The 57,671-nt window shown below is 39.0% G+C and carries 61 protein-coding genes and 1 pseudogene (1 of these 62 running past the window's edge); 20 read left to right on the top strand and 42 right to left on the bottom strand.

From position 1 onward, the window contains the following. Positions 1-870 carry the 3' portion of a Gfo/Idh/MocA family protein gene (locus ACSU6B_RS12240; RefSeq protein ID WP_410885535.1) on the top strand. The gene continues 228 nt to the left of window position 1, outside the view, so 870 of the gene's 1,098 nt are visible here — the last part of the coding sequence; the start codon falls outside the window, past its left edge; it ends in the stop codon at positions 868-870. A gap of 234 nt (positions 871-1,104) precedes the next feature. Here ACSU6B_RS12240 and ACSU6B_RS12235 read toward each other — a convergent pair whose 3' ends face one another. The 5 genes from ACSU6B_RS12235 to ACSU6B_RS12215 all read right to left on the bottom strand — a co-directional run bounded on the left by ACSU6B_RS12235 (position 1,105) and on the right by ACSU6B_RS12215 (position 9,206). Next, entirely contained in the window at positions 1,105-2,904 is a 1,800-nt protein-coding gene (locus ACSU6B_RS12235; protein WP_410885533.1) for a S9 family peptidase, read from the bottom strand. 326 nt (positions 2,905-3,230) lie between these two features. Next, positions 3,231-4,808 (bottom strand): SagB family peptide dehydrogenase, encoded by a 1,578-nt coding sequence (locus ACSU6B_RS12230; protein WP_410885531.1) that lies wholly within the window; start codon positions 4,806-4,808, stop codon positions 3,231-3,233. 24 nt (positions 4,809-4,832) lie between these two features. Next, positions 4,833-6,779, bottom strand: a complete 1,947-nt coding sequence (locus ACSU6B_RS12225; protein ID WP_410885529.1) for a TOMM precursor leader peptide-binding protein — start codon at positions 6,777-6,779, stop codon at positions 4,833-4,835. Next, entirely contained in the window at positions 6,776-8,740 is a 1,965-nt protein-coding gene (locus ACSU6B_RS12220; protein ID WP_410885527.1) for a putative thiazole-containing bacteriocin maturation protein, read from the bottom strand. Before ACSU6B_RS12220 ends, ACSU6B_RS12225 begins: the two co-directional genes overlap by 4 nt. A 175-nt stretch (positions 8,741-8,915) precedes the next feature. Further along, positions 8,916-9,206, bottom strand: a complete 291-nt coding sequence (locus ACSU6B_RS12215; RefSeq protein ID WP_410885695.1) for a heterocycloanthracin/sonorensin family bacteriocin — start codon at positions 9,204-9,206, stop codon at positions 8,916-8,918. Between the two features lie 386 nt (positions 9,207-9,592). Here ACSU6B_RS12215 and ACSU6B_RS12210 point away from each other — a divergent pair, with 386 nt between their 5' ends. Further along, positions 9,593-9,850: an HPr family phosphocarrier protein gene (locus tag ACSU6B_RS12210; RefSeq protein WP_410885525.1), complete on the top strand. Its 258-nt coding sequence runs from the start codon at positions 9,593-9,595 to the stop codon at positions 9,848-9,850. Between the two features lie 82 nt (positions 9,851-9,932). Here ACSU6B_RS12210 and ACSU6B_RS12205 read toward each other — a convergent pair whose 3' ends face one another. Together ACSU6B_RS12205 and ACSU6B_RS12200 are read right to left on the bottom strand one after the other, a co-directional pair. Next, positions 9,933-10,628 carry a YoaK family protein gene (locus ACSU6B_RS12205; RefSeq protein ID WP_410885523.1) on the bottom strand — a complete coding sequence of 232 codons (696 nt, stop codon included), beginning with the start codon at positions 10,626-10,628 and terminating at the stop codon, positions 9,933-9,935. A 401-nt stretch (positions 10,629-11,029) separates the two neighbouring features. Beyond that, complete coding sequence (locus ACSU6B_RS12200) at positions 11,030-11,335, bottom strand: hypothetical protein (protein WP_410885521.1); 306 nt, start codon at positions 11,333-11,335, stop codon at positions 11,030-11,032. 91 nt (positions 11,336-11,426) lie between these two features. Here ACSU6B_RS12200 and ACSU6B_RS12195 point away from each other — a divergent pair, with 91 nt between their 5' ends. After that, positions 11,427-11,693, top strand: coding sequence for a DUF2231 domain-containing protein (locus ACSU6B_RS12195; RefSeq protein WP_410885519.1), 267 nt, complete (start codon positions 11,427-11,429; stop codon positions 11,691-11,693). A gap of 348 nt (positions 11,694-12,041) precedes the next feature. Here the strand turns inward: ACSU6B_RS12195 and ACSU6B_RS12190 are convergent, their stop codons facing one another. Continuing rightward, a complete protein-coding gene (locus ACSU6B_RS12190; protein ID WP_410885517.1) occupies positions 12,042-13,031 on the bottom strand; it encodes a Gfo/Idh/MocA family protein in 990 nt (329 codons plus the stop codon). 14 nt (positions 13,032-13,045) lie between these two features. Beyond that, positions 13,046-14,209: an SEC-C metal-binding domain-containing protein gene (locus ACSU6B_RS12185; protein WP_410885515.1), complete on the bottom strand. Its 1,164-nt coding sequence runs from the start codon at positions 14,207-14,209 to the stop codon at positions 13,046-13,048. A gap of 327 nt (positions 14,210-14,536) precedes the next feature. Between ACSU6B_RS12185 and ACSU6B_RS12180 the strand changes: the two genes are divergently transcribed. Continuing rightward, positions 14,537-14,989, top strand: coding sequence for a YsnF/AvaK domain-containing protein (locus tag ACSU6B_RS12180; protein WP_410885513.1), 453 nt, complete (start codon positions 14,537-14,539; stop codon positions 14,987-14,989). A gap of 74 nt (positions 14,990-15,063) precedes the next feature. Then, complete coding sequence (locus ACSU6B_RS12175; RefSeq protein WP_410885511.1) at positions 15,064-15,468, top strand: YsnF/AvaK domain-containing protein; 405 nt, start codon at positions 15,064-15,066, stop codon at positions 15,466-15,468. 70 nt (positions 15,469-15,538) lie between these two features. On the opposite strand, the gene ACSU6B_RS12170 is transcribed toward ACSU6B_RS12175, so the two are convergent. The 6 genes and pseudogenes from ACSU6B_RS12170 to ACSU6B_RS12145 all read right to left on the bottom strand — a co-directional run bounded on the left by ACSU6B_RS12170 (position 15,539) and on the right by ACSU6B_RS12145 (position 22,413). Then, positions 15,539-17,662 (bottom strand): glycoside hydrolase family 3 protein, encoded by a 2,124-nt coding sequence (locus tag ACSU6B_RS12170; RefSeq protein WP_410885509.1) that lies wholly within the window; start codon positions 17,660-17,662, stop codon positions 15,539-15,541. Positions 17,663-17,883: 221 nt separating this feature from the next. Continuing rightward, positions 17,884-19,107, bottom strand: a complete 1,224-nt coding sequence (locus tag ACSU6B_RS12165; protein ID WP_410885507.1) for an AraC family transcriptional regulator — start codon at positions 19,105-19,107, stop codon at positions 17,884-17,886. A 412-nt stretch (positions 19,108-19,519) separates the two neighbouring features. After that, a complete protein-coding gene (gene fsa / locus ACSU6B_RS12160) occupies positions 19,520-20,182 on the bottom strand; it encodes a fructose-6-phosphate aldolase (protein ID WP_410885505.1) in 663 nt (220 codons plus the stop codon). Positions 20,183-20,221: 39 nt separating this feature from the next. After that, positions 20,222-20,347, bottom strand: a pseudogene (locus tag ACSU6B_RS12155) (phosphogluconate dehydrogenase (NAD(+)-dependent, decarboxylating)); the annotation flags it as partial. Between the two features lie 227 nt (positions 20,348-20,574). Continuing rightward, positions 20,575-21,738 carry an iron-containing alcohol dehydrogenase gene (locus ACSU6B_RS12150; RefSeq protein ID WP_214713768.1) on the bottom strand — a complete coding sequence of 388 codons (1,164 nt, stop codon included), beginning with the start codon at positions 21,736-21,738 and terminating at the stop codon, positions 20,575-20,577. 84 nt (positions 21,739-21,822) lie between these two features. Next, on the bottom strand, positions 21,823-22,413 hold the full coding sequence (locus ACSU6B_RS12145) for a class I SAM-dependent methyltransferase (RefSeq protein WP_410885503.1): 591 nt from the start codon (positions 22,411-22,413) through the stop codon (positions 21,823-21,825). A 230-nt stretch (positions 22,414-22,643) separates the two neighbouring features. Here ACSU6B_RS12145 and ACSU6B_RS12140 point away from each other — a divergent pair, with 230 nt between their 5' ends. The 4 genes from ACSU6B_RS12140 to ACSU6B_RS12125 all read left to right on the top strand — a co-directional run bounded on the left by ACSU6B_RS12140 (position 22,644) and on the right by ACSU6B_RS12125 (position 25,284). Then, entirely contained in the window at positions 22,644-22,835 is a 192-nt protein-coding gene (locus ACSU6B_RS12140; protein ID WP_215004108.1) for a hypothetical protein, read from the top strand. Between the two features lie 127 nt (positions 22,836-22,962). After that, the gene (locus ACSU6B_RS12135; protein ID WP_088088321.1) at positions 22,963-23,244 is read left to right on the top strand and encodes a hypothetical protein; all 282 of its coding nucleotides are present in this window, start codon (positions 22,963-22,965) and stop codon (positions 23,242-23,244) included. Positions 23,245-23,426: 182 nt separating this feature from the next. Beyond that, positions 23,427-24,107: a zinc metallopeptidase gene (locus tag ACSU6B_RS12130; protein ID WP_410885501.1), complete on the top strand. Its 681-nt coding sequence runs from the start codon at positions 23,427-23,429 to the stop codon at positions 24,105-24,107. 397 nt (positions 24,108-24,504) lie between these two features. Then, positions 24,505-25,284 (top strand): Cof-type HAD-IIB family hydrolase, encoded by a 780-nt coding sequence (locus ACSU6B_RS12125; RefSeq protein WP_215004112.1) that lies wholly within the window; start codon positions 24,505-24,507, stop codon positions 25,282-25,284. A gap of 171 nt (positions 25,285-25,455) precedes the next feature. On the opposite strand, the gene ACSU6B_RS12120 is transcribed toward ACSU6B_RS12125, so the two are convergent. From ACSU6B_RS12120 to ACSU6B_RS12100, 5 genes are all read right to left on the bottom strand, one after another. Continuing rightward, the gene (locus ACSU6B_RS12120; RefSeq protein WP_410885693.1) at positions 25,456-26,238 is read right to left on the bottom strand and encodes a putative protein N(5)-glutamine methyltransferase; all 783 of its coding nucleotides are present in this window, start codon (positions 26,236-26,238) and stop codon (positions 25,456-25,458) included. Positions 26,239-26,300: 62 nt separating this feature from the next. Beyond that, positions 26,301-26,411, bottom strand: coding sequence for a DinB family protein (locus ACSU6B_RS12115; RefSeq protein ID WP_410885691.1), 111 nt, complete (start codon positions 26,409-26,411; stop codon positions 26,301-26,303). 257 nt (positions 26,412-26,668) lie between these two features. Continuing rightward, the gene (locus tag ACSU6B_RS12110; protein ID WP_410885499.1) at positions 26,669-27,655 is read right to left on the bottom strand and encodes an aldo/keto reductase; all 987 of its coding nucleotides are present in this window, start codon (positions 27,653-27,655) and stop codon (positions 26,669-26,671) included. Positions 27,656-27,997: 342 nt separating this feature from the next. Beyond that, entirely contained in the window at positions 27,998-29,113 is a 1,116-nt protein-coding gene (locus tag ACSU6B_RS12105; RefSeq protein WP_410885497.1) for a cysteine desulfurase family protein, read from the bottom strand. A gap of 35 nt (positions 29,114-29,148) precedes the next feature. After that, positions 29,149-29,877, bottom strand: coding sequence for a gamma-glutamyl-gamma-aminobutyrate hydrolase family protein (locus ACSU6B_RS12100; protein WP_410885495.1), 729 nt, complete (start codon positions 29,875-29,877; stop codon positions 29,149-29,151). A 161-nt stretch (positions 29,878-30,038) separates the two neighbouring features. Between ACSU6B_RS12100 and ACSU6B_RS12095 the strand changes: the two genes are divergently transcribed. The 3 genes from ACSU6B_RS12095 (at position 30,039) to ACSU6B_RS12085 (ending at position 31,646) form a co-directional block, all read left to right on the top strand. Continuing rightward, on the top strand, positions 30,039-30,176 hold the full coding sequence (locus ACSU6B_RS12095; RefSeq protein WP_168244534.1) for a hypothetical protein: 138 nt from the start codon (positions 30,039-30,041) through the stop codon (positions 30,174-30,176). 173 nt (positions 30,177-30,349) lie between these two features. Next, positions 30,350-31,270: a DMT family transporter gene (locus ACSU6B_RS12090; RefSeq protein WP_410885493.1), complete on the top strand. Its 921-nt coding sequence runs from the start codon at positions 30,350-30,352 to the stop codon at positions 31,268-31,270. A gap of 139 nt (positions 31,271-31,409) precedes the next feature. After that, on the top strand, positions 31,410-31,646 hold the full coding sequence (locus ACSU6B_RS12085; protein ID WP_168244628.1) for a hypothetical protein: 237 nt from the start codon (positions 31,410-31,412) through the stop codon (positions 31,644-31,646). 60 nt (positions 31,647-31,706) lie between these two features. Here ACSU6B_RS12085 and ACSU6B_RS12080 read toward each other — a convergent pair whose 3' ends face one another. Then, positions 31,707-31,961: a DUF1292 domain-containing protein gene (locus ACSU6B_RS12080; protein ID WP_215004120.1), complete on the bottom strand. Its 255-nt coding sequence runs from the start codon at positions 31,959-31,961 to the stop codon at positions 31,707-31,709. Positions 31,962-32,140: 179 nt separating this feature from the next. On the opposite strand from ACSU6B_RS12080, the gene ACSU6B_RS12075 reads away from it, so the two are divergent. From ACSU6B_RS12075 to serC, 3 genes are all read left to right on the top strand, one after another. Beyond that, positions 32,141-32,482, top strand: coding sequence for a hypothetical protein (locus ACSU6B_RS12075; protein WP_374103881.1), 342 nt, complete (start codon positions 32,141-32,143; stop codon positions 32,480-32,482). Between the two features lie 301 nt (positions 32,483-32,783). Next, positions 32,784-34,079: an MFS transporter gene (locus tag ACSU6B_RS12070; RefSeq protein WP_410885491.1), complete on the top strand. Its 1,296-nt coding sequence runs from the start codon at positions 32,784-32,786 to the stop codon at positions 34,077-34,079. A gap of 187 nt (positions 34,080-34,266) precedes the next feature. After that, the gene (gene serC / locus ACSU6B_RS12065) at positions 34,267-35,364 is read left to right on the top strand and encodes a 3-phosphoserine/phosphohydroxythreonine transaminase (protein WP_410885489.1); all 1,098 of its coding nucleotides are present in this window, start codon (positions 34,267-34,269) and stop codon (positions 35,362-35,364) included. Between the two features lie 119 nt (positions 35,365-35,483). Here serC and ACSU6B_RS12060 read toward each other — a convergent pair whose 3' ends face one another. The 8 genes from ACSU6B_RS12060 to ACSU6B_RS12025 form a co-directional block, all read right to left on the bottom strand. Further along, positions 35,484-36,650: a pyridoxal-phosphate-dependent aminotransferase family protein gene (locus tag ACSU6B_RS12060; protein ID WP_410885487.1), complete on the bottom strand. Its 1,167-nt coding sequence runs from the start codon at positions 36,648-36,650 to the stop codon at positions 35,484-35,486. 295 nt (positions 36,651-36,945) lie between these two features. Next, positions 36,946-37,947, bottom strand: a complete 1,002-nt coding sequence (locus ACSU6B_RS12055) for an LLM class flavin-dependent oxidoreductase (protein ID WP_410885485.1) — start codon at positions 37,945-37,947, stop codon at positions 36,946-36,948. A gap of 202 nt (positions 37,948-38,149) precedes the next feature. Further along, the gene (locus ACSU6B_RS12050; protein ID WP_215004142.1) at positions 38,150-38,599 is read right to left on the bottom strand and encodes an SgcJ/EcaC family oxidoreductase; all 450 of its coding nucleotides are present in this window, start codon (positions 38,597-38,599) and stop codon (positions 38,150-38,152) included. Positions 38,600-38,738: 139 nt separating this feature from the next. Continuing rightward, a complete protein-coding gene (locus ACSU6B_RS12045; protein ID WP_410885483.1) occupies positions 38,739-39,839 on the bottom strand; it encodes an FAD-dependent monooxygenase in 1,101 nt (366 codons plus the stop codon). Positions 39,840-39,999: 160 nt separating this feature from the next. Next, positions 40,000-41,172, bottom strand: a complete 1,173-nt coding sequence (locus tag ACSU6B_RS12040) for a DUF3800 domain-containing protein (protein ID WP_410885481.1) — start codon at positions 41,170-41,172, stop codon at positions 40,000-40,002. Positions 41,173-41,273: 101 nt separating this feature from the next. Continuing rightward, entirely contained in the window at positions 41,274-41,939 is a 666-nt protein-coding gene (locus ACSU6B_RS12035; RefSeq protein WP_410885479.1) for a carbonate dehydratase, read from the bottom strand. A 130-nt stretch (positions 41,940-42,069) separates the two neighbouring features. Next, positions 42,070-42,729, bottom strand: coding sequence for a PspA/IM30 family protein (locus ACSU6B_RS12030; protein WP_410885477.1), 660 nt, complete (start codon positions 42,727-42,729; stop codon positions 42,070-42,072). Between the two features lie 22 nt (positions 42,730-42,751). Further along, a complete protein-coding gene (locus tag ACSU6B_RS12025) occupies positions 42,752-43,099 on the bottom strand; it encodes a lmo0954 family membrane protein (RefSeq protein ID WP_410885475.1) in 348 nt (115 codons plus the stop codon). Positions 43,100-43,474: 375 nt separating this feature from the next. On the opposite strand from ACSU6B_RS12025, the gene ACSU6B_RS12020 reads away from it, so the two are divergent. Further along, complete coding sequence (locus tag ACSU6B_RS12020) at positions 43,475-44,065, top strand: guanylate kinase (RefSeq protein WP_215004154.1); 591 nt, start codon at positions 43,475-43,477, stop codon at positions 44,063-44,065. Between the two features lie 52 nt (positions 44,066-44,117). Here the strand turns inward: ACSU6B_RS12020 and ACSU6B_RS12015 are convergent, their stop codons facing one another. The 6 genes from ACSU6B_RS12015 to ACSU6B_RS11990 all read right to left on the bottom strand — a co-directional run bounded on the left by ACSU6B_RS12015 (position 44,118) and on the right by ACSU6B_RS11990 (position 47,623). Beyond that, positions 44,118-44,564 carry a redoxin domain-containing protein gene (locus ACSU6B_RS12015; RefSeq protein ID WP_410885689.1) on the bottom strand — a complete coding sequence of 149 codons (447 nt, stop codon included), beginning with the start codon at positions 44,562-44,564 and terminating at the stop codon, positions 44,118-44,120. Positions 44,565-44,646: 82 nt separating this feature from the next. Beyond that, positions 44,647-44,793, bottom strand: a complete 147-nt coding sequence (locus tag ACSU6B_RS12010; protein ID WP_410885473.1) for a hypothetical protein — start codon at positions 44,791-44,793, stop codon at positions 44,647-44,649. Positions 44,794-44,837: 44 nt separating this feature from the next. After that, positions 44,838-44,972 carry a hypothetical protein gene (locus ACSU6B_RS12005; protein ID WP_282599543.1) on the bottom strand — a complete coding sequence of 45 codons (135 nt, stop codon included), beginning with the start codon at positions 44,970-44,972 and terminating at the stop codon, positions 44,838-44,840. A gap of 181 nt (positions 44,973-45,153) precedes the next feature. Next, positions 45,154-46,746: a long-chain-fatty-acid--CoA ligase gene (locus tag ACSU6B_RS12000; protein ID WP_410885471.1), complete on the bottom strand. Its 1,593-nt coding sequence runs from the start codon at positions 46,744-46,746 to the stop codon at positions 45,154-45,156. A 291-nt stretch (positions 46,747-47,037) separates the two neighbouring features. Further along, positions 47,038-47,223, bottom strand: a complete 186-nt coding sequence (locus ACSU6B_RS11995; protein WP_088088472.1) for a DUF2187 family protein — start codon at positions 47,221-47,223, stop codon at positions 47,038-47,040. Between the two features lie 118 nt (positions 47,224-47,341). Next, entirely contained in the window at positions 47,342-47,623 is a 282-nt protein-coding gene (locus tag ACSU6B_RS11990; RefSeq protein ID WP_410885469.1) for a hypothetical protein, read from the bottom strand. Positions 47,624-47,874: 251 nt separating this feature from the next. On the opposite strand from ACSU6B_RS11990, the gene ACSU6B_RS11985 reads away from it, so the two are divergent. Together ACSU6B_RS11985 and ACSU6B_RS11980 are read left to right on the top strand one after the other, a co-directional pair. After that, entirely contained in the window at positions 47,875-48,717 is an 843-nt protein-coding gene (locus ACSU6B_RS11985) for an HAD family hydrolase (RefSeq protein ID WP_410885467.1), read from the top strand. 225 nt (positions 48,718-48,942) lie between these two features. Then, complete coding sequence (locus ACSU6B_RS11980; RefSeq protein WP_410885465.1) at positions 48,943-49,350, top strand: hypothetical protein; 408 nt, start codon at positions 48,943-48,945, stop codon at positions 49,348-49,350. 247 nt (positions 49,351-49,597) lie between these two features. Here ACSU6B_RS11980 and ACSU6B_RS11975 read toward each other — a convergent pair whose 3' ends face one another. The 6 genes from ACSU6B_RS11975 to ACSU6B_RS11950 form a co-directional block, all read right to left on the bottom strand. Then, positions 49,598-49,798, bottom strand: coding sequence for a cold-shock protein (locus ACSU6B_RS11975; RefSeq protein WP_007083691.1), 201 nt, complete (start codon positions 49,796-49,798; stop codon positions 49,598-49,600). Between the two features lie 190 nt (positions 49,799-49,988). Further along, on the bottom strand, positions 49,989-51,368 hold the full coding sequence (gene brnQ / locus ACSU6B_RS11970; RefSeq protein ID WP_215004164.1) for a branched-chain amino acid transport system II carrier protein: 1,380 nt from the start codon (positions 51,366-51,368) through the stop codon (positions 49,989-49,991). A 321-nt stretch (positions 51,369-51,689) separates the two neighbouring features. Continuing rightward, positions 51,690-52,379 (bottom strand): BsuPI-related putative proteinase inhibitor, encoded by a 690-nt coding sequence (locus tag ACSU6B_RS11965; RefSeq protein WP_410885462.1) that lies wholly within the window; start codon positions 52,377-52,379, stop codon positions 51,690-51,692. A 184-nt stretch (positions 52,380-52,563) separates the two neighbouring features. Continuing rightward, entirely contained in the window at positions 52,564-53,355 is a 792-nt protein-coding gene (locus ACSU6B_RS11960; RefSeq protein ID WP_410885460.1) for an HAD family hydrolase, read from the bottom strand. 221 nt (positions 53,356-53,576) lie between these two features. Continuing rightward, on the bottom strand, positions 53,577-53,732 hold the full coding sequence (locus tag ACSU6B_RS11955; RefSeq protein WP_410885458.1) for a hypothetical protein: 156 nt from the start codon (positions 53,730-53,732) through the stop codon (positions 53,577-53,579). A gap of 326 nt (positions 53,733-54,058) precedes the next feature. Further along, entirely contained in the window at positions 54,059-54,502 is a 444-nt protein-coding gene (locus tag ACSU6B_RS11950) for a DUF438 domain-containing protein (RefSeq protein WP_410885456.1), read from the bottom strand. A 266-nt stretch (positions 54,503-54,768) separates the two neighbouring features. On the opposite strand from ACSU6B_RS11950, the gene ACSU6B_RS11945 reads away from it, so the two are divergent. Next, positions 54,769-55,746 carry a ring-cleaving dioxygenase gene (locus ACSU6B_RS11945; RefSeq protein WP_410885454.1) on the top strand — a complete coding sequence of 326 codons (978 nt, stop codon included), beginning with the start codon at positions 54,769-54,771 and terminating at the stop codon, positions 55,744-55,746. A gap of 84 nt (positions 55,747-55,830) precedes the next feature. On the opposite strand, the gene ACSU6B_RS11940 is transcribed toward ACSU6B_RS11945, so the two are convergent. Further along, positions 55,831-56,796, bottom strand: coding sequence for a DUF1835 domain-containing protein (locus ACSU6B_RS11940; RefSeq protein WP_410885452.1), 966 nt, complete (start codon positions 56,794-56,796; stop codon positions 55,831-55,833). A gap of 459 nt (positions 56,797-57,255) precedes the next feature. On the opposite strand from ACSU6B_RS11940, the gene ACSU6B_RS11935 reads away from it, so the two are divergent. After that, positions 57,256-57,564 carry a hypothetical protein gene (locus ACSU6B_RS11935; protein ID WP_098933185.1) on the top strand — a complete coding sequence of 103 codons (309 nt, stop codon included), beginning with the start codon at positions 57,256-57,258 and terminating at the stop codon, positions 57,562-57,564. The last annotated feature ends 107 nt before the right edge of the window (positions 57,565-57,671 follow it).

Raw genomic sequence — 57,671 nt, 5'->3', positions numbered from 1 at the left:
CATGCCCTTGTTTGTATTCAAGCACTCGAAGCAGGAAAACATGTTTATACGGAAAAACCGCTTGCTGTTACACGAGAGGAAGGTAAACAAATTCTAGAGACAGCCCAGAAGCATCATCTTTTAGTTGGGAGTGCACCTGACACCTTCTTGGGTGCTGGTATTCAAACAGCAATCCAATTAATTGAACAAGGAGAAATTGGTGTCCCTGTGGGTGCTTCTGCCTTCATGATTTGCCGTGGACATGAGCATTGGCACCCAGACCCTGCCTTTTATTATGAGACCGGCGGCGGACCAATGTTTGATATGGGTCCTTATTATTTAACAGCATTAATAGCACTATTAGGACCTATTAACCGAATTACTGGATCCGCTCGTATTAGTTATCCAAAACGAACCGTGATTAGTAAACCTAAAGCAGGAACAGAGATTCAAGTCTCTACCCCTACCCATCTTTCCGGTGTGATTGATTTTAACTCAGGTGTCATCGGGACAATTACAACCAGCTTTGACGCCTTTGGCGGAACATCGCTGCCACCTATTGAAATCTATGGAAGTCAAGGTACAATACTCGTTCCAGATCCTAATACATTTGGCGGTCCTGTTCGAGTAAGAAAACGTGACGAAAAAGAATTTGTAGAGGTCCCGCTGACTTCTGGGTACGTTCAAAACTGCAGAGGACTGGGTGTCGCAGATATGGCCAAGGCGATCCTCGATGGCGGTAACTATCGAGCCAATGGTGAATTAGCATACCATGTTCTAGAAGCAATGCACGGACTCCATGAATCATCAGAAAATGGAAAACACTATATCATGGAAAGTACCTGTGACAAACCTGAATCTATGTCTGAAGAACTACAGTTTTCTAAGTAATATAGATTACATTTTTCATAGATAAATAAGAGTCTCCTGTGTTTAGGAGACTCTTTCCTATTTTCTGTGATAAGGTAATTTAATCCTCTCTATTTTCTTAAGTAAATTAGTCCCATTGCTGCGTGTTTAACTGGTTAATTCTCATCCATTCAATAAGTTCTGCGATGGCAACTTCAAAATCAACAACTGCCGTACCCGCTACTCTTGGGCTTATCTCCATATCCCTCACCTGAGTTAGGATCCATTACCGATATATCGATCGAAAAAATTTACCATTGCCTTATAGGCAGTAATTTTATTTTTTTGTTTGTCAATGGAATGGCCTTCATCTTCAAAGCGAATAAAGTCAACTGCGTGTTGCCGTTCCTTTAGTTTGTTGACCATTTGCTCAGATTCACTTATGTGAACACGCGGATCGCCCTTCCCGTGAATTACTAATAATGGGGTGGTTATTCGATCTGAATAATTCAATGGATCAATTCTATCAAAAAATTCTCCGTCTCTTTCTATTGTTCCATACTCACTCTCCCTGTGCTTCTTACGCCATGGACTTGTTGTTTGAAGGAATGTTCTAAGGCTGGACATTCCCACAATATCAATAGCAGCAGACCAAAGCTGTGGGTAGTGACTGATGGCAGCAAGAACCATAAACCCGCCATAACTCCCGCCCATGATCCCGATTTTTTTAGGATCGACGTTCCCATTTGCCTTTAGCCATTCCACTAAAAAAATGAGATCCTTTAAAGCGTCCATTCTTTTTCGGACATCATCCAAATGTGTAAATGTTTTTCCGTAACCTGTACTTCCTCGAATGTTTGGTGTACACACGGCATAACCCTGGTTTAGTAAATACTGCTGAATTGGGTTGTATACCACACGGGCTTGACTCTCAGGCCCGCCATGAATGTATATAACAACAGGATGTTTTTCAGTGGAATCTCTCGGCTTCGCATAAAAGGCAGGAATTTCGAGGTTATCAAAAGAGCGATAGGATATAAGCTCCGGCTCAACTAATTTATGTTCCAGGACTGGTGAACGGGAAACATAAGTAAGCCTTTCTGCCTGAATGGTGTTTAGGTCAAGTTCCCATATATCAGAGGGATATGTCGGTCCCTTAAACACATACGCTAATTTTTGGCTATCAGGGGAAAATTTCAGATTTGAAATGACTCCGATTGGAGTTTTCCACGTATAAAGGTAACTTCGATTTATGTCTAAAAGTACTCCCTTGGAAATTCCCCCCTCATTTATCGAATAAGCTAACAAATTTTTATCGCTATTCATTGCCAAATCCTCAAAATCCCACTTACCCAGCTCTAGCCACTCGAGATGTTTGGTTTTTAAATTTATTAGAGCAAGCCCATAGAATTCTTTGTCTTTATTCGATAATAAATATATATGGTCCGCATCCTTATTAAAATGGGCATCTTTAAAACTTGCTTCCCCTGTATGTTCTGTTAACCAGTTCATAGCCCCTGTTGAAAGGTCGATTATGCCCAAATCATTATCTAGAGGGGAATTTATTTTCTGGACCAAAATGGATTTACCGTCAGGAGCCCATTTAACCGCTGAAAATATTCCATCACCAGTATTCAAAAGACGAATATCCAACGATTCCAGATTTTGAATATAGATATCAAAAAAGGCTGGATTACGGCGATTACTCGACCAGGCAATCCATTTTCCATCCGGCGAGCTTCCGCCATAACGGTGTATATGGTCTGGTGAGTTTGTCAACTCAATTAGTTTTCCTTCTTGCTTAAGTAAGTACAATTGCTGATTTTCATTTCCGCCAACATCCATACCAATAATCAAATTAGATTTACCATTTAGATAGCTAATAAAGGTGATTCTTTCTTTTGTAAAGGAAGTTTGGATAGGCCATCCTTCACAACCTTCCCCTAGATTAAGTTCCCAAACCTGTGGCAAACCAGTATAATCTGCGATAAAGCTTAACTTGTGGCCAATTGGATCGTATACTGGATTTTTGGCAAAACGAACATGCAAATACGGTTCTATACCAATGGCAGCCATAAACATCCCCCCATCCAATTAAGGCATTTTTTGAATCACTCAGGAGAATATGAAAAGGTGTCATTAAGAAGGATTCATGAACATCTTTTAGCAGAATCATAAAGTTAAGACAGAGTTTTATCCTTCCTGATAGAAATGTTCAAATCCACTCGAAGCAATTGGGAAAGCCTTCACCCATTCATTGGAAGTGAAGGCATCTTAATATAAATCCTCATGAATACTTCCCTTTCTCGCTTCTGGACTAAACTCATTTTTTGAAACCATAGGATTATCTGGAACATCATGAAGTTCTTCCTCACTAACCTTAGAACTAAAGTAAACCTATCCTAACTATGCAAGCTTCCCTTTAACCAAGGACGATGTCGATAGGGACCAATTGGAATTTGGATTAGACTAGTTTTTCCTAGTGGTTCCAACTTGTAAATCTCATCACTCAAGTTTGCATCAAAACCGAGGAGTGGGTGCCCCCCCATTCCGAGGGCTGACGCCGCTAACAGTAATCGTTGGACGAGCATGCCTGCTTCCATTTGTTGGATCCGGTATCCTCTGTAACCCAGTGCCGTTCTGAATGCTTCCCTGTCTCCTGCCACATGTAAGCAGAGAGGTATTTGGAGCAAATTCACATTATCTAGAGACATTCCGGATTGCAATTGAAGTCGATAATCACCGAGATCCACCAATCGTAACGAATGGGCAGCACTGTCATAATGATAGGCACCATTTGAAATACCTTCAACATTATATAAACAGCCATACAGTGAAACACGAGGCACGTTCTTCCGATGTGGTCCATCCAAATCATTCCGATACGAGAAGGAGGCGGTCGCCTCCTGCATTAGTGTTGCCAGTTGAAGTTGACTTACCTTTCCCAAAACAAAATCCAAATCTGGCGAGAATCGCCTGCGGCAGACCGACGCTAGATCATATGACAACCGGTTCACGTGAGGCAGCTCTTCCGAATGACCGTTACCATTCAAACTCTCTTTCGTCTCGATCAGCCGAAACGCTTGTGTTGAATCAAGCATGGACGCTTCATTCAACATTGTTAACATTGGATACTCTTCAACCCTCCGTGACCGGATGTAATGATGGGGCTGAATCGCTGTTAACTCTCGGCACAATTCAGCGGCAGAGGCAAAACCTTCTTTTTCACTCCCGTTAGTAGACCAAATGGTAGGTTCTACTGAAAGCGGGATAACCGCATAAACACTCTCGTCCTGTTCGGAAAACCCAACAAGATGGTTCATGGCCCGATCTAGAAACTGAAAGTAAACCCCTGATGCAAAGCCAAAACGTTTTGCTACTTCCAGTAGCTGCCCAATTACCACTCCGGCATCCAACCCTTGCAGACGGTAAGAAAAGTTATTGTATTTAAAGAAATTTTTCCAAAACATGGTTGACACAAATACAGTTCCAAAGCAGGCAGATATATCACAGCGGTTTCCAAGAGCACGGGCGATATAGGAATCGAAATTTCCTTCTCGCAACAATACCAAGCGGTGATGGGCCACATCATAATGGTACATCCCAACAGGCGAATCCTCTACCTTAAGATAAATGTATAATTCGTTTGGATACAGTGCCCCGCCGGAAGGAGCAAACCGCCGAAACGACTGTACCAGATTCGCCGTTTTATCCTTGGAACCCATAGGAAAGACTGACTGGCTAACTTGAGTAAGGCCGTATACATACCAGAGGAAATGACCGACTTTACGAAGATCAGGCTTTGCGGGCTGTTCTTGTCCTTCAAGTGTCAGCGGTACTTCTAGTGAAAATGGTACCACAGGTAAGCCACTGTAGAGCTTATAAGAAAGTGGCGCATCTTCCCAATCCACTTCCCAGTTAGGCACACTTGCCTTATCAATGTCAAAATGCAGATTGTGTAAAAACTCCTCTAGACTCATCCTCCTTGCCTCCTAGCTCGCCTCTTATGGAAACGGATGCGGATATGGGTTTAATTGTTCAAGTGTCAGCGGTTGTTTTGAATAACCGAGTTCCATCGGTACCCTGAGCACACGCTCCAGCCCAGTTACACGGGTAAGATGTTGTCCGAATGTCATCGGCAGCATCCCCGGAATCAGCACTTTCACGCAATACAATCCGTTCCGTTTCAATTCTGGTGCCGTCTGGTCCACCACAATCACTTCAAGATTTAATGGGCGAAAAACTTGAAGTATGCCCAGCAGATCATCTGTAAGGTCCGTATGCCTCGATTTCCACTTGAATTCCTCGGCAAATGTTCGCAAGGGACGATTATCTTCAAGTAAAAAATCCAGGCGATCTTCCGCTTGCTCCAAACCGTACAGCATCCCATGATCATCCATCTGTTGCACCAGAGATGAATCTTGCAGCATTCGACTATACTTTTCCTGGTTAGACTCCAATTTTTCGTCAAGCGTCAGCATCATGCCAGCCAACTCATGGACAGCGCTCTTAACCGCTCTTACCGGGTCCAGATGTGCTCCAGCCGCACAGATGAGATTTAACCCCTTTTTCTTCCTGTTTTTAGCAATCGCACAAATACTTGGTATTCCATGCTCCATCGTCGAGTTATACAAATAAAGATCATATCCCGCGACCGACCGCATTCGTTCGATCATTAACTGCAATTCTTGGTCATCAGCTGAGGAAGGGTCAAGACGCGGCAGGTTCAGCTTCGCGTACCAAGTCATTAGAAATGAATCACGCTCCACCACTTCCATAATTCCGTAAAAAATAGACTCCTCCAAACTTCCGCCTAATGCACATCCGTTGGAAGTTTCATAGACAAATCCACGCTGGCCGCAGCCCAAGCTGTAATAGGCAAGCAACTCTGGCACAAGAATCGGACGCTCTTCCAAAAACGAATAACCCCATACCCAATTCATTGGTCGTTCAGGATTAAACGGTTGAAAAGGAAAACCAGGCTGCTCATACTGTTCCTTTGCATGCACACCTACTTTCATAGGATTAAGTGCATTATTTTTCAAATTGCTGAAACTATCAAAGACGACTGTACGTTTCCCGCGTGGCTCCAGACCGCAGTACCGCTCGAGTCCTTCTAAAATGGCAGTCAACTCACTTACCTCATATGAATTTGTCCTTCCTGCTGTTCCCTCATCCCCCTCGAACAAAGGCAGATTCACACTGACATCGGCAAATGGCGGCACGAGGTCAACCATTTTACCATTCAAAAGGCCCATTCGATGATCTAGGTAGTCTTTAACTAAAACTTTATTCAGATCATCCAACGAACGGCAGCGGTAACTGTCTAGGCTGATCTTCGGACTTGGCTGCAATGAGATTTGAGCGGCGTCCACCGAATCGTCTGGTAAATGGCTGCAAACCGGGCACAGCGGGTCAGGGAGAAAAGAATGCCATGAACTCTTTAATGTTTTCAAATTAATTAAACATACCTGTTCTTCCGAAAGTGCTTGATCACCCTGCAAAATTCGCTGTGCCTCTGCTCTGATCTGGTATGACAGCTGCAAGAGTCCTATGAAGGATGCCCAGCCTTCAGGCTGCATACCACGGTATTCCTTCAGCCTCTGCTTCATCTCCCACATCTCTTTTCGGTCGCGTCCAGCCATGAGACGTCTCATATCCGCACACTGAGAACACCCCGGCGTCCCTGGTCGAATTATTGGCCCCACTACACCCTCTCCAAATGAAACAAAGCCTCGCAGCCAGGGTGTACCTGTTAGCCGAAATATCTCTTCTGCCTTTTGATGAACAGAAGGATTCCAGGCATCCTGCAGCACCAGAGCCAAATCAGTTTTTTTCGGTACAACCGCCTCGAATTCGGTCTGGCGAACTACATGGTAATGAGCGAACAGTTCTTCACATACACTGTCCGCCACCACCCCTTCTCCAACAACCAACACTACAGTGCTCACCTAGATTCCTCCTCTCGAAGCAACACACCAAACACCCCTGCCAATCCTTCTTTCAAAAATGGTTCTATTTCTTGTTCGAACACCGACAGCCTCTTATGATCTCGTTCCAAGACTTCCATAGCGGACTGCAAGTTCTCGGATTTTATGCTCTCTTCACAAGCAGGGATTACTAGGCTTTGCGGCACCATTTCTTCCAGAAGCAAGGATGAAACATCAAACGCTTCCTCGGTGAGGTAAGTATTTGGGTTTTGAACTTTGATTAGTGCTTGTTGTAACGCCTTCCGTAACGCCAATGTTATATTCAAATCTACACTGCGATACCAGCCGTCACTCGTACCGACCCATGCCACAGGGAAACCGGACACTTCCTCGCCTAAGCCGATAACAGGTGCTCCCTCTATCGTCGTCAGTGCCTGCAGATAAAACCGGCAACGTTCATCTTCTACAGTACTCAACTGCACCCGAGAGACAGATATCTTCTGATTACGCTGTTGAATGTTCAGCTCTTCGTCCAAACACTTTTGCAACCCGCGGCAAACTCCTTCCGCAAACGTTTCCCCAGTCCCAACCCCAACAAATTCCTGCAATTCTAGCATTCTACCCTCTACTTCCTGATGTGGAAGTAGCCTCGTAGCGAGCAAATCGACCATTCGTGACGCATAGGCTTCAATCCCAGCAAGACCGGCTTCCCTTCGAGCCTCCTCATGTGTCAGTCCTGAACAGACAATTTCTCCTAACAGCTTAGCCGGTCCGTCAGATAAAGGGTCGACTGCCTGCACACAACACTGAGCTAACGGAAGTTGCTTTAAATTTCCCTCCTCCCAAATATGGAAAATACCTGACTCTTTTGATGTCAATTGGTGGAAAAAAAGTAGCAATTCACTCGGCTCATCACTGCTTAATCCCTGTCCAATCCGACTATCGAAATCTTCTACCCATTTAGCCGATATTCGTCCGGTCACCAGTGGATGGGGAATAAACGAGTGCCAGTGTCCTTCCAACGTATCAAGATCAAGCAAAAAGAATTGATTCTTTTGTTCCAGTTCGGTTACTCCTGTAACCTCTTTAAACAATTCAAATACGATTACATTGGCCAACATTGCGCCGGCAGTGGAAGAGAAAGCAGTAATTTGCTGGTCTTTGAATAGCACAGATTGGTGCATGCGGCGCCAAGCAGACTCCCAGCTCGCCTCAGATTCTGGATTCACTAACGGACCCGCTATTCCCACCTGCTGTAAGCAAATAGCAGGGAGGAATGCCTTTTTCTCTTCCCCACAAACCGTATGAAGAAGCCGCAACTCCTCTAAATTGCCTTCCTGTGACACATACAAAATCGAATCAAACGGCTGCACACATTCCCGCCAAAAACTTAACCCATCGTCCTTCAGGCTGACCTCCTCTACCTCCACCTCAGGGTCTGTCTTACGGGCATGTGCCACAAGTTCCGTTAACCTCCGTCTATTAGTCGGTACCGTGTCAGTGATTAACAATTTGAACTTGGGTAATCCGGATTCAATTAACGAAGAAACTAACGAAACAAAAAAAGGACCTGAGCCAACTGCCAACACTTTGGCCTGACGATAGGTTTGAAAACGGTACGCTCCCGAATCAACAAAACTGTCGACAAATTCAATTTGAAAAGCATGCCTTTTAAGAACCTGATCCTCCAATTGATGCGGATGATCTTGACTTACATCACGGACAAACCCATTTCGATACAGCACTTCTGCAATTTCATACACTCGATCTCGGTATGGGCCCGGCAATCCCTCTGTTAAATTCCCCAAAGTATACTCCCCGTTGAACATCGGTATCAGCTTTTCAACCCACTGATCGATCGTACTGCCTTCCATACGGAACGAGCTAATGTTGTTCCGAAAATACACACCGTTGTTTGAATCTGGGAGAAAAAACGTATCCCTTTTCACTTTCAGACGCATAGAAGGGTTCAAACTTGTCATTTCGCTCCTCCTTAGCCGTAGCTTTACTCCATTCTGTAACATCACTTCACTATAATTCTATGTACCGCAATTTGTCCCTTATGTCTAAGCTAAAAGAGAAGAGCCCCTACAAAAACTCATGCAGGGACTGTCTCTTCTTCTTAAAAATCAGTTTTACATTAGAAAAATCGAACGATTAACCGCCGCACCGACCTCCACCGCATCGATGGCCGCCGCCACAATTAGAGCAATGAGAGCAATTAGAACACCTAAAGCAACTAGAGCAACGGAAACAACTAAAGCAGTTAAAGCAGTTAAAACAGCTAAAGCAACTAAAACAACTAAAACAACTAAAACAGCGGCCAAAACCACCAATACCACCAATACCGCCAAAACCGCCGAATTGTCGGGACTGATCATCATTGTAGTATTGGTTATAGTCAAAAGGAACTGCCTGACTCGCTTGGAAATCGCCAACATTCAACATTTGAAGTTCATTTTGGAAAGGATTCATTTTCATACCTCCGTCTATTTTAAATGAACAATTTGTGCTAGCACATAAAAGGGGAACAGAATAAATCAGAAAAATAGTGTGTTACAGGTGAATTCACCGATGCTTCAAGTACTCTCTCCATCAAAATATGAAAAATGGGTGGGTATTGCCACTGATTCAAAAGCCTATTTTTATGGGACATCCATTCAATTTACTAGTTTTAAACTAAAGTACTAGGGAACTCAATAGGCAGTGCAGAAGGACTACCACACAAAATGGCCCATATTGAGTCAATGGTGCATTTTTAGTGACGTAGTTTCATACATAAGAAAAGTGCATTATTTACAGATGCTATAACATCGTATCCAAGGAGGAAAATCATGATACAACAAACAGTAACAATCCACAGGAATGCAGGTTTATATGCTCAGCCGGTCAATCAATTGGTTCAAAATGCTTCTCGATTTAATGCTGATATCTTTCTTACTTATAAAGGACGGAAGGTTAATGTAAAATCGGTACTCGGTGTTTTATCGTTAGCGATCCCTAAACAAGCAGAAATTATATTAGAAGTTTCCGGGGACGATGAAATAGAAGCACTAAGAGAGGTAATTCATACGTTGGAAATGGTTGAGTAGGAAGATTTCAATAGGAAGACAGGAAGAGGCTGGTTCTCCTTTGTTCCAGCCTCTTCTACACAAGTACCAGGCACCTAACATACTATCTTAACGTTAAGGACTTGCTTATATACCCTCGATCCCGGTGATACAAAATAATTGCAATCACTAAGATCCCAGAAGCAATCCAAATAGAGGTGTTCCCTAAGTAGGTGGTGGAAAATGTCCCGGTTAATGCTCCAAATAAAAAGGAAAGAATGATCACAAAAAATTCTTTGAATTGTTTTCTGGCTTCATCATTATCTTCTTTTAAGGCCAAATAGGCTGCTTGGGTTGCCGTCCGAAGATTTCCTGTTGTCATGGTTGAATTGTAAGCCCACTTGTCGATTTTATTAAAAGTAGAAATTTGTAAAGAGGATACAAATGCGATACATACAGTTACTACGATGTTCGGCACACTTCGTGGTAATAGACCTACAATAATTAATACAAGGCATTCTAAGATAAGAATTGACCTTCTATAGCTGTGTAGAACTTGTCTAACACGAGGAATTTTAGCCATTTCTGATACCAAAACACCTAAGATAAATGCTAAAATGGGTGGGATATAATGCAGCGAGCCATGCCAATCCCTGTTCGCTGCTTTTACAGCGAGCAGGACCATATTTCCTGTTTGGGCATTGGCAAATACGCCTTCTCTGCTGATAAAAGTATAGGCATCTAGAAAACCTCCAACGACCGCTAACAAAATACCCAAATAAAATGAGTTGGACGATAACGAGGGGATTTTATCTTTCACTATGTGATCTCCTTGTTTCAATTTACTAACCTCAATAGTATTTCCTAGATGGTATAAGAAAACTATACAATGAAAAGTTCCCACATTTTTGACAATAAAAGAAAATAATTTGTTCAACCTGTCAATTTGCGGTGAAATTTTTATTATTTTCCAAATAAAATTCAGCCATATTTTGCAGTTTTAGGTTTTATGAGCGAATTTTTATAGTTAATGGTCGAATTTTTCTACTTTATGAGCGGATTTTTGCATTCAATGGGCGAATCGCGAAATCTATCATAGTTTGCCATTTCTATCAGCGAATTCCTTTGTTCTATCAGCGAAATAGATTATAAGTACCAATGTAGAATCCAAAGAAAAAGGGGCTAACCCAATTAGTTAGTCCCCGGTTTTACAACCCATTATTATTGATTATTCTTCATCCAATCGATAAGTTCTGCGATCGCATCCTCAAAATCGACACCCGCCGTCCCGTCTTCTGGAATTTGCTCCATGCTATTATCGTATTCATCCAGCCTGACTATTAGTTCCTCCATACTTTCATCTGTGCTTTGTTTCTTTGATTGATATTTTTTGGCTTTATTTAAAAGGTCAGAGAACTGATCATCCTCACCAATTTCGTCAACCAAACTCCATACCTCTTGTAACACCGACTCCAATTTTTGTACCGATTCGTGCAACTTTTGTAATTTCTCAATTGAGTTTTCCATTATAAGTACTTCCTTTCTTTCTAAAAATGCAGCTCGTCTGTTTTATCTGATCCTTAACTCAAACATATTATTTTCATATCCAATAACAACTATGAAAAAACATTCGATCATCCATCCACAGCATTTTTACCATACATTATTGTTACATATTCACCCCATTATGGTGCATTTTCCGATTGCTCTAATCATTATCGCTACATGTTATGATTTATTTTGGTTGGTAACAAAGCGTAGATTTTCACCGAAGAAAGGTTTTTGGACCATAGCGTTTATTAGTGCTTGGATAGCAATTGGCACTGGACCCGAGCACGATGCTAGAGGAAATACAAATGTAAAAAAAACGCCTAAAGGCGTTTAATAATTACACTTTGGACAAGGTTGAAAGCGGTGTTTCCCATGTCCGCATTGTCTGCACTTGTCTGAGTATTGTTTACTATTTTTAAACTTCCATTGTTCATACGTGATCCCATAAGAACCTTCATCGTTTAAGTATTTGATATAATCATTCCCATAAGGATAAATCAACTAAATCACCTCCAGCGCTCCCTATAAATGTATGCGCTTACATACACTAAAAACACTGAAAATAAATAAAAAAAAGTGTCAGGCACCAATCATTTTCTGAAAGGGCCAAACACTTTTGCTGGCATAAAATAACCGACCTAAAAAATTAGGACCAACCGTGTTAGGTTGGTCCTAGTCCATACTACTGATAATAATTCTTCACCATTTCGCCCATGACCCAGTTCGTTCTGGCTCCTGTCATTCCACTGCTAGGGCAATGACGGGTACCACTTGTTAAGTCAGCTACAATCGTTTCGACAAGTGGTTGATGGACGTGCTCTGGTCGCTCGAAACTCCATTGCTCCGTTCCGCTTGCTGTCGTTAAAACAATGGGCTCGTTTCCGAAAGTGGAAAAGGTGATTTTCCCAAGGCTCCCCACGATTTCATTCACATCGACATCTTCAAAAGCAGTAAAACACCAATTTCCGACGCCATGGACACCTGACTCAAACCGATATGTACCTGTTACGATATCTTCGGCACGATAATAGCCTGCTTGATTGGAAGCAAATCCTTGCACAGACGTAATCGGTCCAAGCAAAAAATCTAATAGATCAAGCGTATGGCTGGCTAAATCAAAAAATAGTCCCCCGCCTGCCAATTCAGGTTGAACTCGCCACGGAAGATGTTGTGGGTCCAACACATCTTCCGTAGCTTTTTGATATTGTGTTGATGATACAAGCCGTACTTCACCAACTGCACCATTCTCCAACAGCTCTTTTATTTTTAAAAATCGCTGTTGTGCTCTCCGGTAGTATGCCACATATAATGGGACTCCTGCCTCTTCACATTCTGCAATCATCTCTTGGCATTCCATGAAATTGCGTGCCATTGGCTTTTCTACATAAACAGGTTTCCCTGCCTTTGCTGCCTTGATTGTATATTCCTTATGCGAACCAGGCGGTGTTGCAATATAGATAGCATCTACATTTGGATCATTTATGAGTTCATCCGCATTATCATACCATTTTCTAATATTGTGCCGGTTTGCATAATCTTTTGCACGTTCCCCCGTTCTTCTCATAACGGCAACCAACTCAGAATTATTAATTTTTTGGAAGGCTGGACCGCTTTTCACTTCTGTCACATCACCACATCCAATGATCCCCCAACGAACTTTATCAAACTTCATCGCACTTAATCTCCTTATTTTCCACAGCACTTTTTATATTTTTTGCCGCTTCCACACGGGCACGGATCATTTCGTCCTATTTTATTTTCCGTTAAAATTGGACCGTTTTGGGAAATTCCGCCCTGCTTGCTTTTATTTATAAATTCTATTTCTCTTCCAAGTGCTGCTAGCTTCCAATCCATTAGTTCCGGATGTGGCTCGCCTAAAATGGAATAATAACTATAAACAGTTTGTTCAACATCTACGAGGCCCGAGAAGTATTCCTTTTTCATATGATCGCTAATTTCAGGAAGTGCATCTTTAGAAAGCTGATGACAGAGCGCTTCTATCAGGATATCCTGGTCTTCCAGTTCAGATGAATTATGATAAGCCTCTCTTAAAACCTGAACAGCCTGATCTGATTTAATATTTTCGATAACGGAACTAGCAAAAATAATCGAATCCGATTGCTTTAAATAAGGACTAACCGCTTCGACTACCTCATCGGATTGAAACCGAATTAACGCCGATGCAACTTCTTCTAACAAGATATCTTCATCACGGTTTAACAAACAGGCTAGAAATGGGATATGCTTGTCAAGTTTCAGTAATCCTATCATATACACCGTCAAGATTCCATTAAATGAAAACCATTGTTCCTTTAATTCCTCTTGAAGAATCACTTCTACTTCATCTTTAGTAATCCAGCCATTTTGAACGATGCATGCAGCCAGTTTTTTAGCTTGTATGTAAAGTGGATGTTGATAAGAATCGGCTTGGTCAAGAGTATCTATAGTTTTTGCATATTTATTCCAAACTTCTTCTTCCGTCCCGTTTACGATTAGCTCATATAATGACCAACGATCCTCACCAATGTATCTTTGCAGTTGCTCTCTATATTTTAAAGAGAGCTTTGGATCAATACGCTCTAACAAATTCACCGCTAAGTGGATCTTGGTCTTATCCATCTTAGGAATATTTTCTAGTAAAACTTTGACAGCGTCCTCATTGATTTTCATGTTTTCTATATAGATTAAAATAGAGGACTGCTTGTCCTGGTTTTTAAAGGCTTCCGTCAATAATTCGATTGTCCATTCTTCTGGGACGTTTGGATAATCGTGTAATGCATGAAGCACCGTTTCTTGAATTAATATATCATGGCTAATCAAGCGTGGTTTAATTTTTTCAAAAAATGTCAAAATGAAATCCCCTCCACAATACAATTGCTCAAACTCAATTTAATTATATTCTTTTTAGTCACCAGCTCCAAACAAGATTGTTTCATAATTAAACAATAATTATGCCATGAAAATATTTCATACAAAGTGAATCTTACATCAGCTCGAATATCATCTTTTCATACCTTTTATTCTAATGATTTTAAAGTATAAAGAACCCACATGAGTACATTATAAAAAAGGCTTGACCATAAACAACATACAAGGGGGATTTTTATGAGCGACTTTTTAGGATTATTCGGTGATGATAAATCACAAAACACTGAAAGTGAAAATAGCCAACCCACTATGAGCAATCAAGGGAACGATCCCAGTACAAGTACCCAGGATACTAAAACTGACGGCTCTCTCCAGCTTCATAAAGAAGAGTTAGACATTGTAAAGAATAATGTCGATGCTGGACAAGTAGTTATTTCTAAAGATGTCGTGGAAGAACAAAGAACTGTCGACGTTCCTGTAATGCACGAGGAAGTTGTCATAAAAAGAACACCGTTGAATAACGAACGTAGCGATGGATCCACTATATCTCAGGAAACCATTACGATTCCTGTTACCCAGGAGCAAGTTGAGGTAAACAAGTATACGGTTGCGACTGAGGAGATTTCTGCTTCGAAACGTCAAATTGAGGATACTCAGAAAGTACAAGAGACACTCAGACACGAAGAGGCTCATGTTGATACAACCGGAAGTGTCGATATCGTTTCTGACGGGTCAAGCTTTAACGATATAAATAATAGCTAAAAACAAAAACACCTTTTCATTGCTGGGCAATGGAAAGGTGTTTGCACTACTTTCCAATGGAGGGAGAGATTAAGTTGCCTGAAAAGAAGAACGAGCATCAAGAAGATAAAACGCTCCAACTACATAAGGAAGAATTGAAGGTTAACAAGAAGTGGGTTGAGACGGCAGATGTTAGAGTATATAAGAAAACGTATACCCTGGAGAAACAAATTGTTGTCCCTATAATCCGTGAAGAGCTAATTATTGAGAAAAAGATATTAAATCCAGAAAGTGGAACAACTACACAAATTGAAACCACTCAAATTCCTCTCTGCGAAGATCGTATTGAGGTCATATTAAACCCAACTATCCTTAATGATGTAGAAATTTTTAGGAATCAGTTTGAAGAGATTATTCAGATTAACGAAAATGTGAAAGAAGAAAAAGTCCAAATAGATACAATTGGGGATGTAAAAGTAGTGGTTGATGATAAATTGTAGAAAGCTATAATAATGTAAAAACTCGCCACGATAATATTGGCAAGTTTTTACATTATGACTCTTAGCTAAATTAATAGGTTAATCCATGACCAAGTTTATAGATATTCCCATCGCTATCTTTATAAGCATAGTTAAGTCCTTCAGGCATATATTCGTCCTTGACATAACCCGGTACATCATTTCTCGACACGCACTCACCATTTTCATCAACCGCAATGACCGCTTCACTCGCTGGCAATGTCAACGGTAACACACCAACTGGTGAGCTATTGCCCGCCATAACCTCATATTGTGCCTTATAGTAGGTATCATATCCAGCAATCAATGCATCTGCCAATGGTTCAATATTTCCAAGGATCCATGGCAGAATGACATTAACACTCATGATTACTTTGCCGCCACGAATATGGATACTGTCGGCCACTTCTTTTAAATGGTTCATCCCACTCAAAGTCGTTTCTTGGTAGGAAGTACCATCCAAAGCAGCTACCGTTTTATCTTCGCATATTTCAAGTTCTAATAGTCCTGGTGTCGCATTGAAATAAGCTCCAGATTTTGGACTTAAAAATAATATAGCTACATCAGCTTCTTCATAATTATTGGTCAAAGTAAATTGACCAAGCTCTTGACATTCCTGTCTAGCTTTTTCAGTATATGAAGTTGCTCGTTCGGTCTCCTTGTGAAAAACTTCCACATAAACCTTCTTACCCTCAAGCTTTTCAGCTGTTAAAGGTAATGTCTGCTTCTGATTCTTAAGCACAGTTACCGATTTTTTATGCGCTTCATAAGCAGCTTCCCAGTTTGCTGGATTTTTCACCGCTTCAGCAGCATGGTCGGGTGAAACATACGTACGGTCATCAAATAGTCCTAATGCAAACATTTCTGTAAGCAGTCGTACATTGGCCTCATTAATCCGCTTCTCACTGATCCATCCCTTTTCGATCGCTTTTTTTAGGTTTTCAATATCATTAGTGTCAGAAATAAGATCTGTCCCCGCATTAATCGCTTTAGCAAAACGTTCCGCCTCGCTTAAGGTTTCAACGCCCCAGCTCATTTTACTTGTAACGCCGCTGTCGCTATTTATATAACCCTTGAACCCTAGTTTTTCTCTAAGGATCGTATTTAAGAAATAATGATTAAATGTAAAACCAACCTCTTCGAAAGGAATGTCTTCCCCTTCGAATTCTTGAACCACACTTTTCTTGATACTAGGAATCGAATAATATGGCATCATGGATGAAGTCCCATGTTCTACCGCTGCCCGAAACGGAGGCAGGTGATACTTTTCTAGACTTCCTGGTGTTGGGTATAGGTTCCATTTCCCCTCTTCATAATGTGGATCAAATCCATTTTCCCTTGGTCCACCGCCAGGAAAATGCTTGGTCGTCATAGCAATACTATGATTTCCGAGGGTCTTCCCTTGAAAGCCGTCAATGATGCGGCCGATAACATCAGAAATAAATTCTGGGTCTTCACCGAATGTACCATATATCCGCTGCCATCTCGGGTCCGTAACAGTATCCGCCATATACATATATCCTTTTCTTAATCCAACCGCATCCCACTCATCATGTGCGATTTGGGCGAATTGGCTAATAAGAGAGGCATCACCGCCATTTTTCATATCTCCTTTTGCCGCTGCAGCAAGTCCTAACGTTCCAGGCCAAGTGGAAAAAATCCCAGCTGCATCATTCATACCAAAAATGAATTCAGTATTTTCGTTTCTTGAATTCGATGCGATTAAACAAGGAATACCAAGGCGTGTTCCCTCACATACTTCATTCATGGTATTCACCCATTCTGCCATTTCGGATGGACTCCAATTGTCTCTTAGAATAAAGTGGCGCAAATGCATGTTTTCAATCGTATGCGTGGTTCCATATACTTTTGCCAGTGCAAAAATAGTTTCGCCCTTTTCAACAATTCCTTCATCTAACACACCATCATGGCTTGTCTTACTCTTATCTTTTTGAGAAAGACCCATCTGACGAGAATTAATAAGCATCATTCCGACCTTTTCATCGGTATTCATCAATGAGACTAGGTTCTCCGCACGTTCTCTCGGACTTAAACGCCAATCCTTATATGGTTCTAATTTCCCACTGTTATTCAGATCTTTAAATTTTAATCCATCAACTTCAATAATGTTCTTGACTCTTACTTCTAAATTCGGTTGTTTATGGTTAACTTCCATTTGAATGCCTCCTTAACTTGTTCATCCCCATCTTTCGGGAAAAGTTGGGACAAGTGATAGATTCATGTTAGCAATTTGAGTTCGTTTTCACATCCATTATTGTTAACTTTTATATAAAATTGAACACTATTTTAAATTATTTTTTATAAATAAAATTTATTTAGAGTGAAATTGAATCAAATTTATAAAAATACAAAGTTAACGTTGAAGAGTCAATGATTTTAATCATACTCCTTTTTTTCTAATGGTTTACTCCCTTTATACTCTGTAGCTGTCATTCCTTTTATTTCTTTAAATACTTTACAAAAATAATTATAGCTGCTAAAACCCACTTGAATACCAATATCTGTAATAGATAAATGACCCTGTTCCATAAGAAAAATTGCCTCTTCAATCCGCTTTTTATGAATATAATCAATGACACTTATATTCAATTCTTTTTTAAATTTCTTCGCAAGATATGCTCGATTAAATCCAATTTCAGCTGCTACAGATTGCACATTTATAGTTTCCTTAAAGTGGATATTTATATACATTAATGCTTTCCTTACAACAGAACTATATCCATTAACAGCAAAATTCTTAACCGCATCACAATATTCTTCAATCATACTGAAATTTATCGCATCTAAATCGGACATTGCTACCGCTGCCTCAATCTTAAGTGCGAATTTTTCCGAAATAGCATGTAAATATTGAGGTTCAACCCCTCCCTTAGCAGCAGCCATCCTATTCATAGTATTACTTGAAAAGCTAAGATTTTTTTTCGCCCGCAAAGGATTCCCTGGAACTCTATATGAAAAATCACCTGTGAATTCAATCAAAGCTTTCATTGCATTTTCCTTATCCCCAGTTTCGATAAAATGTAAAAATTTCTTTTCTGCCTCATACCTTAGCTTAACTTCCAAACCATCTTGGCTATAATCCTGCGGCTGTACATCCGGTTGATATTGCTCACTATGCTTTTTTGTCGTAATAAAATGGGAGTCAACTCGCGGATTCGCTAATAGATTCACTAACAAATCGCCAATTGCTATGTATGATTGTCCCAAATAGGGTAAGGATTTATAAAAATTCTCCAATGGTTTTACCCAATTATTTTCAAGATGATTTTCCCTCATCGCATTCCAGATAAAATGGTCAGTGACCCGCTCATTCAAGAAAGGCCCAACCAAAACCATTCCTTGAAACAGTTCTTCCTTGTTTATAGGCATCGCCATATACGATAGTTGGAATGAATCTGTATGAATACAAAAACTGTTTTTATTTGCCTTTTCTAAAGCTTTTTTAAGATCCAAATAGATTTTTTTTCGAGCTTCTGCAAAAATTAGGGGTTCACTATCATCAGATATGTGCAGAATCGTTTGAAATTGATGATCGACCGCTTGTACATCAATATTAAAAGCATTTTTAATTAGCCAACATTTACTTATTAGTTCATCCACTAATATCACCCTTCAGAATCCTTTAAATCTATGTAATAAAATCAAAGAAAGAATGTAATCCACTGAAAATCCAGCCAAATTTTAATACTATAAATTCATTTCTTGGACTAACTATCTCACCGGAAACCGCGAAAATATCTTGATTTCAGAGGATTTTCTTTTTGTTTTATTATAGAAGATTATGCGAAATTATCAAACTTCCTAGGATTTGGAAACCATGAAGATACACCAATCAATGAGATTTAATGGTTATAGATGAAAATACCTCTCCATAATTTTATTATGGAGAGGTATTTTTACTGTTTCTTAATGCTGAATACTCTTCAATATTAAAAAAAAACACCTTTATCATTTGACTAAGATAAAGGTGCTTAAATAACTCTATATAGAAATACGTATTAAGAATCTGTTTTTAAACAGTCGTTTTCCAGTCTGCAGCAAATTTTTCAATCCCTTGATCTGTTAATGGATGTTTTGATAATTGCTCAATTACCTTGAATGGAATCGTTGCAATATGAGCTCCAGCCATCGCTACACGGGTTACATGATCTGGATGACGAACAGATGCAGCAATGATTTGTGAATCCAAGTTTTGAATCTGGAACATCTTAGCAATTTTTGCGACTAATTCTACACCATCTTCGTTAATATCATCCAACCGGCCTAAGAATGGTGAAACATAAGTTGCACCTGCTCGTGCAGCGAGCAATGCTTGGTTCACACTAAAAATCAAGGTAACGTTGGTTTTTACACCTTTTTTCGTTAGATAACGGCAAGCCTCTAATCCATCTAACGTCATTGGAAGTTTAATGGTGATGTTTTTATCGCCACCGTTAATTTTAATAAGTTCGTTTGCTTCTGCAATCATTTGATCAGCAGTCAAAGCATTAGGCGTTACCTCTGCAGAAACAGACTCAACCTCAGGTACAGCATTAAGGATTTCAGCAATACGGTCTTCGAATTTTACTCCCTCTTTTGCCACTAAAGAAGGGTTGGTTGTTACTCCTGATAACACACCAATTTTATAGGCTTTTTTGATTTCCTCTAGGTTTGCAGTATCGATAAAAAATTTCATAATCTTTTTCCTCCAATTTTAATAAAATAAATGCTTTTTTTAATTCTTTTCCACAGCAAGTCCACCAAACACATTTCTTAATGCTGCTACAACTTTACCTGTAAAGGTGACCTTCTCAAAGGAACGATATCATATGAATAAAGACTTGGCAATAACTGGCGTAGCAATTAAATCAAAAGACCTTTATTATTTTCCCCTCAAATAGCCCCGATATTTTGTTAGATTTTGTTAAACTATACTTCTTAAGTATGTAACAAGAATATATCTATCCGACAAAAATCGTCAAGTAAAATATCTTGAATTAATGATATTTATTTCATCAGATAAATTTTTCTACAAATAAAATTAACAAAACGAAACCTCGCTACAATGTTGTGAGCGAGGTTTTTTTCTTATTTAGCCAAATGTAAAATCTGTACAACATCAGCTTCATGTAACTTTACAAAATTGCCTAGTGGTCCTCTTTCTGTTCCCTTTTTAGCCATTTCCTCCAAGTGCTCTTCACCAATACCAGCTTCTTTCAATGTTACCGGCATACCGATGGAGCTAAAGAATTGTTCTATTTTCTTGATTCCTGCTAAAGCGGTTTTTTCTAAATTGTTTAAGTCAATTTCTACATCCCAGACTCGATTAGCAAATTGAACAAATCTATTTACATCATGTTTATACACATGCTTCATCCAGGCTGGGAATACAATCGCCAAACCTGCTCCATGTGCAATATCATAAATGCCGCTGATCTCATGTTCAATATCGTGGCTTCCCCAATCACCAACTCTTCCTGTCCCTAACAAATCATTATGTGCAATTGTGCCTGACCACATAATCTCAGCTCTTGCATCGTAATTGGTTGGGTCCTCGATGACTGTATGTGCATTATTTATAATGGCTCGTAATGCCCCTTCACACAATCGATCTGTTAATTCTACATTCTTTTCATTAGTGAAATATCTTTCCAAGATATGCGCCATCATATCTGTGATCCCACATGCTGTTTGATAAGATGGTAAGGTGTATGTAAGAACAGGGTTTAGAATGGAAAACTTAGGACGCATGGTCGAATGACCCGTCGACCGCTTATACCATCCATCTTCGTTCGTTATAACCGTGCCCGAACTAGATTCACTTCCCGCTGCAGGTATGGTTAACACTACTCCGATTGGCAGACAGTCTTGAACTGTAGATTTCCCTTCAAAGAAATCCCAAACATCCCCATCATATTTCGCACCAGCAGCGATCGCTTTGGCCGAATCAATTACACTTCCTCCACCTACAGCAAGAATAAGGTCAATGTTATGTTCCTTACAAAGGGCAACTCCTTCTCTAACAAGGCTGACTCGAGGGTTCGGCTTTACTCCGCCCAATTCAATTATTTCGATGCCCTGTTCAAGTAATGACTGCAGAATCCTATCATATAGTCCGTTGGTCTTGATACTACCTCCGCCATAATGCAAGAGAAGTTTTTTTCCATAAACAACGGCCTCTTGACCTACTAATTGCTCCTGATCTTTACCAAATATTAACTTTGTACTGTTTTGAAAAACAAAATCTATCATGTTTATCCCTCCCACACAATATAGTAAACTTTTAAGAGATTAAAAACAACCGCTTTCATTCCTATTATCAATGGTGCCTGACACTTAAAGAATGCTCTTATGGTTTCGGACACTTTTTTGTTTCTGACAAAAAATCGTCTGTCGTCCATCATGTTCATTTTCCTCATAAAAAAGAACTTTCCAATCACTAAACTCAGCCAATAATTCTCCAGGTAGCAGTTTATATTGGTCGGATACTCCCTGATTCTTTTTTTTTGGAGACTTATAAAAGGTTTCCATAAAGAAATATCCATTGTCTTTAACGATTGATTTAACAAGCGGAAAAAGTGATCGATCAAGATAATACGTGATGACAATCAAACTAAAAGAACTATTATTCAAATTATGGTGGGTCATATCCGTCAGATCGCACAAACGAGGAAAAATAGCAAGCTTTTGCTTTCCTGCTATTTCCTCGAGATAGTTGACAGCTACATCTGATATATCCATCGCGTGTACTTGAAAATTTAATCGTGCCAGAAACAGACTGTTTCCACCGAGCCCACATGCAAGATCGAGCGCAGACCCGCCGGTTAAATAAGGTGACAGGATTGCTAATCTCTCATTCGGCATTGGTGCTTCCAATTGATTGATACGTTCTTTATATTTGCTATTCCATTTATTTTTCGAATTCATTTGGAACTCCTTAACTGTGACTGTAATAATTCGAGTTAGCAGTGATCAATAAGTCAAAAGTGGATGGTCAAATTTTTTGTTAATTGGATGGTTATTTTTTATATCATAAACCTTAATATAAGAATCATACATTGAAACTTTAATGAAAAGTCCATAATTTTGGCAAAAAATTATTAATTATTAAATAATTCAGTTTCTTTTGATTATTAATCTTAGTGAGGATGAAACATATGAAGTTTGGTATGGCTCTTATTATTATCATTTTAGTAGCTGCCCTGATTGGTACACTTGCGCTAACAGGAAAACCTGATGAGGACTATAAAGGTTCAACAAAACAAAACACAGTACGTTTGACGGCTATTTATGTAATTGTCATCTTAGGTGCAATCGGAGGATTGGCTTGGTATATTGCGATGAACTAAACATTTATGAGTATCCCCATGGCTGAAGCTAGGGATTTTACGCTGCTTTTTGATAACTTTTCCTTTAATAATGATTAATAAATCTATGGCATTTGCACATATTAACCAAAAAAAGGTGTGATTGCCGATGGATTTTCCCACTATTAAAACGAATTTTTGGGATGCAATATTTGCAATTCCAATCATTATACTGTTAACTCAACTAATTAAGGTTTTTTTCAAAATACCGAAATGGTTTGTACCGACGATTGCACTTATTTTTGGCCTGGGAATCTCAATTTTTATTAGTCACAAGCACAACACCCTTGGCGGAATATTTATGGGTTGGTTTTATGGATATGCAGCGATAGGAACATATGCTTCATTAAAAACAAATATTATTGCTTTCAGAAATAAACAAAGGAAATAGTATAAATCGCTTATCTCACCATTAAAAAAGCACTTTATGCTTCTCCCACTTCAATTATTATCATTCTCCATATCTCATGACATCTTTAGGCCTTAATGAAACAAGCACATTAATACTAAAAAAGTGCACTATAAAGTATAATAATGTATGTAAATTAGACATCTAAAGAAGGAGCATCTTTCATGGGTTTTATTGTTTATTTTGTTCTAATTATGATCATTCCACTATTAGTGCAAATGTACTTGAAAAATACCTATTCTAAATTTTTAAAAGTAGGAGCTTCCTCGGGTTTAACTGGAGCCCAGGCGGCTAGAAGAATCTTGGATCAAAATGGTTTGTATGATGTGTCAGTCCAACAAGTGTCTGGTCATTTATCAGATCACTATGATCCAAAAAGTAGAAGTGTTAGACTTTCCTCCACTAATTACAATGGTACTTCGATTGCATCGATTTCAGTTGCGATTCACGAGGTGGGTCACTGTTTACAGCAAAGGGACCGATATGTACCTTTACGTGTGAGACATGCATTAGTGCCTGTGGCTAATATCGGCTCTAATTTTTCATTTATCTTAATTTTAATAGGGTTACTTCTTTCTTCAGCCAACCTTTTATTACTAGGAATCATCGCAATGGCTGCGGCCGTGCTATTTCAAGTTATTACATTACCGGTGGAATTCAATGCAAGTTCAAGAGCACTGAATGTAATGATTGGTTCTGGTTTGATTAGAAATGAAGAAGAGTATCGGGCGAGGAAAGTACTAAATGCTGCGGCATTAACATATGTGGCTGCGACTGTAGTAGCTGTAGCTGAATTACTTCGTTTTGTTCTAATGTTTACAGGTATGCGGAATGATGAGGACTAATAAGATAATTGATGTTGTGGATAGTCCTAGTAAATTTTAATCAGCTTATAGTATCGCTTGTCCTATCTCTTGCATACTATATACTAAGACGAAAGGAAGCACCTTTCGTCACCTTAGATTGACTATTTTTAGTCAGTCTTTTTTTAGGTCTGCCACCCCAAAACAATAAATGATTTTTTTTCTAAGCCTAAAAAGAGTTAGTTTACATAATATTATTACAGTAATCATGAATTGAATATTTCTAGCCAACACAATTTTTATATATATACCCATCTGATAATATTACCTATTGCATTAAAATGTATAAGTGTTGCTTTTATAGGTTTTTTATGCAATATGTTATACTGTGCAGTATACCTGCGTAACAAAGCAAGATTGCATTGTAGGAGTGTGTTATATGAATTACAAGGTTGTCATCTTAGATATTGACGGAACGATCGTCCCGCATGGAAAAACGCTAAGTCCTGCCACAAAGGATGCGATTCAGCGGTTACGAGAGAAAAAAATAAACGTGGTTATAGCAACGGGGAGAGCTCCCTATTTTTCAGAGTCCATCCTTTCGGAAACTGGGGTAGACTCGATGGTCTTTTTTAATGGATCGTATGCCTATCATGAAGGAAAAGAAATATACAAGAATGCGATTGAAAAACATGTTTTAGAGAGAGTACATCTTTTGTCCAATGATTATCAACATCCACTGACTTTTTTGGGAGTTACGAGCTTTAAAGCTACCGATCTAAGCCATCCATTCGTCGTGGAAGCGTACCAACATGATCCGTGGAAGCCCGAACTTGCCCCACCTCAATTTTGGACAGAACAGGATATTTATCAAATGTTCCTTCATTGTGACGTGGAGGAAGAGGCTTCTTATCAAACAAAGATTCCGGAATTAGATTTCAGAAGATGGAGTTCAGGAGCAAGAACCTGTGACGTGAATTTGTCCAATTCCAATAAAGCAGTTGGTTTGACTAAATTGTTGGAAAGGTTCGGCATTGCACCTGATGAAGCTGTTGCCTTTGGCGATGGTTTAAATGATATGGAAATGCTGTCATTGGTCGGAATGGGAGTAGCCATGGGAAATGCTCGTGATGAATTGAAACAAGTAGCCGATATGGTCACACTCTCCGCCGAAGAAGACGGAGTTCGCTACGGATTAAAGCGCCTCGGTTTAATTTAATGGTCGTGTTTTTAAAAAATGGCTCAGTTCACTGTTCTGAGCCATTCCTTATTTTAATCTTTTAAAGCTTAATGAACTAAAGCTCTTGCACTCTTATGTTGAAGAAGGATTTTTCATTGTGTATCGTACCAAGTAATGATCATATTAGGTAAGTCTAGTTGTCTATTTACTTTAGAGGCTAGGTTTAGTACCGATGATCACCGTGGCGTCCAATTCATCATTTCTGGCTACTTTAGGGATAAGCCCCATACTAGAAAAAATTTCAAAGGTTTGGTAGGCCTGCTGTTCGCTCGTTTCTAACAAAAGGTGCCCTCCCGGAGCTAACCAGAGAGGTGCCTCTTTCGCTACCATACGCTGTAGGTCAAGTCCGTCCTTCCCTCCGTCAAGGGCCAGTTTTGGTTCATACAGGCGAGCCTCCCGGGGAAGCAGCTTGATCGCCTCGGTAGGTACGTAAGGAGCATTAGCAACTACGATGTTCACACGGCCTTGAAGGGAGTGGGGTAGGGCTGTAAACAAGTCCCCTTGAAAAACGTGGCCACCAAAAGCTGTTATGTTGCCGCCAGCACAGCTTACTGCAGCGGGGTCGAGGTCAACAGAGTACAAGGCTACCCGTCCTAAAGTTGCTGCAAGAGCTGCACCTACAGCTCCTGACCCGCAGCACATATCAACAACGATATCCCCTAAACAAGTTAGGGTTTCTGCCTGACGGACAAGAAACTCTGTTCGTTTGCGAGGCACGAAGACCTCAGAGTCTATCTTTATCCTCAGACCACAGAACTCTGTGTATCCAATGACGTGTTCAAGAGGTATCCCCTCGGTTCGCATTTCGACCATTTTCATAAGGTCATCCAATGTCGGTGCTTCAGATATAAGTAGCAGTGCCTCTTCTTCTGCAAAAACACTACCAGAAGTCCGAAGCTTATGGATGATAATTTCTTCAGTTTGGTAATCCATATAAAATTTAATTTGCTTTACTATTGATACCACCCAATCTTTCCTTATAAGTTGGCTTTTATTTATTCCTTTAAATTCGCAAGAATCTGGAAAATCTGTCCTCTATGATGTGATTCGTGTTCAATGAGATGGTAGATAACCCACTCAGGTGTTACATCGTATTGATGAAGAATCCTCGGTTTACATTTTTCTCCTCTCTTTTAATTCATATATTCTCTGTGAAAGTTAATGTTCCTTCTTAAACTAACGGAACAAGGCTTAAGTACAAACTTTCACAATCTATTAATAAAAAATAACCATCAAATTAACTTACAATTTAATGGTCATTTTACATTACATTTTTAATGTTTTGCGAGAGTTAATTGAACCTGTTATGGATTAACACCTCACTTTTCACCTATGCTGCTCCCAAATATCTACCTTTTTCTAATTACAAATTAACGCCTTTCATGCCAGCTTCATGGTAACGTTCTCCGGCTGCAACACCCCGAGGAGCAACTTCGTTTATACGTGCTAAGTCAGTTTCTGTTAATGATACATCAAGTGCACCAACATTTTCCTCTAAGTAATGGACTCTCTTCGTGCCTGGGATTGGAACAATATCATTTCCTTGAGCTAGCAGCCAGGCAAGGGCAAGCTGGGAAGGCTGGCTGGCTTTTTCCCGTGCTATTTCGTTAATTTTATTGACCAGTTCCAAATTTTTCTGGAAGTTTTCTCCTTGGAATCGAGGAGAAAAGCGGCGATAATCATCGGCTGCTAAGTCTTCAAATTTCTGAATCTGCCCTGTTAGAAATCCTCTTCCTAATGGACTGTAAGGGACAAAACCGATTCCCAGTTCCCGGCAAGTGGGCAGAATATCATCTTCGACGTCACGGCTCCAAAGGGAATACTCGGTCTGAACAGCGGTAATCGGATGAATAGCAAATGCACGTCTAATAGTTTGGGCGGCTGCTTCTGACATACCTAGAAAGCGCACTTTCCCTTCCCTAACTAAATCCGCCATGGCGCCGATTGTTTCTTCAATTGGTGTGTTTGGGTCGACTCGATGTTGGTAGAATAGATCGATATGATCCACACCTAAGCGGCGAAGGCTAGCTTCACAGGCTTCTTTGACATATTCAGGGCGGCCATTTATTCCCAGAAAAGCTCCATCTTCAGATCTTACATTTCCAAATTTAGTGGCAACAACCACTTGATTCCGACGACCTTTAATTGCCCGTCCAAGTAATTCTTCATTTTTACCTACGCCATACATATCAGCTGTGTCGAGAAGCGTAATCCCCATTTCAATGGCACAATGGATTGTTTTAATAGACTCGTCGTCATCTCTCCCACTGTAAAAATCCGACATCCCCATACAGCCTAGTCCAAGCGCCGATACTTCCAGCCCAGTTTTACCTAATATTCTTTTTTGCATTCCAACACACCTTCCTTCATGTCGTTCCGTATTAAGAACATTATAATACGCCAATTACATTGAGTAAATGAGTTAAAGATACTAGTGAATATAGAAAAGTGGCTCTATTTTACCTATACCCGATAAACTAACTGACTTCGGTAAGATAAACTGGCTCTTTCTTACTCTATCCCGATAAATTATCTAATTTCGGTAAGATAAAGCACCTCTTTCTTACCCTAACCCAATAAATTATCTGACATCAGTAGTATAGAGCGCTTCTAAAAGCTTATGCAAAGATAGGAACCTTTAATCCCAGAGAAAAAAGACTAACTGCAAATAGTTAGTCCCTGACCGAAGAAATTAATAGATTCCTTTTAACGATTCCATCACTTGATCTATCTCATCTTTCGTCGTATATCGGCCTAAGCTAAAGCGGATCGCACCCATGCCCACCTCTTTAGGAACATCCATCTCTTTTAATACCGGAGATAATTCAATGCTGCCGGCATGACAGGCTGATCCAGTTGAAGCCGCTAAATATGGGATGGCTGACAACAAGTCTTGACCAATTTTTCTTACAAAACTTACATTTAAAGTATTGGGCAGACGTTCCTCTGGGTGTCCATTCAATACTACCTGGTCTCCAAATGCACCCTGTAATTGCTGCCAAAAATAGTCGGTCAAATCTTTTATGCCACGATTCCCTTCCTGTTGTTTAGCAATTTCACAAGCCGTTCCTAATCCCACTGCTAGTAAAGTATTTTCTGTGCCAGCACGCAGGCCAAACTCATGCCCAGCCCCATGTATGAGTGGTTCCAATTCGATTCCCTCTCGTATAAAGAGTGCTCCAATTCCTTTCGGAGCATAGAGTTTATGGCCGGCAATCGTGAGCATATCTACCTTCAAATCATTCACATTTACCGGGACTTTTCCAACCGATTGAGAAGCATCCGTATGAAAAGCTATCCCATGCTCTTTAGCTATATCACCGATCGCTTGGATTGGCTGTAAGGTACCTGTTTCATTATTGGAATGCATAAACGAAATCAGGATCGTTTCCTTGGTAATCGCCTTTTCTATTTCTTCTAGTGTAACTTTCCCGGTCCCATCCACGTCTACATATGTGACCTTTGCCCCAATTTGTTCGAGGAATTTGCAAGGATTCATAATTGCAGGATGTTCAATTTTAGAAGTAATGATATGGTTTCCTTTATGCCGATTTTTAAAATAAAAACCTTTTAATGCAAGGTTATTGGCTTCGCTGCCCCCACTTGTGAAAATAATTTCTCTAGGGGAACATCCAATTAACTCAGCAACCTGTTTTCGGGCACTATGTAATAATTCTTTTACAGGTTTCCCAGCCCAATGTAAGGCGGATGGATTCCCATAAAAATCATCTAGCAACGGTTTCATGGCCTCTACTACTTCAGGAGCCATAGGTGTGCTGGCATTGTAATCAAGATAAATTTTTTCCATCGATTGATTCCTTCCCTTCCACTATAAACCGATGATTAAACCATGACCTTTGCACTGTTTTTAATAAATTCTAAGAACAAATTATTCATCTCAGCGTTTGTACTTGCCATGGATTCAGGATGCCACTGAACACCCACCGTAAATGTGGTTGGATGGCTATATTCTACTGCTTCAACGATTCCATCGGATGATTGTGCAACGATACGAAGATCGCTGGCTACCTCACCGATTGCTTGATGATGGAGACTATTAACTCGGATACGATCAGATCCTACTATTTCAAACAATCTACTATTTTTGGAGATGGTCACCCAATGGGTATCTTGACTTCTATCAATCCGCTGACTGTGTTGGATTGGTTCATTGACTTGACTCGGGATATCCTGAATTAAGGTTCCTCCCAGAGCAACATTCAAAATTTGCACACCTCTGCAAATCGCAAGAAGGGGAATATCGTTCTCAAGCGCATATTTAACAATCGCTATCTCTGCCAAGTCCCGCTCTGGTGTAGTTGGACCTAAGTGGTGATGTGGATCCTGATTAAAAAGTTTAGGATCGACGTCCTCTCCCCCGCTTAGGATAATTCCATCACATAAACCAAGCGTTTCTAAAGAAATTTCGGGGTTAATATATGGAAGGATAATAGGAATCCCACCATTGGCGACAACACTTTTATGGTAATCATGGTGCACATAAACACCTTCCATATAGTCGTTATGTTTAACATAGGCACCCGTTATGCCGATAATTGGTTTTCTGTTCATCTTTCTTCCCCCTATGACTTTGACACTAATATTGATATCTTAACACATTAATTTTTCAATACAGCAGTGAAAAAATTTACATAATCTTAAAATGTACTTCATATATTAATCTGTATTGCAAATATACAATAATATTAACATGATCAAAGGATGGAGATACTATGGAGCATGTTCTTTACAATGGAAAGAAATATATTATCCTTTATACGTATGATTCTGGGTACTGCGAGATTAAAGAAATAGAAAGTGTTCATAATGTCCAATTGGTTCATTTATCAGAATTAAAAAATCTAACTTAAAAAGATAAAGCTGGAAAAGGAAAAACTCCTTAACCAGCTTTTTTCATGCTTAAAAAGTGTGTATGATTTTTTAATTGATTAAATAATTTAAATATTTTATTAAAATTTATTTCGAAATTCGAAAAAGATGTTAAAATCTATTTATTAAATTGAAATGGATTGTAGGGGATTGGATGAATAAGAATAAGAAGCTATGGCTGGTTTATGGGATGTTATTTTTTGCCACGGCTACATGGGGAAGTGCATTTCTTGCTGGTAAAGTCGCCGTAAAAGACTTTGAACCGGCAACCGTTGCTTTTTTACGTTTTTTGGGGGCTGCGATCCTTTTGTTTCCACTAATGTGGCTGATGGAAAAAAATCGAAAGAAGCCCACCCTCAAAGATTATGGATTATTTGCCGTTCTTGGATTAACAGGCATTGCAATATATAATATTTGTTTTTTTATGGCTACCAAACATGCACCGGTTATTAAGAGTTCCTTATTTATTGCCTCAAACCCAGTACTGATTGTCCTTTTATCAGGATTATTTTTAAAAGAAACAATCACCAAAAATCATATGATTGGAATGGTGATTGCCCTAACTGGGGTTACCTTCATTATTACCGATGGTCACCTACTCTCACTTTTCCAATACGGTTTTGAGACGATCGACTTTGTTTTACTAGGTGCAGTAATAAGCTGGGCATTGTACAGTGTGGTTGGTAAAGTCGTTTTAAAAAAATTCAGCGCGGTGGAATCCACCACTTATGCGGTTGCATTTGGTACCATATTTTTATTTCCGTTTGCATACGTGGAAACATCCTGGCACGATGTACAAACTGCTAGTGTTTCAACCTGGATCGCCATTTCACATATGAGCATTTTTGTAACGGTGGTTTCATTTATCATGTACTATTACGGCATAAAAGAGGTTGGTGCTGCGAAGGCTTCTATCTTTATTAATGTGATGCCGTTATCAGCTGTCTTGATGGCTACCTTCTTTTTAGGTGAGACCTTTACATTGGCTCAAGGAATAGGTGCCGCCTTTGTTTTAACTGGGGTATATATTGGAACTAACACGAAACTATTTAGAAGAAAATTACAAGCCGCATGACTTAAAGGTCAAAACGGCAGTGATTTAGCTAATCACCGCCGTTTTCTTTCCTGATGAAATTTAAACCTACTTATCAAAAAGATAAATGCATATTTCTCTACTTTTTTTCAAATTATATGAAAAAAAGGTGGTTATATAAGTGAGTAATTGGCATCTCATTTTGTCTGGTATTGCATTGTTAGTGTTGATTGGCGGTTTAATTTTTACGTTAGGGACTGGAAGAATGGTCAGTACTAGATCAGGTGAATTTGATACGCAAATCAATGAAAAAACTCAAAGACATCCTTATTTACTGAATCCAGTGTTTCTTGTTTGGATTATCGCCATTGCAGCTATCATTATTTATATCATTTATCTTGGCTTTAATTACTATTGATTAAAACACGCAGGCGAAAGGACCCCCTAATATCCGGGGTACCTTTCGTTGTGCTATGTTTTATTCAGCCGGAGCATGTTCCACGGCGATTTGGTATGCAGCCAAAATCGCTTCACTTTCGGAAGGGTTATTAATACCCACTAAGTCTTGGTTACCTTCCTCACCCTCAATCTTCATTACGATGGTTTCATCTTCTGCATTTAGTAGAGCATAGGATTCATCCTTCATATCAAACAAGGCTTCAACAGCAAATTCTTTAAGATTCCCGTGGTCATCTTCAATCGTTATATAATCACGTGGTTCATCATGATTCATCGTCCCTCACCTCAACAAAAGTACTCAGAAATATTGTTCCCTTACCCACAAAAAAGTTCAGTGGAAAAATATTGTTAATACCATTAAATACTCGATTGGAAATTGGGAAAAATAATATAACAAGCTTTAATAAGGGGACTATTATGACAGACAAAATTATTGAGGCAGTCACACCGCAGATGCAACAAGAAATCGATCGAATGGTTAATGGCATGACTTTTACGAAAAATTTTCGTTCTGCCACGGCTGAAGAGTGGTATCTTTTTTTGCCTGGATATCAAGATCCTCGAACAGGAGGAGCCGCTGGGAAAGCTATTGTCCATTATGATCTTTACGGTAATCGAGACATTTTTATTAATACCACGGTGATAATTGACGATCCTGCTCTATTTCAACCAGATGTCCACCCTCTTGTCTATGCGGTCGCAGACGAGGTGGTAAATAAACTCGTTGGGTACGCGGATACTCTGCTGTCGGTTCATGCCGGTGAAAATTCCTATGATGCAGAGTATAAACAGTAATACTTTGACTTTGATAAAAAAGGAAATAAGGACTAGGTAAAAAACATATTGGCGAACCCACCCTCTCTTTTTTCATGTGTTCGCCCTATTGGCGACCCTTCTCTCTCTTTCTTCCTGTGTTCGGTCGCCAAACATATAGTAATACAACCACTATTATCCTATCATAAATAAACTCCATCACCGCCTAGTTCATATGAACAAATATTGAATTTTTCGACATTTTTCTATATAAACTGCTATTTTTTCTTGATAAAATAAAAAACAAATGAAGAAGGGTTTGTCCTTCAGAAAGAGGTTTCGTGTGGCACATAACCCGTTCGATTCAAAACCAGATTGGTTGAAGAGTTACATAAATTCACCAGAAAAGCAGGAGAAGTTATATCGACGGACATTACTGATTGTTGTCATGTCACAGATTTTCGGTGGGGCAGGGCTTGCTGCTGGAATTACGGTTGGCGCACTTCTTGCCCAAGATATGTTAGGGACGGATAGTTATGCAGGGATTCCAGCAGCATTGTTAACATTGGGTTCTGCTGGGGCAGCGTTGCTTATCGGTCGAGTCTCACAACGTTTCGGCCGCCGTATAGGACTTGCGGGAGGATTCTTGACTGGCGGTATCGGTGCGATTGGAGTGATCGTTTCCGCCATCACAAGTAATATCTTTCTTCTTTTTGCCTCGCTTCTGGTCTATGGTGCAGGCTCAGCTTCAAACTTACAAGCCCGCTATGCCGGAACCGACTTAGCAAAACCTACACAGCGAGCGACATCCATCAGTATTGCCATGGTATCAACCACATTCGGCGCTGTTGCGGGACCGAATTTGGTCGATGTAATGGGCCGATTTGCCACGTCAATTGGTGTCCCTGCTCTAGCCGGTCCATTCATTCTTGGCGCGGCTGCCTTTATCCTTGCTGGTTTAGTCCTATTAGCTTTCCTGCGCCCAGATCCTCTGATTGTTGCCGATGCCATTGCAGTTAAGCAGCAAATCAATAGTAGTAATCCTTTAGTAAAACAATCTAGCAATCTAGCAATCAATAAACGAGGAATCGTTGTTGCTGCGACAATTATGGTTTTAACTCAGATTGTCATGACATCCATCATGACAATGACACCAGTTTACATGAAACATCATGGGCATGGTCTGAGAGAAGTCGGAATGGTCATTGGCTTCCATATAGGTGCCATGTACCTTCCCTCTCTCATAACAGGTATTCTCGTAGATAAGATAGGCCGAACTACAATGGCCATCGCTTCCGGTGCCACGCTCCTGGCAGCTGGCATTCTTGCTGGCAGTGCACCTCCTGATTCCATGCTGGTTCTTATTATTGCACTCGTTTTGCTTGGGCTTGGCTGGAACTTTGGGTTAATTAGTGGGACTGCACTGATTGTCGATTCAACATCCCCCTCTAACCGGGCCAAAACACAGGGAACGGTAGATGTTTTAATTGCTTTGGCTGGGGCATCCGGGGGAGCGCTTTCCGGGATGGTGGTTGCACAAACGAGTTATGCTGGACTCTCATTTGCTGGAGGGGTTCTTTCCCTCCTGCTGATCCCAGTGGTGATCTGGTCTCGTGGTAATCAAAGAATGACTGAATAAAGCTAGTGGTTTTGACAAAAAGTATAGGGAAAAAGGAAACCTGTCTCTGGTTCGCCAGTGGACATCCTTTACCTTTTTGATTTCTTTTAATAAAAAAAGCAAAATTTTTACGATTTCACAATTAAATTTATTTTCGGAATTTTATAAGTATGTTATAGTCATATAAAAGAAAAATGGAGTGATAAAAATGAAACTGCAAGTCCAACGCGCTTATAATTTTAATGCAGGCCCTTCCGCGTTACCTATTTCCGTCTTAGAAAAAGCTCAAGCAGAACTGATTGATTTTCGAGGTACAGGTATGTCAGTCATGGAGCTTAGCCATCGAAGCAAAGCTTATGAAGAAGTACATAATCAAGCGATTGACAGCTTGAAAGAACTGCTGTCTATTCCTGATACTCATGAAGTACTCTTCTTGCAAGGCGGAGCGAGTCTTCAGTTTTCAATGATTCCGATGAGTTTTTTACAATCTGGAAAAAAAGCCGGATATGTAATGACAGGCTCTTGGTCAGAGAAAGCATTCACGGAGGCAAAACTATTTGGTGATGTTTATCATGCGGCTTCCACGAAAGAAGGCAACTACCGCAGCATTCCAACGCTTGATCAATTACAGTACGATCCATCGGACGCTTATTTACATCTAACTTCCAACAATACCATTTATGGTACCCAATGGAAGAACTTCCCAGACACTGGCGATGTTCCGTTAATCGCAGACATGTCGAGTGATATTCTGTCTAAGCCGATTGATGTCAGCAAGTTTGCGTTAATTTATGCTGGTGCCCAGAAAAACCTTGGTCCTTCAGGCGTAACGGTTGTGATTATTCGCAAGGATTTGCTTGAACAAGCAAACACAAATATCCCAACAATGTTAAAGTACAGCACGCATTCTAAAAATAATTCATTGTATAACACACCGCCAACCTTCGGCATTTATATGCTGGGTGAGGTCTTAAACTGGGCTCGTGAGTTAGGTGGTTTATCTGCGATTGCTGAGCTTAATGATAAAAAAGCGAATCTGATTTACGAAACAATTGATACAAGTAATGGTTTTTACATTGGCCATGCTGAACCGGACAGTCGTTCTCTCATGAACCTTACTTTTAACTTAGCATCGAAAGACCTAGAAAAGAAATTCCTCGAGCAAGCGAAACAAGAAGGCTTTGTTGGCGTAAACGGTCATCGCTCGATCGGCGGATGTCGTGTATCAGCTTATAATGCTGTTCCAGTTGAGGCATGTAAGGCATTCAAAGAGTTTATGATTCAATTCCAAGCAGAAAATAGCTAATGAAAAAATCACCCTCTTTATTTATTAGAGGGTGATTTTTTTAGTTAATCGGGCTTTATAAACGCTTTTACTTACCTTGGTCGTGATTTTCCCAGTCAAACAGGCTTTATAAACGAACACTAAATGCGAATAGCCACTTGCTTTTTAAAGCAATCGACAGCTTTCTCTGAATCAACCGGATATCCCAGCTCATTCATCGTTTCTCCGATCAAAACGACCGCATCTTCGAGCATTTGTTCCGTCGTGTTTCCCATATGTCCAATCCGGAACGCCTTTCCTGCCAAATGGGCTAGTGCTCCAGCTACAATCACTCCTTTTTTTGCAAGTGAAGAACGGAAAGCAGCATCCTCCATTCCATCAGGATAAAGAATACAACTAAGTGTGGCAGCAGCGACTTCTTCATTTGCTAACGCCTTCATCCCGTATACGGCAAGGGCCGATCTAACCGCTTTTCCGAATGCAGTATGGCGCTGATATCTTCGTTTCATCCCCTCTTCCAAGACCAATCTCATCCCTTCGTCATAGGCATAGATAAGATTCACTGGAGGTGTAGCAAAGTACTTTCCTGGATCGTTCATAATCGGGATCCAATTATAGATATCACAATAATAAGCAGGAACACGTTCTATTTTGGCACGTGCAGCTAAAGCTGTTTGGTTAAAGGCAACGATGGCTAGACCAGGCGGCACGCCAATTGCTTTTTGTGAACCTGTTAAAATGACATCAATTTTTCCATCAGACCCATGATATTGCCTACTCATATCTTCTTCCATTGCGGCAGTCGCACAAACACCATCGAGAATGACAAGTGCTCCATGTTTTTTAATAATCGGCACAAGTGCCTCTAAATTGGCAGCTACTCCTGTCGACGTATCTGCGTGGGTAATTGTAACCGCCTTAAAATTTCCATTCACTAATTTCGCTTCGACAACACTTGGAGATACCTGAGTACCCCATTCTGCCTGGAGTACTTCTACTTCAATACCAAATGCTTTTCCTAATTTAATGAAACGATCACCGAAATAACCGTGACTGATCACTAAAAGTTTTTCCCCAGCGGCAACTGTATTGACAAGCGCCATTTCCATAGCTATGGTTCCAGAGCCGGAAATAACAAACACTTCACCATCTGTTTTCAGCATTTCCCTTGTTTTCTCGATCGCATTTTTGTAGATAACGACAAATCTCGTGTCTGTGTGTCCCCTAGTTTCCTGTGCAATAGCATCATAAATTGAATCAACTACAGGCGTTGGCCCGGGTATAAGCAGCATCTCTTGATTACGCATTTTCCCATCCCCCTAATTAGCAAACTGTTTCTCCATAAATATATTTCTGTACTCATCTATTTAAACCTTTATCTCAATTTTGACTAATTGGCGAATTTTCTCAAGGACAAAGCCATTAATCGAGGGCACTAACCTGTTCTGATTCATTTTGTAATTTGCCATCGCATTATTGTATTGATTATAGAAAGGGGAGTATACGTTTTCAATAAAGCTGTTCAAAAACCTCCCACGAATTCGTGTAAACGAAAAAGACCAGAAAGAGATCCATTGTCTCTTCTGGTCCTTTTCGTTTGGATTAGTGGCCGTCAACTACTTCTTTCAATATTTCATACGAACGCTTTTGTTTTTCAGTGTCATAAATATACGATACGGCCATGAGTTCATCGACATTATAATAGTCCTGGAACTTAGTCAACTGTTGGCGGACTGTTTCTTTGCTCCCTATCAACGTCACACTTTGCTTCGATGCCGCCATTTCTTTTTCCATTGGGTTCCAAAGCTCATCCAAGTTTTCAACAGGTGGTTGTAGCGGATTTTGAGTGCCTCGAACAACATTTAGGAAAAACTGCTGCATCGTTGTCGATAAAAATTGTGCCTCCTCATCCGTTTCGGCCGCAATAACATTTAAACAAACCATCATATATGGTTTATCCAAATATTCAGAAGGCTTGAAACGACTCCGATAGATTGAGATTGCTTCTTCCATATATCTTGGTGCAAAGTGGGATGCAAATACATAAGGAAGTCCCAAGCTTGCCGCTAAATACGCTGAATCAGTGGAAGAACCGAGTATATAAATCGGAATATTCGTGTCAACGCCAGGATAGGCTTTCACATAGCTTTGCTGCTCTGCTGGGCCAAAATAAGTAAGTAAGGCTTGGACATCATTTGGGAAAGTATAAACTGGATCATTTTTCGATCGTCTTAGCGCGCTTGCCGTCATCATATCTGTTCCAGGTGCACGGCCCAGACCGAGGTCAACACGATTTGGGTAAATCGTGGCCATGGTACCGAATTGTTCAGCCACTACCAGCGGGGAGTGATTCGGCAGCATGATCCCTCCAGACCCTACTTTAATCGTATTTGTATGTTCCAATACATGTTTAATTAAAATCGATGTCGCTGAACTGACAAGGGTAGCTGTATTATGATGTTCTGCGATCCAATAGCGTTGATAGCCCATTTTCTCGACCGCTTGCGCAAGGTCAACCATTGACTCAATCGCTTGGCTGGGACTCTGCCCCTTCCGGATCGGAGCTAAATTCAAAACAGATACAGGTATATTAATTGTTGCCATATATATAATTCCTTTCCCTAGAGAGATTACTACTATAGTAACAATAGGAAGGCAGAAATCAAAAATAAATGCTTAACAGGAAAAGGGTGTCAGGCACCATGTGAAAAATTCACATGGTGCCTGACACCCTTTTCTTTCCGAAACTTTATTTTAGTAATTATAAAAAATGACATTTATGTACTAAGTATCAGAACAAGCAGCTTTATTTTATTAACTCTCTCAGCTCTGCAGTCATTTTTTCCACTAACTCTGGTCTGCCATGAAACTGGGCCGGAGTATTTTGAAACAATTGAATACGCCAATCCCCGTTTCTTTTTACAACTACAAGCGTATGATGTGTGTTTACATTGGGGTTAAGATCTGATTGCTTTGGCGGAACCATTCCAGCTATGGCGCGCAAAATAGCGATCTCTGAACCTAGAAAACGTACATCCTTCACTTTACTTACAAATCGTGCCGTAGGATGGTGTTCAAAAATTGGCTTGAGATGTGAAAATATTTCTTGTCTGCCAATGGATTGACTTCCATCAAAGCCAATATTCTCCCCATCATCCGCAAATAATTCTGCCATTCCCTCAGCACTTCGGTCATTCCATGCATCTAAAAGCTGAGCATAAATTGCTTTTACTTCTTTTAACTCAGAACTCTCCATATTTTACAAACTCCTTTACTTCCTTTTTAATTTATCGTAAAACAAAACTAACCAACTTATCAACTTTGTGGTTAATCTCTCACAAATAAAAATGAACCTTCTCCCACTCCATTAAAAGGTATAGGTGAAGGTCCATTATTTAATTTAGTGCAAACTGAGCAAATTTTTCCGAAAATGAAGCTTCTTGTTGTATTTGCATTTCTTGTTGTACTTTGATTTCAGTTTTTCTACTCACTTCAAATGTTTTTAATCGCTGTGCAGTGATGTTTTTATCCATAAGAGCTTCGGTTAAGATCGGCGCTAACACATGCGCGTCCTTCATTCCACAATTAATCCCGATTGCACCAGTTGGAGTCATCGTATGAGCGGCATCCCCAATAATAATTAATCCGTCCTTTACCCATGTTTCAGAACGAGAGCTTTGCACCTTTAAGGGAACAAAGTTATTCCATGTATGAAGATGCTCTAATACCAGCTCTTTCAATTCTGGAAAACTTTCGATCAATGGTTCAAGAAATGGCTGTAACGGTTGCTTTCTTAATGAAGGAAATGATCCTTCTTCAATATTCCAGCCAATTTGAATGAATCCTCCCGTCTGTGTGAACAAGGCAAGCTGATGTCCATTGACATGCACCATTCTTGTTGTTGGCTCCCATCCTGCAGGAGCGGGAATTTTGGCCCACAATACGTCATATCCATGCGTCATCTCGATCGTTGGTATCTTTGCCAGCTTTCTGACTGTCGAATAGCGGCCATCTGCACCAACGACAACCGAGCTTGTGATCATTATTTCTTGACCGTCCCTTATCGCTTTTACACCAGTATAGACTCCATGCTCATCCTGCATTAACTCCGTTACTTTTGTGTTATAAAGAAGTCGGTAGTTTTTATATTGTTCTGATTCTTGGTTGATTGCACTTAGTAAATGAACTTGAGGAACATGAATTCCTACGTGATCCTCATCGGTTGAAGGGATAATTGTTTGAACGATATGTTTGCCAGCAAAGAATTCAACTTTTTTCATTTTAAGTATGCCTAGCTCTTCTATCTTTTCAAACAATTGATGTGCTTTCAAAATGGCTTCTGTTTCAGAATTTATATGTTCTCCTCTAAATTTCCTGTTAACTCCAGAAGCTCGTTCTAAGATAATAGTTGATAAACCGGTTTTGGCTAAAAGAAACCCTAGTAATGTCCCTGCTGGTCCGCCACCCACAATACAAACATCTGCCTGTAGCTTCATTTTATCCACCTTCTGGTTATATTTATTATTGAAAAAAATTATTTTCAAAAGTTTCCTTATAAGAATAAAAGTTAATTATAGAATAACAAATTTGTCGTATTCAGTCAATCTAAAAAAAGGTCAGTCCCGCCAACTATGGATGTCGTGGGGGACTGACCCTTTATTCAGTAACCGCTAATTTTTCCAAATCAATAATTTTTTTAAGATATTCATATTCGTTGTTTTCGAGAATATCAATTTCATTATTGGTGGCAAGTAGAACTTGATTTCGACACTTAGATATTCTTTGAATCATCGGGTGTATGGTTAGGCTCGATAAATTTACAAAATCATATAAGTCTGTTAAACAAACTGGCAGTTTGTATCCCTTATTGCTGCTGGCAATTAACAACCCGCTATCACGAAGCTTGGAAACGATGTTCGATCTAAAGTAATGGTGATTTATTTTGTTCACTCGGATGGCATTTAGATTATCTAAAATTTCTTGAGTATAGACATATTCATTAGGATTTTCTCTTAGATTAAATAACAGGAACTTGAGTAAATCTATCCTAATTTTTTCATCCGCATCTTCACTTTTTTTATTCTTCTCAAGATATTGAAGGGTTAAATTAACTGATTGTTTAAAAATAACCTCATCAAATTGAGAGTCCTGATTCCTTGATATGTAATCATGTAAATAGTTTTTATAGTTTTGCGGCCATAAATTAATGGCGATGATTTTCTTTTTGATGATTTTATGAAAAAGCGGATAATGTTCCGAGTACTGGGTCTGATCATAACCTTTTGCAATCGTCCCTGCGATAAAATTAGCCAGTTGAAGAAGTAATTCGGATTTACTGTGATTAAATCCAAAGATGGAATAATTAAATAAATCTGGAACACTTTTTTCTGCTATATAGGTTTTAAATTCAGTCATGAATTCCTTCGTTCCTTGTTCCATTAACACAAGATCCAGTTGGTCAAACGTTCGATTTAGGTCATCATAGATTAACCGATTCATAAATTTGATAAAGGTCTTTTCAAACGTGATGCCGCTATCTTCTCTAATTTTTCTTTTATCGACGACATATGCATATATATTAAACGGTAAATCTTTCAGTTCATTTAATAGTTGAATTCTTAGATGAGGGTTATCCATATTATCAGTATGCATTTCGTCGGTTTGAAAGTATTTTTGTCTCACCTTTTCAACTTCCTGTTCTAACAATTCTTTATTAGACTCTTTTGCTAGAATAGAAACGATAATAAAGTGGGTCGAGACATCTTTATTTTCAAAATCAAAACTATAATCACCAGATTCATCAATAAACGCAAATTGAATATCGTTCATTCTCCCACCTCACCCAAAAATTCTTTCTTTAGGTACTTATTTCAACAAAATATGATCTAAAACCTTCAAAAAGTTAATTTTCCCCTTATTAAATTCATTGATTAGCACGTTAAACCGCAAGTACAGCGATTTTTTCCAAAAACAAACGAATAAGCAGATGGAAATTCTTGATTCACCCGCTGGACCTCAAGGGCAAATTCCTGTTCATTTTTAGGAACATTTGATAAGGAATCGGCTTTTTTCTGATTATCAATATGAGCGCCTGGTGGAACAAAGCTTCCAGGCCTTAGCGTTACTCCACCAGTAACAACTGCCCCTGAGGCGATGAAACTTCCTTCTCCGACCTGGGCATGATAAACAATTGACTTAAAACCGATAAATACCTTTTTATCAATCTGACAGGGACCATGAATCAATGAACCATGTGCACAGGATACCTCATCGCCGATATAGACTGAATATTTCCTATTATTAACCTCTACATGTTTGTTTTTTAAACCATGAAGGATTACTCCGTCCTGCAAATTACTGTTGCTTCCAATAAAGAAAGGCGTTCCTTCATCTGCACGAATACTGACGAAGGGACCGACATACGTATTATTCCGAATCGTAACGTCGCCGACAATATAGGTGAACGGGCTTAAAAATGCCATTTTATTTATTTTTGGAAAAATTGGTGTGGGATTTACGGAAGTTACCGGATTCGAACCTACAAAGTAACTATAAATATTAAAAGGACCAATTAAATTATTGGGATTATGCCACAAAATAAATTCCCCTTTCAAATAACGGGATTTTTAATTATTCATACTACATATACGTAGGTTTTCTGAATAAATACCTTTTTTCATGGTCCAAATAAAAGACAGTGATTCCTAAATCACTGCCCTTTTAGCATTATTCTTTTGTTAGGTTTACAGGATTATCACCCTGTTCACTTTTTTCTTTTTCTAACTGCTCTATCCGTGCATCAATTGTACTTTGGAAGTAGGAATGGTTCACCTTGTGTTCTAATCGTTCCAGATAGGTTTCTATATCCTTAAACTTTGTTGAAAATTGGTCCGAATATGAATTTGACTCTGATACCTGATTTATTTTAATATTAGCCCGTGTTACATTTTCCCGGCCCATTAATTCCATCCGGCGAAGATGCATATCCTTTAACTTTTGCTTCATTTCTTCATGCTTTCTTTCTAATTCACGTAACTGCTCAATTACTTGTGCAAGAGATACATTTAGACGTTGGGCCCGTTCTGAATACTGTTGATGCTCAGCTGAAGCAAATTGATATAGCTCTGTTTCTCCAGCTTTTAATGCAATTTCGGCTTGGTACTTTCTTTTTTCTGCCCGCTCTGTAGCTTGATGATATTCTCTTGTAAATTCTGCCTTTAAGCTATATTGACGTTCGATAAGCTTGCCAACCTTCTCCGTCTCCTGCTCACATTGGCGAAGGTATTGATTGAGCAAATCAATCGGATTTTGTTTTTCTTTGTGTTGACGAGTTTCATTCAAATCAGCAATAATGAGATCTTTAATTTTCGATAATAAGTTTGCCATTGTTCACTTTTCCCCTTTTAAATTAATATTTTTTTAATTCATTCCATTGTTTATCAAAATTTACAAATGGATCGGATTCCTTGTTCTCAGGCGGCTTTTTGTTTTTATTCCACTGTTTATAAACAAGGAACAGCACATAAGCTGCTCCGACTCCGATGAGTGCTGGAATATGGTGGATGGTTGCTGAAAGGACAATTAAGCCGATGATGACTAACCCAATTTTCCAACCTGTTGATTCCGCCTTCAAAAATTGTTTATAGATGAAGTAAAGAATCGCTAGACTTACAAGTAACGCTACCATCGGACCAATTGTTTTGAGTAATATAAAAGCTGCAAGGCCACCTGCTAAAAGTAACCCAAATTTTTTCATGTTAATTTCCTCCTTTGTTTCACTCATCTGAAATTTCCCAGTGATTCTCCCCTCTGTCGACACCTGTTGCTCGCCAGTTGGTAGGTTTCTTTATCTTGTTTTCATCTTACCTTTTTTCAAACTGTTTCATAATTGCGCTTTAGCTTGATTTTTCTCTCAGACTTAAGACGTAGATGCTATCGGACTGCTTAGTATTGAATATATTTAAGGAACAACGTTTTTCACTAATAAAAATCAGAAAGGTCAAACTTTCTATTTGCTATCTATCTGTTATAATTAAATTATCCCAATTCAACCATTTTATGGTGTAATACTAAAAAGCATTTGCCTTCAGGTAGATTCTTTTTTATATAATCCATTTTCAGGAGGTTATCTATGTATAAAATCAAAAATAAAGAAAAGCTATTCATTTACACAGGACCAGATGGTTCAGGGAGAAAAACGGTTGCCAAAATGGTTGCGACCGCGTTTGATATGGAAACTGTTCTATCTTACACGACTCGTTCCCCTCGTCATTACGAACAAAATGGGGAAGACTACCATTTTATTACCGATGAAACATTCAAAAAAATGAAAGAGAAACAGGAATTTCTTGAATGTGTCGAAATCGATGGAATTCACTATGGCATCCGCGAAGAGGATATTGTTAAGGCATTCGAGTCCCATAACCTTGTCTACCTAACGTTAAATCCTGAAGGTACCGAAAAATTAAAACAGATGTATGGGGAACGTGTCATGCGCTTTTTCATCTATGCCGACCGGGATACGGTGATTGAGAGACAAAAGGAACGCAAAGATAATGATCAAGATATAGCCCGCCATATGGCCCATTATGATGAAACAATGAACTATAAAAACAACTGTGAACATGCCTTTGAAAATTATGATTTGCCTCAAGTTTCCTATCAAATCAGTGAAGTCATTGAAGGCTTCCTTGAAAGAGGTTTCATTGTTACCGATTATTAATCAGAAAAAAAAGTGTCAGGCACCGAATGGGTGCCTGACACTTTTTTTAAATTTACTGGTTTGTTAACTTTTCAAGTTCATTAAACACCGCTTCATAATCTTCTTTTTTATCAGCTTTAAATGAGGTGTTTATGTAGGTTATCATGCCAGTTTTATCCACCACAAAGACTGAACGAATCGCCGTTCCGCCTTTTTCGTTAAGTACATAGTAACTTTTTACCGTTTGTTTAAACCAATCTGATAATAAAGGATATGGCAGAGTTCCCATACTCGCTGCAAAAACTCTATGGGAGTGGATATGATCCACACTAATAGCTAGTACTTCAGCATCTAATTGCTCGAATCGTTTGTAATCCTCTTTCCAAGAGGATATTTCCTTAATTCAGCCGGGTGTAAAATCCATTCCATAAAAGGCAACAACTATGTTTTTCTTTCCTCGATAATCAGTTAATGCAATCTTTTCTTTTGTCGTCGCCGTTAATGAAAAGTCTGGGGCCATCTCGCCAATATTCAATGACACTTCCAAGATCTATTCCTCCTTTCTAGTCTAACTAAGAAATTCGGTTCATTACTCTCATAAATTATTTACCTTTATTGCTGGCTGGGTCCTGAATTGGAACATGCTTTGGTCTTTTTGGATAGGAAGCCTTCCCTTCATCTGGACCTGTAAGGTCATTTCTCTGGTCAAGAACTTTCCCAGTATATTCAATTGGATTATTCTTTGGCATTGTCTCACCTCCAAGTTAAAGGGGCGATGCACTATGATCGTCCGTTAGCTCTTCTTGTTTTGAAATTTTAATTTCTGCTCTGCCTCACTCATGTTTGGATTACTTCTGGGTTGACTTTTGCTTAACGCCTTCTTTAATTCAATATTGGCATCATCATCCGTATTATACTTCTGGTCCATACTTCTCCCTCCTTTTTGTTACTTATTATGAACACTATTAGTGGGTTCATTCGTTTGTTATTTTTTACATTACGGAAAAAGCATCGTTTTAGATAATCCCTTCTAATCCGTTTGCATGCTGACAAACGAAAAAAGGAGTCCTTCCCCTCACTAAGGGAAAAGAACTCCAAATTCAATCTAATTAATTGACTCTCTTCGGACCGGTCCAATACATTTCTCTTAAACGAAATTTTTGCAATTTACCGGTTGCTGTTTTTGGTAAAGCTTCTACGAATTCAACTGCCTTCGGTGCTTTAAAATGTGCTAACTCTGACCGGCAGAACTGGACGATTTCATCTTCAGTTACTTTCGCCTCAGGTTTTAACACGATAATCGCCTTTGGAACCTCGCCCCACTTTTCATCCGGGATCGCAATCACGGCAGTTTCCAAGACAGCCGGGTGCTTATAGAGGACTCCTTCAACCTCTGTAGAAGAGATATTCTCTCCACCAGAAATAATCAAATCCTTGGCACGATCACGTATTTCGATGAACCCATCTGGGTGAGTTACAGCCAAATCTCCCGTATGGAACCAGCCGCCCCTGATTGCCGCTGCAGTGGTGATTGGATCCTTGTAATAACCTGCCATGACGACGTTACCACGCGTGATGATTTCTCCTAATTCTTCTCCGTTCCAGGCCACTTCCTCCCCATCTTGATGTACAACCTTTGTTTCGCCATTGAAAGCAAGTTCAATCCCTTGTCTTGCCTTGATCGCTGCTTGTTCATCAGCTGTCATTGCATCAAATTCTTTTTTCCACTCACAGTAAAGAATGAAAGGAGAGGTTTCCGTTAGACCATAGACATGTATCATATTTAAACCCAGAATTTCTTGTGCTTTATGAATCAGTGCTGCTGCAGGAGGTGCACCGGCTGTCGCCATCCGTGGGGTCGTAGTAATCTTAATTTCCTTTGCCTTTGGCTCATTGACCAGCATATTCACGACCGTTGGCGCACCGCATAAAAGCGTGATTTTCTTCTTTTCAAATAATTCAAGTATAAGGGGCGGCTCAACTTTTCTGAGACATACATGGGTACCGCCAGTAGCCGTAATCGCCCAAACACCGCCCCAGCCATTCGCATGAAACATCGGTAATGTATGTAGATAGACATCCTCATGGTTGACACTTAAATGATACATGAAATTAGCAGCATTTAAATAATTCCCTCGATGTGTAAGCATGACTCCCTTGGGTTTTGAAGTCGTCCCGCTCGTATAATTTAAAGTTAGCAGTTGATTTTCATCAATATCCACCTCTGGAATTGTAACCGTTTCCAAACTATGTTGCAAAAAATCCTCATAATCGATGCCCATTAGAGAAGTATCATGTCCCTGTACAGATACAATAATAATTCGTTCGAGGGAAAGATTATCGATTATTTTCTCAATCGGGCCGCAAAATTCTTCATCGACAATTAACATTTTCACATCACTGTGACGAATGATATACTCTAGGTCATCCGCAGTAAGCCTGTAATTTAGCGGTACCATGACCGCGCCAAGCTGGCAGATTCCATAAAAGCACTCCAGCATATAATGCGTGTTAGGCAACATGACCGCTACATGATCACCTTGGATGATTCCTGCTTGAAGGAGAGCAGCAGAAAGCTGATCGACTCGCTTGCCAAATTCTTGATATGTAAATTCCTTTTCTCCATCGATGACTGCTGTTTTATTCGGATAATACTTCACCGCCCGGCGTTTCCAATCTAATGGGGTTAACGGGGAAAACATATAACCAACTCCTCTTTTATTAAATGAGAGTGATGGGTAATTTTTTCGCGTATTGGTCCCTTTGATGTATACATCACAATTCTATTCTTGTCCCAAAAATAAGGATTTGTCAATTAATAATTTAATTTTTCTGAATTTAGCATTTAACTACCTTTATCACAAAAAAAATCGAGTAGAGACTTAGTCCCTCACTCGAATTTTGTACTTATCCTTTTTTCTTTTCACTTGAGTTTTTTCTGGCTTATTTTACATTTAGGGGTTTATATCAAACTATTATGTAAAGCAAGAGGGTCAACTTTTCGACTTCTTAATTTTGTAATTTTTATGGTTTACAATGGTAGTAAGTGGTTCATCCTTATCTTTCGAATAACCATATTGGACCATAACAGAATTTTCCCTAATACCAGAAACGACACCTTCATGATTTTTTCCTTCACGACTAAAGGAAATCACATCGCCAATATTTGCCGTAGCCATTCCATCACCTCGACTTTATATTAACCAATAATTCCCGAAAAAATACTTTCTATCTATAAGGAAAATGATCAGAAAAAAAAGCCCTTGACGGGTCAAAGGCTTCGCTTTATCGGAACAATTAAAGTACGATCGTACTTTGTAAAATAAGTTCATTAATAGTTTTCCTAAATCCCCAAATAATGTCCGATAACATTGCTAATTCAATATCTATTTCTCTAATGTCCCAATAATGTTCGTTTTTTCGGTGGTAGGTAAACTTTCCATCAGGATACTTCATAATCGTAAGCGTTCCATTCGGACTGACTGTATTTAAAGTAAGAAAATATTTCGTCCCATCCCAATTAGCATACCTATCAAAATGATTTAGAAATCCAGTAATTTCGCTACTTCTCAAAATCATCACCAGTCACCCCTTAACTTTTAATCGGTAAAAACGATTCGTGAAAAAGGAACGTGAGGATTTTCAAAAAAATACATCCTCCATTAAGTTATTGTTTTCATTATAGAAGAAAAAAAAGTTAATTCAACGATTATGGTAACTATCCAAACATCCTTTTGTGTAAAATGGTGTCAGGCACCAACATAAATTTGGAAACACATTTTCGGGTTAAAATCTGCTATAGTAGTTTTATGATGGAATGGAAAGGAAATATGACAAATATGAAATGTATTTCAATCGATTTAGATGGTACCTTATTAAACTCTCAGCATGAAATAAGCTTGGAGAATGTGAAGGCTTTAAACGAATTGAAGGACTCAGGCCACTGCCTTATTTTGAATACAGGTCGTGCTTACGCTGATGTCATTAAATTAAAAGCCGTTCAAAATATGGAGATTCCGATTTTTTGTATCAATGGTTCCGTTTTATATTCAGAAACAAGAGAAATGCTGTACGAGGCTACATTAACAATTTCAACCTATAAAAGTATTTTTATGATATTAAAAGAACTCGGCGTTGGTATTTTGGTTTACACCAATTATGGCGGTTTTCCTTCGACATTGCCTCCATTGCATGGGAAAAGTAAACAAGAGCTCGATACCCTTTTTCAAGAATTCAATTATGATGAAATTCTTGAAAAAGACAATCTAAAAATCTATAAACTTATTGCCTTGGTACACCCGGAGCAAATAGAAATGATAGCAGAGGTTAAAGCGGCATTAGCAGGGAAATTTGATATTTCGATCGCTTCCTCCTTTCCAAATAATGTGGAAATCACTTCAAACGAAGCACATAAAGGAAAAGCTCTATTACGTTACCAAAAAATGTTGAATCTTACTTTTGATGAAATAATCGCTTTTGGGGATGGCGGCAATGACCTTGCCCAGTTTGAAGTAGCTACCACTTCAGTTGCCATGGGAAATGCCCCTGTCAATGTTCAGCAAAAAGCCGATATCATCACAAAGACTAATGACGAAGATGGTTTTGCCTACGCTGTTCGAGAGCTTTTACAATTATTGAACACAGAAGAGCAACCATCTATAATTAAAAACTAAAATTTTTCTGCTTAAACAACTGCGTCACCTCAAAATGGGGGACGCAGTTGTTTGTCGTTTAATTTTTATATAGTCTGTAAGGCACGTCCAGTCATTTAATACCAAGGACTGCATACCCTTCTTACTAAAGGGGGGATTTTCATTAACAGAGAATTTTCGAATAAAACGTCTTCCAAATCTTCCGTTGTTTTTGGAATCATTTTTGGTGTTATAGGGATAGGATTCATGTTTCTCAATATTTGGATCGGTTCGTTTATCTTTGTGATTGGAGTTGTTATTTTTTTGTGGATGCGATATTTTGGCAACGACACCACCGTTTCCTGTCGTGAAAAAGGGTTCACTGTCACAATCATTAATAAGCGAAAAGGAATCTTTGTAAACGACTACGCCTGGGAGCAAGTTACCGAAACCCACTATTACGAAAGAGAATCTGCAGGTGAAAATAACACAACAACACGTTATTTTCAGGTAAAAACCGAAAATGGTGCCGCCTTTAATGTATATGAAATGAAGAATTTTCATGAATTAATAGAAATATTCAATCAAAATACTGTCCACTTGCCTTACTTTTGGGAAAAGCCAACAGGAATCTTAAAAACACATTATCAAAAACAAACCCGAGTTACTTCTTAACTTATTGACCCTTCCCCTTAAATATTCATCCTATATGAGCTTATAAAGGAATTTTAGTTAGTAATTTTCTATCAATTTAAAAAAATTAGGGATTGGAAGGAATGTATGCTATACTTTGTTTACCATTTACTTTACGTTTTCATAAGACCGCCCTACTCAACTGCAGAGTAGGGTTTTTTATTTGCTTCGATTTTTACCAACAAAAAAAGACTCCCATAAAGAGAGTCTTTTTATATTTTGGTTCTTATTATGCTTTACGAACGTTAGTAGCTTGGGGTCCACGTTGACCTTGTTCTACTTCAAATGTTACAGCTTGACCTTCGTCTAAAGATTTGAAACCTTCGCTTTGGATAGCTGAGAAGTGTACGAATACATCGTCCCCTGCTTCGCGTTCGATGAATCCGAATCCTTTTTCTGCATTAAACCATTTCACTTTACCTTGTTCCATTTGTTGTTTCCTCCTCGTGTGCTGTGCACACATTGTGTTACTATCCTTGCTCAGATCTTCAAGACAGAAAGTTTAGCACTTATTATCCTACCGACTAACAAAAATAATTCTTCCTTACTATAACAGAGATTGGTAAGGAATGCAAATAGGTATTTAGGATTAATTTTATTTTTTGATGTTTTTTACAATGCTATAAGGCATTTTCAGTCTTATTCTTTACGCGGTGTGCGGAGAATTTCTGCACATTGACAAAAATCCCTGTTATTAAGATGGTAACCAAAACAGGCAGCAGCCAGCCGAGCCCATTGTTATAAAAAGGCAATACTCGATCATAAAACGCAATAATCTGCGCTAGCCACCCAAAATATTCGATTCCAACCAGATCGCAAAATGTTTTAAGCCCATCGATAATACTAATCATAAAGGTGACTGAAATGGCTGTTACATAAACAATCCGTGAATGGTTAAACAGCTTGGACAAAAAAGTCAGCAGCATTAAGGCAATCGACAATGGATATAAAAACATTAATACAGGTATGGAAAAATTAATGATATTCGCTAAACCGAAGTTTGCGATAACAAACGAAACGAGCGAAAAGAAAAGCACCCACATTTTGTAACTAATTTTCGGTACTAGTGTATGGAAGTATTCGCCGCAAGCTGTCATCAAGCCGATGCTCGTTGTTAGACAAGCGAGTATGATAATAACCGACAACATAACCGTACCAAATGTGCCAAAATAATAGGAAGATGCCTTCCCCAGAACAGGACCTCCAGTATCAAAAAGTCCGAATACGCTCGTGCTTGACGCCCCTAAATAAGCAACGCCAACGTATATAATTCCAAGAAAAATTGTCGCAATCAGTCCAGACTTAGCTGATGCTATAAGGATACCTCGTGTAGACGTTACACCCATCGAACGAATTGAATTGATAACGATGATCCCAAATACAAGCGATGCAAGTGCATCCATTGTGTTATAACCTTCCATAAATCCTTTCATGAACGCCCCGCTTGCATATGTTGCTTGTGGTGCCTCAATTGAACCTATTGGCTTGACAATAACCATTACTAATAAGATAAAAATTAGAATGATAATAGCAGGAGATAAGATTTTCCCCACACGGTCCACAAGCTTTGCTGGGTTTAATGAAAACCACAAGGTCACAATAAAAAACAAACCAGAGAATACAAATAATCCAATTTGACCAAAACTTTCACTTACAAAAGGTGCGATCCCAATATCATAGGCTACTGCGCCCGTCCTAGGTGCGGCAAAAAATGGTCCAATTGTCAAATAAAGAAGCGATGTAAAAATAACCCCATAGAGCGGGTGGACCCTGCTTGCCAGCTCCTCTAAGTTCTTGCTCCCCGAGAACCCCATCGCCAGGATTCCAAGAAACGGCAGCCCAATTCCGGTAATTAAAAAGCCTGTCACCGCCATCCACACGTTGGATCCTGCATTTTGACCAAGTGCTGCTGGAAAAATTAAATTCCCTGCCCCGAAAAACAAGGCAAACAACATTACTCCTATAACGAAATACCTTGAAAATGGTAATTTATTTTGCATATTAGCTACTCCCACCTAGATGTTCTCTTCCTAATTAATTGATTCTAAAAAAATCTATATAATGATATATTCCGAGAATAATATTACTACCCTCTCGAGATAAATTCAACCTATTTTTGTGATTAGTTAGATAATTTCGAAAGGAGAAATGTTTATTTTTCTACCTATTTTATAAGATTTTGGTAAATAGTTGTGAAAATCATTTATTTCATTTTTCTCATCAATACTTTTCCAGAAAAATAATTACCATAAAATTCCCGTCAAATAAACGGCCTTTGTCTGATTTCAGTCAGCAAAGGCCTTTTAGCTTTTTTAATTAATTTATTCCTTTTCCAAGATAAACTTTTGGATCAGCTTTTGCCCAGTTTCATTTTCCTTGTAAAAAAATGAAACCTGTTCACCTTCCTTTAGAGATGATAATTGCTTTATGGCATCCTCTGTTAACTGGAAGGTTACCTTCTTGCCCTCTATATCGATTTCAATCGTATGGGGATCCATTTGGCCAACCAGCACACCGGTTCCTTTGCTAAACGAATTTTTTATGATTAAGTCTGTCACTACTTTAGCTTCCTCTTCTTTTGCTGTTAAGAACACTTCGATTCTATATTGGCCATTGGGAAGATCTGAAATGGTAAATTCTTTTGTGATTTCTTGATTATTTGCTAACTCTACTTCCTTTATGGCTTGCGTTGACATGACTTCCTTGGAGTATTGTTTGACTTTTTTCCCTTTTAAGTCGTAAACAATGTAATCAGCTTCTAAGCCACTAGTAAATGTAAGTTTCTGTGGTTTGCCTGATAGATTTTTAACCTTGTATTTGATAATCATCTTATCATTCACTGCTTTTGTTTCAATCGTTGCGTGAAATTTAGCTACAATCTCATTCTGTTTTGGAAGCTCTATCTTAGTACCTTCGGCGCTCCCCTTTGTAGTAGCACCTGTTCCACATCCTGCTAAAAGGACAATCATTAATGCTGAACTTATAATAAAAAACAATTTATTGTTTCTCAATTCTTTTCTCCCCTTTTCCAAAAAGGCAATTTATTGGTCTCAGCCATATAGTCGACGAAAAGAGGAACAAAGTTACATGATTACTAAATAAATTGTTGCACACTATTTTCATCCATACAAAAAATTGCCGTATATATAGGAAACTCCCTATTTATACGGCAATCTTTCAACTAGTTTGTTTTTTCTATTTTTTCTTCAATTCCTCTAATAATGGAAAAAGTTCTTCCAAATGGGTAATCTCATAAGTAGGGATAACTTCATTTCTGGCTTTTTCATGACGGTTAATCCAAACCGTTTTGATTCCTGCCCTATTGGCTCCTAGAATATCTGTCATTAAATTATCCCCCACCATAAGGACCTCATCCTTTTGAACCGACATAAGCGAGAGTGCGTGTTCAAAAATGGTCGGATCAGGCTTCCCTCTGCCGAAATCCCCTGAAATAACAATTTGATCAAAATATGGAACCAGTTCAGGTGTTATCGTTAGTTTTGTTTTTTGAAGATCGGGTGAACCATTTGTTAACAGCAGCAACTGGTAATTCTCTTTTAACGTATCAAGAATTTTAAATGATTCCTCATATACAAACGGCAGGTTTCTACGCTCTTGTGGGAACCGTTCCGCTAACTCGAATCCAAAATCCGTGTCATCCACGCCCAATGATTTCAAACCAGCTGTCCAAGCGTCCTTTCGATAGGTAGGAACCATTTCCTTCATCTTTTTAAAATCATCCTGATCATCTAAAAAATTACCCCATAACCCTTCAAACGGATTAATCCCAATCATTTGCGTAAAAGGGTAAAATTCATAGGAAGCATATATGTTTCTTGCTGCCTCTCGAACGGCCTCTTCTAGTTGGTCCGCATCGACCCCATACCGTTCCTCAGCTACTTTACACGTAGCAGCAAAAGCCTCCTTCACACTTTTTTGATCCCAAAGCAGTGTATCATCTAAATCAAAAAAAATCGCTTTAATCATCGTAACCTTCCCCTTGTATAAAAGATATTTTTACTAGTTTACCATTTTAATAATTGAAAATATATAATTGTTAATTTTTTATTCATTTATTAGGGAAGGGAACCGATAATCGAGTGTTTCAAGCATCAAGATATTTTCTTAGGAAGATACGGTTAACACATTGTTTTTGGATCCAATATCATGAAGCACCGGGTCGACTGTTACATTATTTCCCACAACCATTAATGCGCATTGGGATCCTTCGAGACAATGATGACCCCATTCTTGACTACCGTTTGGCTGCCGATGACCGCATTTTCAATCCAGGCGTTCTCTTCAATAATGGTATTTGGCAAGATGACTGTGTTTTTAATTCGCGCCCCCTTTCCGATCTTCACACCGCTATACACAACGGACTTTTCGAACGTACCATAAATTTCCAGCCTTCACTCAGTAAACATTGGTGAACCTTAGCCGATTCATCCACAAATAACGGGGGCAGGTTTATACTGCTCAATAAATTCGATATTTTAAAAACAGCATGTGACGTCCCTTACTTCCTATACTTTTATTATATCCGTTTTCTTCCATTTTCCCGTTTAACCTGTTACAGCTTTGTGAAAATGCCCTGATTTTTTATCGACACTAAAAGTGACGCAAACTCTGTAAGACATACTTATCCTTAAACTTAATCCAAAAATCCTCAAACTCTTTTTTGCCGGACTTAAAATCTATCCTCGATTAGCTTATAGATATTTTCAGCTGAATCATCATTGACAAACTCCTCTAAATGTACTAAAAGCTTGGTGGTTAACAACTTATCAACCTCTTGATTTTCGAGTTTAAAGGTATGAACTGGATGACCTGCCTGGTCTTCAGGTCTTCCAATTTGATGGTTTTCTTCTTTGATCGTTCCTTGAAAAATGACTGAATGCTGCTTGTAGATATGCTTAAGTTCAGCAGCAGAAATACTTTCTTCTTCGACAAAATCATGTTGTAACTGGGTTATTTCATCGACGGTTATTTTCCCGATAAACGCATCAAAATGAGCTTTGACCTCATCAAGATTTCGTCCATTATGAAGATCCATAAAAAGTTGTTTTAGTATATCTACACGTTCTGTATTTTCACTAGTTAATTGTTCACGGTTATTAATGATTTCACTCATATCAGGATTCTCCTTTGCTATTTCAAACTCATTAATAACTTAACACTTCCTAAACTGATTGTTTGTGATTAACATCATTAGTAACAGGGTAATTGTGAAAACTTTAAGGACGAACTTTTTGACAGCCTATTAATTTCATGTTATATTTATCTCGAATTAGAGATAATCAGTTTAAAGATAATGTTTCAAATTGGTTTAGAAGATACTTATTAAATAAGTCTATTGAATATAAATAATCAAATAGAGGATAAATTGGAGGATTCAAAATGAATAATTTAAAAGGTATGCACCACGTAACAGCCATTACGAGCAGCGCAGAAAAAAACTATGAGTTTTTTACGAATGTATTAGGGATGCGCTTAGTTAAGAAAACCGTTAACCAAGATGATATTCAAACCTATCACTTATTCTTTGCCGATGATATTGGCAGTGCCGGAACCGATATGACCTTCTTCGACTTTCCTGGCATTCCTAAAGGGGTCCATGGTACCAACGAAATTTCAAAGACTTCCTTCCGTGTCCCAGCTGATGCGGCGATCGAATTTTGGGTGAAACGCTTTGACCGTTTAGAGGTAAAACATACAGGAATTAAAGAGCAATTTGGTAAAAAAACACTGTCGTTTGTTGATTTTGATGACCAGCAATACCAATTGATTTCAGATGAAAATAATAATGGTGTTGCAGCTGGTACCCCATGGCAAAAAGGACCGATTCCTTTAGACTATGCGATTACTGGATTAGGCCCGATCTTTGTTCGTGTCGCTAATTTTGATTACTTTAAAGAAATGATGGAAAAAGTTCTTCTATTTAAAGAGATTGCACAAGAAGGAGCGTTTCATTTATTTGAAGTAGGTGAAGGCGGCAATGGTGCTCAGGTAGTAGTCGAATATAATGCGGTTCTTCCTCAAGCACGCCAAGGATTTGGGACGGTACACCATGCGGCATTCCGTGTCGATGATCGTTCCGTTCTAGAAGAATGGATTGGACATATGGAGAGCTTTGGATTCCAAACATCTGGATTCGTCGATCGCTACTTTTTCGGATCACTTTATACAAGAGTTGCACCGCAGATTCTATTTGAGTTTGCCACAGACGGCCCAGGATTTATGGGAGATGAGCCTTATGAAACACTAGGTGAAAAATTATCTTTACCACCATTCTTAGAACCAAAACGGGAACAAATCGAGAAATTGGTTCGTCCGATTGATACCATAAGAAGTACAAAAGAATTCGTCAAAGAATAATCCTTTTAAAAATAACACACAAAGAGCGTGGCCGTGGGCCACGCTCTTTGTTATTAACTTATAAGGGTCAGTCCCCCACTACTTTTAATCACCCTTTTTAATAAGTTTGTTCCCTTCCCAAAACCATTTATTCTCTTTTTGGAATACCCCCCCAATCCACCAATCACGTTCCACAAATTCACAATGATCTTTTTGTCCAGTTAAAACATCTAAACCATTGGAAGTTAACCTTAGTTTTGAATTGGGTTCCTTATTTTGATAGTTGGGTAATGCAGAACCACATTCCAACAATGGATAGGGTCCCTGCATCAGCTCGTTTAGCATGGCCGTAAAATAAAGATCACTTATCCCATCATTAATTCTTTGCATACTTATCGATTGAAATAATTCTCCAAACGAGCATGTATTTTTATCAAGATAGTTTAAAACTAAGGTTTCTACTACATTTAGACCTGTATGCACTGAGGGAAAGTAGCTTAAGTGTGATTGAAATGCCTGTTTTAAAAAAGGTAATTTTTCATTTGATGAAGCCATCCATTTTTCAATATCTATCGGATTCTTAGATGTATAAGCTCTCCAGCCAGTAATAGCTTCTATTATTTGTTCATCTGTTATTAGTTGTTTCTTTTGATAATAAAGTCCTTCCAATTGCTGAGATGATAATTGACCAAGGCCATAAAAAGGTTCTACCCCCTCATACTCATCAATAGTCACCAACCATAGGTTTCTATACTCTTTTTTTGATAATTCGTTTAACAAATACATTAACATCGTTTGATCATACCGATCGTGCTCAAACCATAGTACAATCTCTTTATCTCTAGGGATTTTATCAAGATATCGATTTTGGTCTTTACAATTCCGACTAAATAACTCAGCAGGAATAGCTAATTTTTCTTCAAAAAAACGGGCCCTGCGATGGATCCAATTTTCCTCCCTAATATCTTCGGATAATGGACCAAAATCATACATCTCCCGCCAAACTAGAACATCTCCGGGAAGATTTCCTAGCTTGTTCCCCACTGCATCCCCATTTACGATGTGAATCATACCAATACCTCATTCCTTGTCACGCTTCAACAAAACGGTCGCTGGTGCCTGACACCCCACTAATTAGCTTAGTTACGTATTAGTAACTTTTCTAATCCATTTGTGCTGATGTTCCCAGCACCCCCACACATCATGCATCCATCGTTGAAACTTAATCCGCAACCGGGACATTTAATTGTCATTAGGCTCATTTACCTTCACCTTAATCATTTATTTTCAAGTGATAAACCTATTTTATCATAGAAAGTTCCTATCGAATTTACGTCTCATTTTCCCCACCTATAAATAATTCATTACTTTAGAGTAAGTAGCCTATAAACCATTTTCATAAAAATAAATTCCATTTACACATTTATATTTTTGTTATATTTACATAGACTAATATGTTGCTTTTTTAGGTAAGCATATTAGTTTATTCATTTGCATATCGTTTTAAGACGGGAAAGGAGACGATTGAATATGTATAGTACCGAAGTAAACAAAAAAATTGAAAGTATTGCCCATCCAAAGGTGCAAAATATAATAAGAACATGTGTGGAACAAGGATGCGTGTTCAAACCTCATCCAAGCAACCCTAACTTAGTGAATTTATTTGATCCTGTACTCAGGAAAAATATTATTGGGGACATTAACCTTTTAAGTGAAAGAGGATATTTCACACTGGAAGTGGAAAATGGACGTTTCAAGACTTTTAGAAATGAAGTTATGGGATTGGATATAAATAAGGCAGATTTTGAAGATAAGGTATTAAGAAGATTGAAACGGTAGCCTTCGATATTTCAGACGTGGAAAAGGGCAATGATTTTTGAGATCATTGCCCTTTTTTGTTTATTAAAAACCAATAAAAAAGGACAACCTTAAATGGTTATCCTTCG

This window comes from Neobacillus sp. C211, from assembly GCF_051842875.1.
Taxonomy (GTDB): Bacteria; Bacillota; Bacilli; order Bacillales; family Cytobacillaceae; genus Neobacillus.
This window is presented reverse-complemented; position numbering and strand designations above follow the sequence as displayed.

Bases quoted from the DNA above. Each gene is read 5' to 3' on its own strand.
- fsa (WP_410885505.1), bottom strand. From the start codon at position 20,182: ATGAAATTTTTTATCGATACTGCAAACCTAGAGGAAATCAAAAAAGCC.
- ACSU6B_RS11940 (WP_410885452.1), bottom strand. From the start codon at position 56,796: ATGATTCACATCGTAAATGGGGATGCAGTGGGGAACAAGCTAGGAAAT.
- ACSU6B_RS12170 (WP_410885509.1), bottom strand. From the start codon at position 17,662: ATGGAAGTTAACCATAAACAACCGAATTTAGAAGTAAGAGTCAAGAAC.
- ACSU6B_RS12235 (WP_410885533.1), bottom strand. From the start codon at position 2,904: ATGGCTGCCATTGGTATAGAACCGTATTTGCATGTTCGTTTTGCCAAA.
- ACSU6B_RS12080 (WP_215004120.1), bottom strand. From the start codon at position 31,961: ATGAATCATGATGAACCACGTGATTATATAACGATTGAAGATGACCAC.
- ACSU6B_RS12045 (WP_410885483.1), bottom strand. From the start codon at position 39,839: ATGAAGCTACAGGCAGATGTTTGTATTGTGGGTGGCGGACCAGCAGGG.
- ACSU6B_RS11985 (WP_410885467.1), top strand. From the start codon at position 47,875: ATGACAAATATGAAATGTATTTCAATCGATTTAGATGGTACCTTATTA.
- ACSU6B_RS12140 (WP_215004108.1), top strand. From the start codon at position 22,644: ATGAAGTTTGGTATGGCTCTTATTATTATCATTTTAGTAGCTGCCCTG.
- ACSU6B_RS12010 (WP_410885473.1), bottom strand. From the start codon at position 44,793: ATGCCAAAGAATAATCCAATTGAATATACTGGGAAAGTTCTTGACCAG.
- ACSU6B_RS12005 (WP_282599543.1), bottom strand. From the start codon at position 44,972: ATGGACCAGAAGTATAATACGGATGATGATGCCAATATTGAATTAAAG.
- ACSU6B_RS12130 (WP_410885501.1), top strand. From the start codon at position 23,427: ATGGGTTTTATTGTTTATTTTGTTCTAATTATGATCATTCCACTATTA.
- ACSU6B_RS11980 (WP_410885465.1), top strand. From the start codon at position 48,943: ATGTTTCTCAATATTTGGATCGGTTCGTTTATCTTTGTGATTGGAGTT.
- ACSU6B_RS12060 (WP_410885487.1), bottom strand. From the start codon at position 36,650: ATGCGTAATCAAGAGATGCTGCTTATACCCGGGCCAACGCCTGTAGTT.
- ACSU6B_RS12105 (WP_410885497.1), bottom strand. From the start codon at position 29,113: ATGGAAAAAATTTATCTTGATTACAATGCCAGCACACCTATGGCTCCT.
- ACSU6B_RS12125 (WP_215004112.1), top strand. From the start codon at position 24,505: ATGAATTACAAGGTTGTCATCTTAGATATTGACGGAACGATCGTCCCG.
- ACSU6B_RS12145 (WP_410885503.1), bottom strand. From the start codon at position 22,413: ATGAATTCGAAAAATAAATGGAATAGCAAATATAAAGAACGTATCAAT.
- ACSU6B_RS12220 (WP_410885527.1), bottom strand. From the start codon at position 8,740: ATGACAAGTTTGAACCCTTCTATGCGTCTGAAAGTGAAAAGGGATACG.
- serC (WP_410885489.1), top strand. From the start codon at position 34,267: ATGAAACTGCAAGTCCAACGCGCTTATAATTTTAATGCAGGCCCTTCC.
- ACSU6B_RS12135 (WP_088088321.1), top strand. From the start codon at position 22,963: ATGGATTTTCCCACTATTAAAACGAATTTTTGGGATGCAATATTTGCA.
- ACSU6B_RS11990 (WP_410885469.1), bottom strand. From the start codon at position 47,623: ATGATTTTGAGAAGTAGCGAAATTACTGGATTTCTAAATCATTTTGAT.
- ACSU6B_RS11945 (WP_410885454.1), top strand. From the start codon at position 54,769: ATGAATAATTTAAAAGGTATGCACCACGTAACAGCCATTACGAGCAGC.
- ACSU6B_RS12150 (WP_214713768.1), bottom strand. From the start codon at position 21,738: ATGATAGATTTTGTTTTTCAAAACAGTACAAAGTTAATATTTGGTAAA.
- ACSU6B_RS12100 (WP_410885495.1), bottom strand. From the start codon at position 29,877: ATGAACAGAAAACCAATTATCGGCATAACGGGTGCCTATGTTAAACAT.
- ACSU6B_RS12050 (WP_215004142.1), bottom strand. From the start codon at position 38,599: ATGGAGAGTTCTGAGTTAAAAGAAGTAAAAGCAATTTATGCTCAGCTT.
- ACSU6B_RS11935 (WP_098933185.1), top strand. From the start codon at position 57,256: ATGTATAGTACCGAAGTAAACAAAAAAATTGAAAGTATTGCCCATCCA.
- ACSU6B_RS12000 (WP_410885471.1), bottom strand. From the start codon at position 46,746: ATGTTTTCCCCGTTAACCCCATTAGATTGGAAACGCCGGGCGGTGAAG.
- ACSU6B_RS11950 (WP_410885456.1), bottom strand. From the start codon at position 54,502: ATGAGTGAAATCATTAATAACCGTGAACAATTAACTAGTGAAAATACA.
- ACSU6B_RS12075 (WP_374103881.1), top strand. From the start codon at position 32,141: ATGCAACAAGAAATCGATCGAATGGTTAATGGCATGACTTTTACGAAA.
- ACSU6B_RS12040 (WP_410885481.1), bottom strand. From the start codon at position 41,172: ATGAACGATATTCAATTTGCGTTTATTGATGAATCTGGTGATTATAGT.
- ACSU6B_RS12055 (WP_410885485.1), bottom strand. From the start codon at position 37,947: ATGGCAACAATTAATATACCTGTATCTGTTTTGAATTTAGCTCCGATC.
- ACSU6B_RS12025 (WP_410885475.1), bottom strand. From the start codon at position 43,099: ATGAAAAAATTTGGGTTACTTTTAGCAGGTGGCCTTGCAGCTTTTATA.
- ACSU6B_RS12195 (WP_410885519.1), top strand. From the start codon at position 11,427: ATGAAAAAACATTCGATCATCCATCCACAGCATTTTTACCATACATTA.
- ACSU6B_RS12210 (WP_410885525.1), top strand. From the start codon at position 9,593: ATGATACAACAAACAGTAACAATCCACAGGAATGCAGGTTTATATGCT.
- ACSU6B_RS12110 (WP_410885499.1), bottom strand. From the start codon at position 27,655: ATGCAAAAAAGAATATTAGGTAAAACTGGGCTGGAAGTATCGGCGCTT.
- brnQ (WP_215004164.1), bottom strand. From the start codon at position 51,368: ATGCAAAATAAATTACCATTTTCAAGGTATTTCGTTATAGGAGTAATG.
- ACSU6B_RS12190 (WP_410885517.1), bottom strand. From the start codon at position 13,031: ATGAAGTTTGATAAAGTTCGTTGGGGGATCATTGGATGTGGTGATGTG.
- ACSU6B_RS11975 (WP_007083691.1), bottom strand. From the start codon at position 49,798: ATGGAACAAGGTAAAGTGAAATGGTTTAATGCAGAAAAAGGATTCGGA.
- ACSU6B_RS12200 (WP_410885521.1), bottom strand. From the start codon at position 11,335: ATGGAAAACTCAATTGAGAAATTACAAAAGTTGCACGAATCGGTACAA.
- ACSU6B_RS11960 (WP_410885460.1), bottom strand. From the start codon at position 53,355: ATGATTAAAGCGATTTTTTTTGATTTAGATGATACACTGCTTTGGGAT.
- ACSU6B_RS12230 (WP_410885531.1), bottom strand. From the start codon at position 4,808: ATGAGTCTAGAGGAGTTTTTACACAATCTGCATTTTGACATTGATAAG.
- ACSU6B_RS12120 (WP_410885693.1), bottom strand. From the start codon at position 26,238: ATGGATTACCAAACTGAAGAAATTATCATCCATAAGCTTCGGACTTCT.
- ACSU6B_RS12030 (WP_410885477.1), bottom strand. From the start codon at position 42,729: ATGGCAAACTTATTATCGAAAATTAAAGATCTCATTATTGCTGATTTG.
- ACSU6B_RS11995 (WP_088088472.1), bottom strand. From the start codon at position 47,223: ATGGCTACGGCAAATATTGGCGATGTGATTTCCTTTAGTCGTGAAGGA.
- ACSU6B_RS12215 (WP_410885695.1), bottom strand. From the start codon at position 9,206: ATGTTGAATGTTGGCGATTTCCAAGCGAGTCAGGCAGTTCCTTTTGAC.
- ACSU6B_RS12020 (WP_215004154.1), top strand. From the start codon at position 43,475: ATGTATAAAATCAAAAATAAAGAAAAGCTATTCATTTACACAGGACCA.
- ACSU6B_RS12095 (WP_168244534.1), top strand. From the start codon at position 30,039: ATGGAGCATGTTCTTTACAATGGAAAGAAATATATTATCCTTTATACG.
- ACSU6B_RS12090 (WP_410885493.1), top strand. From the start codon at position 30,350: ATGAATAAGAATAAGAAGCTATGGCTGGTTTATGGGATGTTATTTTTT.
- ACSU6B_RS12180 (WP_410885513.1), top strand. From the start codon at position 14,537: ATGAGCAATCAAGGGAACGATCCCAGTACAAGTACCCAGGATACTAAA.